Raw genomic sequence first — 57149 nt, 5'->3', positions numbered from 1 at the left:
ATCTCTGATGCATTGTATACAAATTAAATGAGATTACTCCAGTCAGACAGAGTGTCTCTTCAGAATACTGCCGAATCCATCCTAAATGATTATTCTCCCTTTAATCTCAGGAAACAGCCTAAAAATCCCCATGCATAATACTCTCATGATAAAACGAAAGGGGCTTGAACTCAAGCCCCTTCCCTTTGTCACTAATTCTAGCGACGGATTTCTTTAATTCTCGCAGCTTTACCGCGCAGTTCACGAAGATAGTACAGCTTCGCACGACGAACTTTACCGCGACGAGCCACTTCGATTTTCTCGAGTTTAGGCGAGTTGATAGGGAATGTTCTTTCCACACCAACACCGTAAGAAATTTTACGAACTGTAAAAGTCTCACTGATTCCACCGCCGCGACGTTTGATTACAACGCCTTCGAACAACTGGATACGCTCACGAGTTCCCTCGATAACTTTTACGTGCACTTTCAAAGTGTCACCCGGGCGAAAACTCGGGATATCTTTGCGAAGTTGCTCTTGGGTAATTTCTTGTAGGATACTCATTAAGGACTTCCTCCTTCCGTACAGGTGTTCATGCCTCTTCCGGAGAGATCTTAACTCCCCCTCATTATCGACAGCGGACCACCGTATTCCACACAACAAAAATAATGTTACCATAAAAGACGGGCTATTTCAACAAAAAGATAAACTTTTTTTGAAAATTAAAGCGGCAGCATGTCACGTTTCTTGGCTTGAGCTTTGCAGTCCTTGCATAAACCGACCACAGTTCCATTATCTTGGGCATAAAAGATCAGCTTACCGTTTTTCTTTTTGCAGGAGGAGCATAACTGTTCGCCGGAGGTCTGCTTCGCTCTGCGGTGGCTTTCCATAGAGATGACCTTGCCGTTCATTCCACTGCGCTCGTTCTGGCGTTTGGCCGTTCGCTTCTGGAATATAACATACGTCCCGGTCAACACCAGCAAAACAATAAGGCCAACAATATAAGCCATTCGCTATTCCCTCCCTCGATTGTTTTGGATGAACCCGCAGCTAAGCTTCATATGAACTGATTTTATCACATTTAAAAGCTCAATTACAGATGGAGTCCCAGGCCTAGTCTTAGGTCTAGTATCGCAACCCGCCTGTAGCCTGTTTTCAATAAATTCCCATAACAGTTATACTAATTATAGTACGTATTCAATGAGCGAATTAGCAGTGCAGGGTCTTTAAAATTTCAAGGGGGAGCTATACATATGAAAAAGAACAGTCCAAAAATGATCGCAGCACTCGCCGTTGTATCCTTAACATTATTGGCGGGATGCACGGAGTTGCCTGGAAAAGCCAAAGTAAACCAAGAATCGGAACAATCCCAGTCAGATGGCTTGGAACAAAACCTGGGTGAGGCTGTCAAGCAAGGGTTGGGCCAAGCCGCAGCAGCTGTTACACAAGCCGCACAGAACACAGCAGATAAAGTTGTGGCAGGCTTCAAGGAAGGAAGCATAAGCAAGGAACTCCAAGTATCTCAGACAATCGGGTCTGCATCCGTGTTAAGTATCGAAAATTCCGTAGGTGCCATAGCGGTAAGAGCCGTTGGCGGCGATCAAATCAACGTAAAAGCCACGATTCAGTCCTATAAAAACTTTAACAGTGAGCAAGAACGTCAGGAAATCCTCGACAACGCCGTGGTTTCTATCCAGACCAGTGGAGACAAACTGATCATCTCCACCCATGCCAAAGACGCGCCTAAGAAAGACCTGTGGAGCTGGGCCCAGCGCAAATATGGCTCTTCTGATTTTAGCATTGATTATGTCATTGAGGTCCCAAAGAACATAGATATGTATCAGGTATCCAACGATGTCGGTGAAATCCAGCTGAGCGGTTTGCAAGGAACGTACCGGGTGAGCAGCGATGTAGGAGCTATCCACATTAGCGATGCTACCATTGCTGGCAAGTCCACCATTGAGTCCGATACAGGGAGTATTACTCTGAACATCGCCGCTCTCAACGAAGGGAGCAGCCTGAAAGCCAAGACGGACGTAGGAGCCATTACAGCTACCTTGGCCGACGGTTTGAACTATAGCCTGGAGGTAGGCAGCGAGATCGGACAGATCAAAGGAGCAGCCAAAGGAAAGAGCACGGTGGGTAACGGCGGGCCCCTGGTCTCCCTAAGCTCCGAGATTGGCGCAATAACCGTTCACAAGTAATTGTAACTAGGGCTATGAGGCCCGCGCAGGTATCGAACCTCACGCTGCAAAGCAGCTCAAAAGACCGTCTCTCATCATGAGGGGCGGTCTTTTGCAGCCTAATCTGTTATATCAACGCGATAGCGAGCAGCGTAAACAAACTCAGGGTCAGAATATCATTGGCACCATAAGGATTTCCGAAAAATGCTGACGTCTGAACCCTTTCAGCTCCGTCTCTTTTTAAATAAACATTGTTTCTGTCCACATTCACGATAACTCCCTCATGTCGCTGTCCATCTACAGTCAAAATTCGCACGCGTCTATTCATGCAGCGCAAACAGTTATGATAAGCCTCCACTAAATACTCCTCCTCATTCGTAGTAGTGTATTTTATGAGTGGAGTAATCAGCCGGTAACGGCGAAGTGACAGGTATCGGAAGACAAGGGAGCATTAAATATAGGTTGAAAACATAAAAAAGACCGTCCGTAGACGGTCTCTTTACCCGAGGCGCTAGTTTAAAACCTTGATCCGTATCCCGCGCCACCAAAGCTAATCATATTAACCGTTGGTCCGGGTAAGGGATACGCTCAACATGTCATGCTTGATGTGAACGCACCTCCTTTCCTTGTGCCAAGAGTATAGCATAGCCTTTGTAAAATATCCAATACAATTTATTAACAATTTATCAATGCTAGACTCATATTGTTAACGTTTACATATTAATTAAAAACATCTACCCGAAATTTCATTTTTCACTTGAACGATCAGCGATTTTAGAAGAAGAACAAAGCAGCACCTTTCAGGTTTCGTAGCCTGATCGGTGCTGCTTTTGGTTTTAAAGCTTTCCTCCAGGATAGAAGGCGTGATGTGTTAATCGGAGGTACAGGTTAGTTAGCGGTACCCAACCCATGAAGAGTTAGCCTACATTCATGTAAGCCTATTCAAGACTCCTTAAAGAGCTTGAAGACACCTGTTACAAGCGAGTAAATGGCTAGAAGCACAAGGAATGTAACTGCCCATGAATAGTTGCGGACGGTATACGTAAGCGATGACAGCATAATGAATATGGCAATGCGCAGCACACCTTCGTTAATAAACAGGCTACTCTTTTTAGCCATACAATCAGCCCCTCCTTGGTTTGGTATTGCATAAGTATAATAATAGTACTGTTTTTGCTAATAAATAACAAGAGACAAGTTATCCTTAAAAGCTATGATGTTTCGCACAGAAACATATCTTAATATTAATAAAACCATTAAAGCAGCGATTATCATCGTCTGGCCTTAATGGTTTTATTGTTTTACTATGCTAAGGGAATTGAATATGCGGACAAAAATTCATTCGTTTAGGATTTACGATTCGTATAGAAATCGATAATATCGTTCACCGTGCGGAGCTGCTCCGCTTGCTGCTGGACATCGTCCACGGTCTGCTTGAATTCTTTCTGCGTATTCGTAGTCGTAGTCACATTAGTCATTCCTTTCACTTATCTTGAATTAGCTGCGTCTTCAGCAGGATATTTTATTTCGGCACCTCTCTTTATTACCCCAAATATAAGCTTGCAACGCACAATGGCCCTTTTGATGAGATTCCTCTATATAATATGAACTTAATATCCTCACATAAGACTCGATTGTCACTACGGTGGAATGTTTGGACTTCCGGTCGTTGTTGTCCCCAGATTTCTTCTTTATAACCGCTCCTTGCGGTTGAAATCTGGCGACAAAGACGAGCGCTTCGCTCCTCCAGTTCCAAACTTCCCCCTTCATTTCTTCTCGCTTTTTGTTACCTTTTTTGTTCATCTTATATATATCTTTTTCAGAAAAATGGTATTGGGATGCTTTCAGAAACGGACATCACAAAAAACGCCTCCTCAACGTTATATATACGTTAAAGAGGCGTTAAATATGACAAATATGAACAACTTTTCCCCAAATCAGGCTTGACCATGGTTTTTCAGTCGCTCCAGGGTCTTCCGATCCTTCACTGTAAGCTCCGCAGTCTCCAAGAGATCCGGACGACGCTCCAGTGTACGCTGCAAGGACTGCTCCCGCCGCCAAGTCTCGATGTTAGCATGATGTCCGCTGAGCAGTATATCTGGCACCTTCCAGCCACGAAACTCTGCCGGACGTGTATAATGCGGGTACTCCAGCAGTCCCGTGCTGAACGAATCACTCACTGCTGAGGTCTCATTGCCGAGTGCTCCCGGTTGCAAGCGAACGATCGAATCAATGACAGTCATTGCCGGAAGTTCTCCCCCAGTCAGTACGTAATCGCCAATGGACAGCTCGTCCGTCACCAGATGCTCACGAATCCGCTCGTCGTAGCCCTCATAATGACCGCAGATAAAGATCAGATGTTCTTCCTGTGCCAATTCTTCGGCAATCTGCTGAGTATAGGTTTTGCCCTGCGGGCACATCAGAATAATTCGTGGTTTAACTGGAGCAGTTGCGGCATCTGAGACTATACCTTCCTGATCACAGTACACCTCAGCAGAATGCTCCACTATATTCTCATGCCCAGACGGTCCTCCAGTAGCTTCAGCCAACACATGTTCCACCGCAGCGAAGATTGGATCAGGCTTCAGTACCATCCCTCCACCTCCACCATACGGCGTGTCGTCCACGGTATTGTGTTTATTGCCGGAGAAGTCACGGAAGTTAACGGCGTTCAGCGCCACAATCCCTTTCTCACGAGCCTTCCCCAGAATGCTTGTGCCGAAGACACCTTCGCACATCTCGGGAAAGAGCGTCAGCACATCGATTCTAATCATGGAAGTAGCCCTTCCATCAGGCGGACCTTGATGCGCTTAGTCTCGATGTCAACATCCACTACCACATCGTTAATGACTGGAATCAGGATATCCTGTCCTTTCGGCGGCTTAACCACCCATACATCATTAGCTCCGGGCTGAAGAATTTCAGTGATTGTCCCCAGTGGCTGACTGTCGTTGTCTTCGGTGTACACGTCACAGCCTACAATCTGGTGAAAATAATACTCATTTTCCGGTAACTCCACCAGATCATCGCTTGGCACTTTAAGCATGCTTCCCTTGTACTTTTCGATCTGGTTGATGTTGGTATAGCCTTTCAGTCTGACAATATACATTCCCTTATGTTCCCGGGCAGCATCTACAATTACATCAAATCTGGGGCTGCCATCTGCCGGAATCACAATTAGCTTCTTGCCAGGCGCAAACCGTACATCCGGGAAATCCGTATGGGACAAAATCTTGATCTCCCCGCGAATGCCGTGAGTGTTGACCAGTCTGCCTACAGTTAATTCTTCGGTCATACATTCCTCTCCTTTACCATGTGAGACTTATCCGTTCTTATATAATTGAACAAAAAGGAGCCGGGATATACAATCCCTAGCCCCTCTTTGTGCGTATCTGTTAAGATAAAATATCTACGGTTACGCGTTTATCGCTCTTGACTGCTGCAGATGTAACTACGGTACGGAGCGCTTTGGCGATCCTACCCTGCTTGCCAATGACCTTGCCGACATCATCAGGATGAACGGAAAGCTCATAGACAATCAGGTGATCCTTCTCCACGATACGTACGGCCACATCCTCTGGATGATCCACTAAAGCCTTAGCAATAACTCCAACTAATTCTTCCATAGAGGACCCTCGCAATCAGTCATTATTTCTGATTCTTAAGCTCATGGAACTTCTTCAACACACCAGCTTTGGAAAGCAAGTTGCGAACGGTGTCGGATGCTTGCGCACCTGTTTGAAGCCATTTAAGAGCTTTTTCCTCATCGATCTTCACTACTGCCGGTTGTTCAACCGGGTTATAGTAACCGATTTCCTCGATGAAACGACCATCACGAGGGGACCGGGAATCGGAAACCACTACACGATAGAAAGGCGCTTTATGTGCACCCATTCTTTTCAGACGAATACGTACTGCCACGAAATTCACCTCCTTATAAAAGTATCGATCCCTCCCAAACCCTCCCTTGGAAGGGAGGGCCCCAAAGGGTTGCACCCTCTGGACACCCGCTAAGTGCAACTAGCGTAGGTGTTCAGATTGGCGGTACCTAGGGACGAGGGATGCATGAGCGCTTATCGTCCCTTACGGGACACGCTTGAATTACTTACTGTATCTAGGAAGACCATTGATTGTCTCTACGTTATACTGTGGACAATCAACAAGTTCAAAAGATTAAAATCAAAAGACTAAAGTCAAAAGATTAAAGACTAAGAGCAGAAGAATCATCCTACGTTATACTGTGGATAATTATGAAGTTCAAGGGCACATTTTAACGGAAAGGGAATTTCATGCCTTTGCCGCCAAGTGCTTTGAGCTGCTTCATGGCGTTCTTCTTGGAGCCCTTGCCTCCGCCACCCATCATACCAGAGAACTGCTTCATCATCTTACGCATCTCGTCGAACTGCTTGATGAGACGGTTAACCTCAGCGACCGAGGTGCCGCTTCCGGCTGCAATCCGTTTGCGACGGTTATGGTTGATGATCTCGGGCTGCTGTTTCTCAGCCTTGGTCATAGAATGAACAATGGCTTCGACACGGTCCATCTGCTTGTCATCGACCTTGAGGTCCTTGATGCCCTTAGCCTGGTTCATACCAGGAAGCATACCGAGAATCTGGTCGATCGGGCCAAGCTTCTTGACCTGATCCATTTGCTCAAGGAAATCATCGAACGTAAATTCAGCATTACGCATCTTACGTTCCATTTCCTTGGCTTTCTCTGTATCAATGTTCGCTTGGGCTTTCTCAATCAGCGACAGCATGTCGCCCATGCCCAGGATACGAGAAGCCATCCGCTCCGGATGGAACGGCTCCAGCGCGTCGATCTTCTCGCCTAGCGCGGCGAACTTGATCGGGCAACCGGTAACAGCTTTGACGGACAATGCCGCACCACCACGGGTGTCACCATCCAGCTTCGTCAGCACAACGCCTGTTAGTTCAAGCTGTTTGTTGAAGCTGTCTGCGACATTAACGGCGTCCTGACCTGTCATCGCATCAACGACGAGTAGCACTTCATCAGGAGTCAAGGCTGTGTGAATCTGCTTCAGCTCTTCCATCAGCGCTTCATCAATATGCAGGCGGCCTGCGGTATCTATGATGACATAATCCAAGTTGTTGTCCTTGGCATGCTGCAGACCTTGTTTAGCGATTTCCACCGGGCTGATCTTGTCTCCCAGCGAGAACACCGGAACCTTGATCTGCTCACCAAGCACTTCAAGCTGCTTGATCGCTGCTGGGCGGTAAATATCACACGCTACCAAGAGCGGACGGTGATTGCCCTTCTGTAGCAATTTCGCCAGCTTGCCTGAGGTGGTGGTCTTACCCGCCCCTTGCAAACCCGCCATCATAATAACGGTCGGCGGCTTGTTCGACTTAGCCAGCTTCGCCTGGCTTCCGCCCATCAGCTCAGTCAGCTCTTTGTTAACGATGTCGATAATGACCATGCCTGGTGTAAAGCTGTCCATCACTTCCTTGCCAACGGACTTCTCTTTCACCTTGGAAACAAACTCCTTGACGACCTTGAAGTTAACGTCCGCTTCCAGCAAGGCCAGTCGCACTTCGCGCATGGCTTCGTTGACATCATCTTCAGATACCTTGCCCTTGCCGCGAAGCTTGCTGAATACATTCTGCAATCTTCCGGTCAAACCCTCAAACGCCATATGCAGTTCCTCCCTTCATGCTATTCTAACCTCTGCAAACGATCCACAAGGTCCATGAACCGTACTTTATATTGCTCAGGCAGCATCCCATCATCCGGCAGTCTGCGCAATTCTTCCAAATATCGGCTACGGGTCTCATGCTTCACCAGTAAACCGAGCTTCTCTTCATAATTCTCCAGAACCTGTTCCGCTCGCTTGATATGCTCGTACACCGCCTGGCGGCTGATATCAAACTCAGCGGCGATTTCTCCCAAGGAAAAATCGTCGTGAAAATAATATTTAAGGAACGTCTGCTGCTTATCCGTAAGCAACCGTTCGTAAAAAGCGAAAAGCAAGTTGATTCGATTTGTTTTCTCGAGCCTATTCTCCTGACTCATTAAGGGCACTCCCTTCGTCAAGGAAAAACACTTTACAGCTTCACAACGTCCCTTATATTACCCAAAACAAAGAAAGATGTCAAGCTTTTTTGCTTGTCATCTTTTTCTTTAAGCAAATTTGTTGCCATGTATGCCCCATGTATGCGATTTTCACCCTTTATAAGCGGATCGGCAGCAAATAAATTAACACGGCGAAGAAATGTGTCACACTGCCTGCCAGCACGAAGACATGCCAGACGGCATGATGGAACGGGAACCCACGCCATACATAGAAGACCGTCCCCAGGGTATACAGGATACCGCCGGCGACCAACAGCGTCATCCCTCCACTAGCCACTACAGCTGACAAGGGGCTCCAGGCGATCACGATCAGCCAGCCCATGGCAATGTAGAAGACGGTGGACATGAACAGAAACTTTTTGACGAAAAAGGCCTTGAAGAGCACACCGAAAACAGCAATCCCCCAAATAATGCCGAACAGCGACCAACCAAGAGTCCCTCGGATGGCTACCAGCAAAAACGGGGTATACGTTCCCGCGATGAACAAGTAAATGGAGGAATGATCGAAGAACTCGAACAAATCCTTCGCCTTGCCCTCTTTGAGGCTATGAACCAATGTTGAATTGAGGTACAGAAGCAGCATGGTGGTTCCATAAATAGAGAAGCTGACCACATGCCAAGCCGTTCCCTTCAAACTTGCAAAAACAACAAGCAGGACCAGCGCGGCCACACTAAGGACCGTACCAATGCCATGCGTAATTGCATTTGCGACCTCTTCCCGGCGACTGTAAGTATACGTATTTGCCATACCCAAATCCTTCCGTTTGCGGTTTCCTTCTATTATAGCCGTTCCGCGGGTGCCATTCCACTCTGCCGGATGACCCCGCCTGCCTTATGACTTACAGTTGATAGAGCGATGTGTATTTCTCTTCCAGATAATCGGCCAGATAATCCGGGTTCAACGGCTCGCCAGTCACTTGCTCAATAATCTGTGAAGGCGTTAAACTTTGTCCATACTTATAAATTTTGTCGGTCAGCCATTCCTTGATCGGAAGCAGGTTACCGGACGAAACTAGCTCATCAAACGTTGGCAGCTCTTTGCGGAGCGTGTTCAGAATCTGAGCGGCATACATATTCCCAAGCGAATAGGAGGCAAAATAGCCGAAGTCTCCACCCGACCAATGTACGTCCTGCAATACGCCCAGTGCATCAGTTGGAGGGGTGATTCCCAAATACTCCTGGTACTTGGCATTCCAGACCTGCGGCAGATCCTTCACGGCAAGTCCTTCATTGAAGATTAGCTTCTCAACTTCATAGCGGACAATAATATGGAGGTTGTAGGTCAACTCGTCAGCTTCAATCCGAATGAACGTATTGTCCACACTGTTAATGGCGCGGTAGAAATCCTTGACGTCAACACCCGCAAGCTGTACTGGGAAGTAATGTTGCAGATCCTTGTAATACCGCTCCCAGAAGGGCAGGCTCCGGCCGATCATGTTCTCCCACAGGCGGGACTGGGATTCGTGTATCCCCATGGATGCGCCTTGAGCGAGTGGTGTGCCTACAAGCTCAGGGTTGATATTTTGCTCATACAGGGCGTGTCCGCCTTCATGCAAGGAGCTGAACACAGCGCTTGTAACGTTATCCGGAATATAGTTGGTCGTAATGCGAACATCTCCCGGATTCAGTCCTGTGGCAAAAGGATGCACACTCTCGTCCAGGCGTCCGGCATCAAAGTCATACCCCATCTGCTTCAAGATGAAGAGTCCAAATTGCTCCTGCTGCTCTTGTTCGAAGATTTGCTGTAAAAAGCTTGTGTCTGGCTTGTTCGGGGAAGCTGCGATTTTCTCCACCAGCGGAACGAGACGGCTACGCAGACGGCTGAACACTTCGTCAACCTTCTCGACTGTCAAATCCGGCTCATACATATCAAGCAAAGTGTCATAGCGGGTGCCATTTACTCCCCAGTAATCAATAAACTCCTGCTTAAAGGCTACAATTTTCGTAAGGAATGGCTCGAAGCCAGCAAAATCGCTGTTCTCCTTGGCATCTTCCCACTTCGTTTCCGAGTGAGCTGCCAATACAGCGTATTCCTCATACTTCTCCGGCGGAATACTCTTGGAGCGCTCATATTCCTTGCGGCAATCATGCACTATCTTATTCTGAATCTCATTCAATTGACTCTTAATATCAGGACGGCTGAAAAATTCGGTGAACCGCCCCATCTCGGGCGAAGTCTCCAATCTGAAATATTCACCGCTCAGCATCCCTACGGTCTGGGAACGAATCTCCGCACCTTTGCGCGGCGCACCTGTACGTAAATCCCAATGCAGAAGCCCGATGGCCTCTCGGTAACCGCTCATTTTAGATAATAAACTACTGAATTTCTCCCACTCTTGCGATACTTGTTGTTCCATATATGGAGCACCTGCTTTCTCTATTTTGTCTGCTCCTCTTGATGATACTTTTTTCAATACTGATAAGCAACTTCGCCTACAAGAATATAGCTAAATCAAGTTAATAGACATTCTTTAAACGCCCGGTCTTGCCTTCGCTTGAATTAGAATAACTGCATATTGTATCCTCAACTATTTTTCTGTAGTATTTCAAACATAGGAGGTGGAAACTTGACTACTAATCAACTGGTCCCAATCATCGCTGCGTTCGCTGGAGCTTTTTGCTGCTGGGCCGTTCTCCTAAAAAGACGTAAAAACAAATAGAAAAGTCGCAGGCGGAGAGGGTAGTTAGCCCTCTCATGGATCGTTGTGTTTCCATTACCACTGCTGAGGAAATATATCAATTTCTGCTCCATCACATGGCCGCTTTATCCTTCAACTTGTCATGTTTAGCTCGTAATCAACAACGTTATCTTCTCTATCTTCGCTAAAAGAAGCACTCTCCGTTCTAATCCGACTATTGATACATCCCAACCGCTCCACGTCAGCTTTTTATATACCTATGTCATAGCCTTACAGCGTTCATCCCCTTGCTCTCCACTTTCCAGGTTAAATATATTGACCATAGTTCGAAAACCCTAAGAAAAATCCAGAATATTGACGACCGTTAATTTTAATACGTATAATCAACTTCAGAGCTTAAATTCTCTAATTTCAAATACTTTGATTAGACTACTCGAAGTCAACTGGACTTCACATGATGCTAAAGGAGCGTGAAAGGCAATGATCATTCAAGTTACACCCTTAGCGGAGAGGAAATTGAAAGAAAGGCTTGGGGATCAGCCGGGCATTTTCAGGCTCTTTTATGATACGGAAGGATGCGGCTGTGACGGCATCAACGTGCTCCTGATTGTGGATCAAGGTGGTCCTGAAGATCTCAGTATCGACGCTGGCGACCTACCTTTCATCATCAGTAGGCAGCAGGAAATCTTCTATGAAGACAAAATGCGGCTGGATGCTGAAGAACGGTTCACTTCATTTAAACTGGATAGCGATTCACAGATTTACGGAAAAAATATACTGGTAAGAGATATACGAGGTACTGAAGCCCCGCTTCCTGGTGAAGGAGCAGCGTGCGCAGTGGAAATTACCCGTTAACCCCAAGGAGGAGCAAAACCATGAGCCAAGTAACCAATATCCTAGAACATAATCAAAAATTCGTTGAAAACAAAGAATATGAAGCCTACCTGACCGGCCGGTACCCAGCTAAAAAAATGCTGGTGATTACCTGTATGGATACACGTCTCGTAGAACTACTGCCTAAAGCTATGAATTTCAAGAACGGCGATGTCAAAGTCATTAAAAATGCCGGCGCTATTATCTCTCAGCCCTTCGGCAGTGTCATGCGCAGTGTTATGGTTGCGCTGTACGAGCTGAATGCGGATGAAGTGATCGTTGTCGGTCACTATGAATGCGGCATGGCATCACTGAATCCGGACACGATGATCGGCCACATCAAGGAGCGCGGAGTCTCCGAAGAAGTGTTGTCCACCCTGGAGAATTCCGGAATCAAGCTGACCAAGTGGCTAAAAGGATTCGACAACGAAAAGGAAGGCGTTATCCAGACTGTTGAGCTAATTAAGCGTCATCCGTTACTGCCTCCGAATGTTCCAGTACACGGAATGATTATTGATCCAAATACAGGAGCACTTGAGCTTCTCTCAAACGGTTACGAATAAGATGCACTCACACTCGTAAGCTGTACGCGCGGATACCATATCCGCGCTTTTTTTTATTTTAAAAATATTTCGAAATATGATCATTAAAAATGAAACCTTCTTCAAAGTCATCCGTATTACCGGAAAGACACAAAAAAATAGCTTACAGGAGGGTTCACCTAGTCAATGAAACCAATGAAACGTGTAATGATGATTGTTATGGCCTTCACTCTGTTCTTTGCTGTAGCGTCACCGAATTTTGTGGACGCAAAACGCGGGGGCGGCGGATTCAAATCCGGAACGCGTAGCTTCACCACCACCCCGAAGAAATCTACCACCACAAATAACGTGAAGAAAAGCGATAGCACTACCGGCGGCGCAACCACCGGAAGCATGGCAAATACAAAACGCGGCTTCTTTAGCGGCGGCGGATTGATGAAAGGCCTCATGATCGGTGGTCTTGCTGGCATGCTGTTCGGCGGCATGTTCGGTGGTATGGGCTTTATGGGCAATATTCTCGGATTCGCAGTTAATATGCTCGCAATTTATCTCGTAGTTACCTTGATTCTTTCCTTCTTCCGCCGCAGACAGGAACGCCGCAGATTCCAAGAACGGGATGACCGCGCCTAATGAATAGTACTGTTCTTAGCATGGATGAGATCATTAATGCGATCTGCCTACACATGGCTGAACGTAAGGCAGTAAACCCTACCGAAGTGCAGGTGGAGCTTAGCTGGGAAGAAGACACCGGCTATTCTGCGGAGGTATGGGTACATGGCCGGAGCCAGTTCCTGGTCGAGTCCAATATGATCGAAGCCATTCTGCGTTACGTTCATACCGAATACGGGATCCGGGCTTACCGCGAGGATGTACGGTTGGATCTGGATGAAGAAATTACAGCTGTAGTAACTACGGACTGAAATGGATGAAAAAAGAAGACGGTGCGGCCCTTGAGCTGTACCGTCTTTTCTATACGTAGCGAATTATCGCAGACGGACGCTGCAATATCTTTTTCACCTCGCTCAAGACCTCGATATTCCTCAGGTTCATCTGGAACCTGTCTGCTGCATACACAGAAGCACATCAGCACAACAGTCTGGCGCGCAAAAAGGGATACCGCATATGCAGTACCCCTTCACTGTATTGACCTATCCGAACGACCCCACTGCTCCATAACCCTCAATCTCCGCAGTCTTAAAGCAGGGAAATTACCAGCAGTTCATATAGCACCAGTGGCAAGATCACATTACTGTTATAGCCAAGTGCAGGGTACGGGGTCGGATAAGGTGCATACGGGTTAAAATACCCCCGGGCTCCTTGGTTATTAGCGGTCACACCCAGATAGAGATGTTTGCTGTCTACGCCGGAGATGGTGCCTTCATGGGTCAGTCCGTCTACAGTTTGCACTCTCACCCTTTGATTAATATAAGGTTTACAGGAATGGTGCAGCGAATCACGGACACCGTGCAGATGCCGGATTACATTGGGATCGGCCTGATAGATAACCCCCTGCTGCTGACCACTGTTATATGTCGACATAATCTTTTGACCTCCACAGATGGATTTGCTCCATACTATGCGGTAGCCTACTCAATGGTGCCTAGAGACAACTCTTACCGAGGTCTCTATACGACGACGATCCCTTCTACCTTGACGTTCACGGCCACGAGCGACAATCCCATCATCGTCTCCACAGCATGACGCACATTCAGCTGAACTGCCTGGCATACCTCCTGAATCTTATACCCGTAGTTGACGATGATCCGCAGGTCTACCTCGACTTCTCGCTCCTTCACTTCAACAGTAATACCCTGCTGCCCGCTTTTGCCGCTCAGGCGTTTGGTCAGGCCCTCCGACATATTTTTGGACAGGGAAGCTATACCCGGAGTCTCAATCGCTGCCAGGCCAATGATCTTGGAGACTACAGCATCCGAAATGTGAACCAAACCTTCTCTGATATCCTTCAACATAAACATTCACTCCTTATTCTATGGGTTCAGAAGAAACTGGGGGACTGGCCTCCGTCTTCCGTTTCCGGATAAACACTTCGTACAGCTTGATTACGATAATTTTAAGAATTAGATAGACAGGGATGATCAGCAAGATCGCCAGGATGCCGCCCAGATCGCCGCCGACCAATACCAGGATAATCGTGGTTAACGGGTGGATATCAAGCTTTTTCCCGAAAATATACGGTGCAACCAGGTTATCCTGGATCTGCTGGGCAATCAGAATAATCACAATCGACCAAATCGCCGTCGACGGCGACTGAATCAGACCCACAATAAAGATCGGCACACTCGATAGAATTGCACCGATGAACGGCACGAAGTTCATGACAACCGCGATAAGTGTAAGCAGTAGCGCATATGGCAGGCCAATGATCAGGAAGCCAATGTACATCAGCACACCCAGCGCCAGATTCACCAGCACTCTGCCTACTATAAAGTTGCTAAGCGCGCTGTCGATCTCACTCATCATCGCTGTGCCCTCATCCTTGTAACGCTGCGGCATGAAGCCTACGATCCTCCGTCCGAACTTGCCGCCTTCCTTGAGCATATAGAACAGAATGATCGGAAAAGTAAATAAAATAACGGCAAAATTGGACACGAAGGAAAACAGTCCAGAAACATAGTTCGTTAACAAGTTGAAGCCTTGGTTCAGATAATCTGTCACCTGGGTCAGTGGGCTAATATCACCCGGCAGCAGAGACGAGAGCCATTTGATATCCTCCAGCTTGTGAATCTGCTCGTTCATGTTGGCGAAAAGACTTGGTGCATTGTTCACCAAATTCACTAGCTGTGTCCGCAGGGATGGGAACACGCCGATGCTGAGCACCAGCAGCAGCAGTGCTATCACTACATACACAATCAGTATGGAGATCGAACGATTGATCCTGCGTTTCTCCATGACATCGATCAGCGGACGTAGCAGATAATAGAAGAATCCCGCCAGCATTAAGGGAATGATAATTACACTGAACAACGACAGCACCGGTTTAAAAATAAAATCAACCAAGGTGCCGACGTACACGATGCCCAGCACCAGCAGAACAGCAATACAAATCCGAATGAACACATTCAATTTCGCCACAGTATCCCTCCAATCCTCTATGTTTTCTATTTAGGTATCTCAATTGTAAAAATCGTTGCATCCTTGCCCTTCCGGCTCAGATGGAGCGTTCCGCCCATCTTCTCTGTATTGCGCTTCGCGATGGACAGCCCAAGCCCAGTTCCCCCGGTAGCTGTTCGCGCTTCATCCCCACGAACAAACGGATCGAAGATGGTCGGCCATAGCTCCTGTGGAATGCCAATACCGTTGTCGGCAATTTCAATCGCTATCTTTTCATCTGAAGGCATTAACTCAACACGCAGCCGCGTTCCCGGCGGGTTATAAGCCAGAGCGTTAGCGATAAGGTTGTGAATCACCCGGGACAGCAGCTCGGCATCATAGCTGGCCATGACTTCATGATCGGGAACGTTTAGCTTTAGATCGAAATTCTTTTGCTCAATTTCACCATAGGTCTCCGCAACAATCTCCCGTAGAAATTCTCCCAGCTCCTGGCGCTCCACCCGAAGCAAGAAGTCCGGTGAATCAATCTTCAGCAGTTCCAGTGTATTCTGGATCAACTTAGTGACCTGTGAGGATTTGTTATAAATATAGGTCAAGTAACGCGTCTGCCGCTCCTTGTCCTCTCCGCGTCCTTCCACTAGCGCCTGGGCGTAGCCCTGGATGCTCGTTATCGGTGTCTTCAAATCATGGGACAGATCCACCATCAGCTGCTGCTTACTCTCCTCCGCTTGAGCCTTCTCACGTGTAGTTCTCTCGATCACGCCCGCCATATAGTTGAAGGTGTCGCCGATGCGGGCAAATTCTTTCTCGGCATACAACTTGATGCGCATGCTGTAGTTCCCCTCGGTCATCTGGTTAAGCCCCAGGGTAATAATACGCAGCGGCTTCTTGATCCGGCGGGCCACCCAGTAGCTGTAAATAACGGTCAGCAGAATAATTAGTCCGGTTCCGACAAAGACATAGAACGATACCGATTGGTTCAAGTAGACCTCTAGCGGATCGCTGTTGATGGATACTTTCACACGATCACGCGGAATTTTGAGCAACAGCCAGCCAGCTTCATGATGTCTCTCATCCATACGAGCCATGGAGTAGTAATAGGGCTGATCTTTCCTATTTTCCAGCGCTTCGTAAATAGCGTCTTCGCTATACTGGGCTACCTCATCTCTTTTCTCACCAATGGCGCTCACAACGTTCCGCTCATTATCGAGGACCTCCAGCCATCCTCCACTTTCCAGCAGACGTCGGTTTTCAATCCCATTTGCGGGCTGCTCCCGATATTCCCGGGCCTCTATCTTCAGGTTAGCGTCAGCGATAATATTTTTGCCGGAATTAATGGTGACATCAATATTGATGAAAATATAGACGCCCAACACAAGCATCAGCAGCATACAGTTAAATAGCAAAAAGTCTAGTGTAAGGGAAATGTGCAGCGGTCTCTGATCTCTAGTTTTCCACGGGCGCTTCAAATTTGTACCCCAATCCGCGAATCGTCTTCAAATACTCCGGTTTTTTGGAATCGCGTTCGATTTTGTCACGAATGTTGCTGATATGCACCATGATGCTATTATCCTCATACACATAGAAATCTTCCCATACGGCCTCATATATCTTTTTGCGGGTAAATACACGTCCCGGTTGTTCCATCAACAGCTCAAGGATTTTATATTCGGTCGAGGTCAAGGTGACCTTCTCCCCGGAGCGGTAAAGAACGCATTCGCTACGGTCCAGTACAAGACTGCCGAGCTCAATTCGTTCATTTTGTTTCTTCTCTTCTGCCGGCGGGGCGTCAAAATGGTTCACCCGCCGCAACAGCGCGCCCACCCGGGCAACAATTTCGAGCGGATTGAAGGGCTTGGCGATATAATCATCGGCACCCAGCTCAAGACCCAGGATCTTGTCATGGTACTGACTCTTGGCGGACAGGAACAGAACCGGAAAGAAATGCGTTTCACGGATTCTTTTCAACAATTGTAGCCCGTCCATGCCCGGCATCATAATATCGAGTATCGCCAGGTCGATGTGATTGGACTGCATCAGTTGCAGCGCCTGTGTGCCGCTGTGGGCCTCCAGAATATTGTACTCTTTCTCCAAATAGAGCTGCAGTAATTCCACAATCTCTGTCTCGTCGTCGGCAATCAGGATGGTATACACGGTGATCCCCCTTTATGTATCTATATCTGTATACGAGTCTAGGCCAGCCCGGTCTTTTGGGTAAAATCCTGAAATGCAGGACCCTGGCACCCTAACTATATCCTGCCATTCTAAATCTCATCTAAACGGAATCTAAAGATTATCTAAATTATTAATATTCCACGATTGTAGCAAAAAATCGTACACGGGATATTATCCCCATGTACGATTGTTCATATTGTTCATTTATTTAAAAAGCAACTCCGATTCCACCTTCGCCAGCATAGGTCCCCATCACGGGTCCCATACAAGAGAATACAACCTCCTTGAAGGGATGCCGCTCCAGAATCCGGGCTTTCATCTCAAGCGCCAGCTTCTCACAATTGCTATGAACAATCGCGATGACCGCCCTCTCGTAGTCATGCTCCTTCTCTTCAAGACGGGCCAAGAGCTGGTTCAGCGCCTTCGGAATCCCGCGCGTCTTCTCCACCACTTCGACTGTGCCTTCGTCACTGATTTTCAGCAGCAACTTGATGTTAAGTACAGACGCTACTGCCCCGGATAGACGGCTGAGACGCCCGCCCTTGATAACATTCTCCAGCGTGTCGAGGGTAAAGTGAGCGCTGACCTCTTCACTCTGCTGAACCACTTTTTCTTTCAGATCCTGGAGGCAGGTGTACGATTGCGACCATTTTCCGGCATGCGCTAGAACAACGGACAACCCTGCTGAAAAGCTTTTCGTATCTATGACCTCAATTGCATTCGGATACCCTTCATCCTCATACATCTCCTTGGCAATCATTGCAGCCTGATACGTACTGCTGATGTTAGAGGACATGGAGATGACCATGATGTCGGTGCCTTCCTCCACTTGCTTGAACGCTTCCAGAAATACCATCGGACTTGGGCTCGCTGTCGTCGGTAACTCCTTGAAGTCACGCATTTTGGCGTAAAATTCTTCGGCTCCCGCTCCTTCCGGCATAGGTTCATGTCCGAAATGAACTGGCAAATGAATTACGGAAATATCGTACTTTTCAATGTAATCAAGAGGTAGGTCGCAACCGCTGTCAGTGATGATCTTGATGGGCATAAAGGGTACTCTCCTTTCATTATACTGCCCATTATAGCTGGCGTTCGTGCTGCACAATAGTTCACTTTATAACTTGTCAAATTGGTTTTTTTATGCTTAGGTGCAGAAAAAGAGCGATCTGTCACCTTTGTGGGCTTCAGAATCGCTCTTTTTTATAATATATGGGGTAATCTTCCTTTAATGTCCGATTCCTTATAATACGGTCGATGTTCCCCCGTCAATATTCACGGCGGTTCCCGTTACATAAGATGCCGCGCCGGAGACCAGAAAAGCTATAACCTTTGCTGCCTCTTCCGTCTGGCCAATCCGCCCCAGCGGAATGCCGTGGCTCGGGTTCGAAGCAAACTCCTCCCAGCTCTGCTCAGGAGCAACAGACTTCCACTTGCGCTCGATCTGATCGCTGCGGATCAGGCCGATGCACACCGCGTTGACGCGAATGTTGTCCCCGGCCAGATCCTTGCTCATCGCCTTCGTGAGTGCAAGTCCCGCCGCCCGGCTAACCGAGGTTGGCAGGGACGAAGCAGACGGCGTCTTCCCCTGGATCGCCGTCACATTCAGAATCGCGCCGCCTCCGCGCTGGCGCAGATGAGGTACCGCTGCCTTCGCGGTATTCACCGACCCCAGCACCTTCAGATCGATGTCATTATGCCAGCCCTCGCTAGTGACCTCTTCGAACGGCTTCGCCGCCGACGTCCCAGCATTGTTGATTAGAATGTCGAGTCCGCCGAAATGCCGCACCGTTTGTTCCACTGCGCCGCGCGCCTCTTCTCCCACCGAAACATCGACGGAGAGGATCAGCGCCTCTGCCCCAGTCTCTTCCTTGATTCGCTCCGCTGCCGCCCGGAGCGAATCCACATTCCGCGCGACGATCGCCACCTTGGCGCCCTCCGCCGCTAACGTAATCGCCGTCTCCAGTCCAATACCTTTGCTTCCGCCGGTAATCAGCGCAATCTTATCCTTCAATCCCAAGTCCATCTTAACTGCCTCCTCACCTATAGTTAGTTACTTAATGAATAAGTATACTTTACCACATCTGCGCGGCATTAATGAAGCAAGCCCCTGGTACGGACAGCTTCCACCGCTGCAACGCGAGATGAGACGGAAAGTTTGCTGTAGACATTAATGATATGCGTCTTGACAGTAGCCAGCGAGATGTTCAAGCGATCCGCAATTTCCGGATTCGTGTAACCTTGCGATAGCTCATAATTCCCCTGTGGAACCCGCCGCTTCAGCTTGGTGGACAACAATATAGAATCGTATACGGCTACCTGTGTCATCTCACCCTCCCGGGCCTTAGTGATGTAGTCTGATTGTAGGTGGAGGAGGGTAATTTTAGCAATACGAGATCAGTTTTTTTGAACATATTTCCTGTGCAGCTTGAACATCGTGATCGACAGAAAGAGACCTATTAACAGGACCGGATACAACCATGGCCAGAGCTGGAACCCTGCGGTGTGATGTTCCAAGTTTACGGCTGCGTGAAGGATTTGCTTTTGCGGCAGAACGGACACGATGGTGTCTAGAACAGGGTTGTTCGGGCTAAAGGAATAGAAGCTACCCGCCAGAATGGTTGATAGCGCCAGTACACTGTTACCCAGCATCGAGGCGTTATCCGGCTTGTCAAAAAGTGTATACAGCAGCATGGCGATAGAGATGCCCAAAATGATAATCATTAGAATCAGCAGGGCGTACTGTACAAGCGTGAGGCCAATCGCGAAGCCTGATATTTTCATGACAACAAGTGCCAGAAATACAGGTATAAACGTGGATATACAATACAGGATATGTGCTGCCAGATAACCGATCAAGGAGACCGGAGAGATAATAATCCGCTCAAGCTGGCCCTTCTCCCGATCCTCTGCAAAAGTGAACAGATTCATAAACGTGCTCATCAGCAGAAACAGCATTAGAAAACCGATGATATTACTCCCAATTCCTCGATCTCCTTGCAGCACAGGCGCGGGAGCCTCAGGATGCTGAAGCAGATTCAGGAGCATCGCTTCGTATTCATCATTTTTGAGCGTGGTAATATTGTACTGCCCATCCCCCTCCACTTTAACAATGGCATCATACCGGTGTTTGACGAGTGTGGACCTCGGCGGATCTTCAGGCAGAATATCGATGTTAAGAAGCTCCGAATGAACCGGTACCGTATCAGCCTCACTAATCAGCGCAATATGGCCTCTGACCTGCTGAAGATTGGTAAAATAGACGGCTAGTGCAATCATGCCCAGCATCAACACTGTCATAATCACTACCAGCGGCAGGCGGGTGAGCATCCGGGAGTAGTTATTTTTCAGAATCGTCAGCATACATAATCCTCCGTTCGGAACAGCTTCACACAGCCCAATACCAGCAGCACGGAAATCAGTATACTAACGGCCAGCACTGGCAGGAATGAGGACAGATCCCCGTCGACAATGATGGAGAAGAACGTATCGTTCAACCATTTTACAGGGGAGAGCTTTGAGATCAGGGACATTGTTCCGCCCAGGCCATCCCAAGAGAAGAACGTGCCGCCCAGGAAAGCCAAAATCGCAATCACATTGCTGAGCAGCGTACTGGCCCCTTCTTCCGCCTTGAACACACAGCAGAACAGTACGCCTAGTGCGCATGCGGCGAATTCAACCGGTACCATCAGCAGAAGCAGGTAACCCACATGGGTACCGTCAAAATCCAAATGGAGCAAGAGCACAAGCGCGGCCAGTACCAACAGATGACAGAGATAATTGAAGACGCACGACGTAACGATTTTGGAAAAATAGATCGGAAAGCTGCCCACCGGAGAATGGATGATGCGCAGATTCGCTTTCTTGATATCTCGTTCCATAAAAATGTTGGTTGCCGTCATTGCCCCGTTCAAGATCCCGTACCCCAGAAAGGTGACCGTGTAGTAAAGGTAGGCATCGGAAGCATGTTGGTATGCGCCGCTATTCAGAAAGCCCATAATCAGAACGATCAGGAAGAAAAAAAGAGTGTTATAGCCGATCAGCACCGGACTCTTCACCATATTCTTAAGGTCCATTCGGCAAATATGCATAAACCCGCTCATCATTGCTCTCCCCCTTAATCGCGCAGCTTGCGGCCGGTCAGTTTGAGAAATACCGTCTCGAGACTAGCCGTCTCGCTCGCCACATTGCGGATTCTGATCCCGCTATCCGTTAGAAGCGCAATAATCCGGTCCAGGTTCTCAATATCCTTGAGACAAGTCACTTCAAGCTGCGACCCGTTGATCTGGACAGATTTCACACCGGTAATGCTGTAGAACGACTTATCCTCCACATTCTTCTCCGTTTCGATTTCAATAATATAGCGCTTCTCTTCCTGAATCTCTGCCTTGAGCGTCTCTTTCGTACCCTCGGCGATAATCGCGCCATGATCCATGATGATAATCCGTGATGAAATCGCCTCAACCTCCTCCATGTAATGGGTCGTATACAGGACGGTCATCCCACTATCGCGCAGTTGCTGAATACTATGCAGAATGTGGTTGCGCGACTGGGGATCGATTCCGACAGTAGGCTCATCCATGATCACCAGCTCTGGATTATGGGCAACGGCACACGCAATGTTAAGTCTGCGCTTCATGCCGCCCGAGAACGTCTTCACCTTGTCATGTCTACGGTCGGCAAGTCCGGCTAAAGCCAGCGCCTCATCCGTCGCCCGGTTCAGCTCTTGACCACGAAGACCGTACAATCCAGCGAAAAAGCGGATGTTACGCTCAGCCGATAGCTCTTCATATAGCGCAATATCCTGAGGGACCACGCCGAGCTTCTTCTTGTAGCCACGCAACACCTTGCTAAGGACCTCTCCTTTATAAAAGAGTTCACCGCCATCGCTCGACAGTGCAGCTGTCAGGATGTTGATCGTCGTGCTCTTCCCCGCACCGTTGGGCCCCAGGAAGCACAGGATTTCTCCGCGTACCACTTCGAAGCTGATTCCCTTTAGAACCTTGTGATCTTTGAAGCTTTTTACCAAGCGCTTTACACTCAATATTTTTTCCATTTTTTATCATCTCCTGAGCCCTATCCTAACTTAAAACGGACATAAAAAAATCAACCTTCCGGTGGAGTGAAAGGTTGATTTTTCATCCTTCTTGAGGATGAGGGGCCTCTACATCGGGCGGCTGAGGAGATCTTGCTTGTTCAGCGCCGACTGTGCAGCTGCATATTTACTGGGCATGACGCCTACCGTATTCTTGAAGATACGACTGAACAGATGAATGCTGGAGAACCCGGTTTCCTCCGCGATCTCGGTCAAATTCTGTCGTCCCCGGAGAATTCGTAGCTTCGCCTGTTCAATTCGGACATGCTTCAGATAATTATGAATCGTAATGCCAAGCTGGCTTTTGAACAAGTAGGACAGATGATTCGCTGTTACACCTGCATGTTTGCCAATGCACTCGTTGCTGAGCTGAGGATCATGATAATGCTCATGAATATAATGAATGGCGCCTTCCAGCAGCGGCCAGCCTTTCGTTAACTTGCCCTCCGCCTCCCCCGGAAGGGAGTGGCTCTTCATAAAGGTGTAAAGCAACTCCAAACAGATGGATTTGAGCAGCAAGGGGCTGGCTGGTGATGGATCGCTCAGTTCTTTTTGCAGCATGAGGAATTTCTTCTTCATATCCATCCGGTCTGCTAAGGCCAAGCGGGTTACCGGGGCGATGGAGGCCAGCTCCATCTCCTCTTCCCTGTGCTTCATGGCGTCGGGACGCCCCGCATGCCTATGCTCGTCATAGTAGAGATCAAAGTGTAGAATACACTGCACCAGCGGGAGCGCCGAGGAAGACTTGATGATATGGGGCATGAAAGGATGCATCAAGAGCACATCCCCTTCCTTGACCAGATATTTCACGCCATTCAGAAAGAACTCTGCCTCACCCTGATCAATATAGGTGTACACATGATCCGGATCCATCCATTCTCCGGCTAGTGAAGTGGACTTCTGAATTCTAGCGGCTCTGACATAGGGCGAAATATGGTTAATCCAAGACTGCTCCACGGCTGCGGCTCCCTTCTCTCTGCGGTGTCTCCATCCTGCAACGGATTTACGCTTTGACCGGAATCAACAATTCCTTCTCTACATAATCACGGCAGGTCTTCATGCTATCATACGGGGTATTCGTCGTTTCGTCCACTTCAAGCGTTACCCAGCCGGTGTACTGAATTTCTTCCAGCGACGCAAGTACCTCTTGGAAGTTGACCGCCCCTCTTCCTAGCTCGCAAAAGAAGGGTTCGTTCTCATTGCCACCCTCGGCCTTCTGCTTCGTCAGGTCTTTGAGGTGGACATAAGCCACTCTATCACGGTAAGTTTTAATGATCTCTGACGGGTCCATGCCAGCTCCCTTTAGGTGAGCAGAATCCGGTGCCAGGTAGACATATTCCGGATCGGTCAGGTCCATCAACGTCTCCAGTTCGTTCTGATCCTGAATTTCCGTCCAGAGGTGAGGATGCAGACAAGCTTTTACTCCCAGGGCTTTCGTCTGCTTGGCTAGTTCATTGATTGTTTCAGCTGCGACTTTGAGTTCTTCCAATGTAGTTGGCTGCTCTCTTGTCCCACCAGGACCCAGCACAAGAATCTCTGCGCCCAATTCCGCCAGAAGCTTGGCTAGCCGCACATTATGACGGATGATGTCCTCTCGGTTCTCCAAGTTTCCAAAACGCTGATGCTGCCCGTCCGGCATCCCGCCGTATAGCCCAGTGATCACTAGTCCGTATCCGGCCAGCAGTTCCTTGAACTCTTCCGGCTTGTCTTCGAACTGGAGCGCAAAGGACGCCCACGGTTCGATTCCACGAAAGCCAAGTTGAGAAATCTCTGTCACGGCCTGAAGATGATTCTGGCCCCAAGTGATGGCATGAGCAGCGATTTTACCTTTGAATTCAGTCATGAATAGGTCTCCTTATTGGCAGGGCTTCACGTACCAGCGCGCTAACCCTGCCCGTTCTCTTATAGCCCTAGCCCTAGTGGTACGAACACTTTATCAAATCCTGCCTTTGAGCGAGCCAGCAATTCCTGCGAAGTCTGCCCGCTACCCGGGGCCAGCACTTCCTGAGCAATAACGCCGTTATAGCCGATCTTCACGAGACTTTCCACGAAACCAGCAAGATCGATCACACCTTCGCCAGGATACAGACGGTCACCATCCTGAAGTTCAGGAATTGGCAGGTCCTTGGCATCATTGATATGAGCATGCGTGATTTGCCCCGGTTTCAGCTTAAGCAGATCATCGGTAGTTAGCCCATTCGTGTACCAATGGTAGGAGTCTAGTAGCAGACCGACATTACGGGAGTTGATCGCCTCCATCCACTCAAGCGTATCCTCCATCGTCCAGATGAATGGATTAGCCCACTGTGTGCGCAGGTGGTTACTGCCGACAAACTCCAGACCTAGCGAGATGCCGTACGCCCCCAAGATGTCCGCGCACAGTCTCAACCGCCGTGTAGCAGCAATCATGAATGGAGCCGCTGGCAGATCAGTGGAAGGCAAAATGTACGTGCAACACGCCTTACAATTAAGCGCGGCCGCTGCTTCCGACACCCGTACAAGCTGTTCTAATCCTGCTCGGAAATTCTCTTCCGTGCTCCGCCAATCCACATCCAGGCTGAAGGAACCGATGGTAATCCCGGTGCTTTCCAGCAGTTCTAATGCTTTTTCTTGTCCAAGCTCCTGGATCAGCTCTAGCGGATTAAGATCCACCGCCTGAAACCCGAACTCAGCCGCACTTCTGATATACTCTTCATTTGACGCAATCTCACCGAGACCCGCCGTAGTCAATCCTCTTAACATGTCTTTGTCCTCCTTAGGCCCAGTTAAATAGCACACCGTTGTATTGGTCTTTATTGTTTCTTAGTCCTGCATAAGCTTCACTAGCTTGCTCTGGCTTGATCACATGGCTGATCAGCGGCTCGATCTGCAGACGGTTCTGCTGCATCAGCTCGAAGACGATCTTGGAATTACGCACCAGCGAGTGCTTCACGAACTGATTAGGTTCTGTCGGATAACGCCACTCATGCGCCCCTTTGAACGTAATACAGCCACGGTTATACAGATGGCAATAGTTGAGTACTTCCGTAATATCTGTGTTGTACTCTCCACGCGGACTGCCCAGCAGAATGATCTCTCCCTGGCTGCCGATGTACTCTAGACTGTCAACTGCAACCTTGGAGATCCCAGTAGCTTCTATATGAGAGGATACACCCTGACCGCTAGTAAGCGCCATCAATTCTTCTTTTACTTTACCGCTGCTACCATCTAGCGCATAATCCACACCACATGCACGAGCTGTCTTGAGTCGTTCCTGCGACAGGTCGACCCCGATCACCGTTGCACCTTGCAAGCGGGCCAATTGAGCGGCTAGATTGCCGACCAATCCAAGACCGGATACACTTACCTTGTCGCCAAGCTCAATGTTCGACACGCGAACCGAAGTGAAAGCCACAGTCGCCATGCGAGTGAAAGGAACCCATCTCAGATCTAATCCGTCCGGCACCTTCAGTACAACGTCCTTAACCTCCAGCACCTGGTATTCGCTATGACTGCCATAGTGGAAGACAGCATCTCCAACTTGTACATCCTTAACGCCTGCACCCGCTTCAATAATTCGGCTAACGCTAGCATAACCTGGGTTAAGCGGGAGCTTGGCCCACCACTCTGTACCCGCCAGCATCGCCAGCTCCGTTCCGGGGCTAATTAGCGAATATATTAATTGAACAAGGACTTCATTCTCCCCAAGAGTTGGAGCTGTAAACGCCTCTTCCACCGTTTCTACTTCATTTGGGCTGACGAACATAATTTTCCTATTTCTCATTTGTGTAGTCACTCCTTCAGGTTCATTGATCCCTTTAAATGTATGGTTTTTTGAGTAAATTGTCTTTACCTGAATTCATGATTTTTTGTCTAAAACTACGATGTCGATACACCTGTTCTACGTCACTGTAATCCCACGCCAAAAAGCCGTCACTCCACTGCTTCCAGTGTCGAGACGGCTTCGTCCTGTGTCATGCGCCGCTTAATCAAAAAATGAATTACATGCAATCAAAATGATGATAATCCCACTTAATACGGTACTGAATTGCCCTAGAGTAAACGAACCGATCCGCACGCCAGACAGCTTTCGCCCGAGAACCACACCGAGCCACACCGTCACATAACTCCCGATGGCCGCCGTTAGAGATATTGCCAGCGGAGACAGTCCGATCAGCCCTGCGCCTATGCCGTTCGTGACTGCATTCGCGGCCAAGGCCACCCCCAGGACCATCGCTTCCAGAATGCCTATCGAGCCGGATTTATCTTTATCGGCCAGTTCTGGATTTTGTAGAATTCCGGTCAGCGATCCCCCCCCTTCCTCACGGGCTCCTTCACTCTCTTGAACAGCTTCCCGCTTCTTACGCGGTGCCGCTAGCAGAATGATCCGCACCCCGATGATAAAGAGCAGCAGGGCGCCGATCACAACGGGCATTACACCGGGTAGCACCTTGGCCATCCATTGACCCGAGAGAATGCCGACCATACTGAGAATGAAGCAGATCACCGCGATGATTAAATTTGAGAAATGGTTAATACGGATGCCACGAATCCCATAAGATATTCCAACACCTAAATTATCCAGACTGGATGAAAGGGCAAAGCCGGCAATGAGAAGCCACGCTACCATGGTTTGGTTCACTCCTTGTTTCTGTTTACAGTCATACTATTGAGATATACGCAAAATGGTGCGCGTCCCAAGTAAAATTGTTGAGATTTCCTCAACAATTGATATCAACACCACCCTGTACAGGAGGTGAAATTCACATGTCCAATGAGAAGAGAAGCCCTGACCTTGGCGAGATACTGACGACTTTGCTCAAAGAGCGCAGACTCTCCATGCGGAAGTTGAGCGCGCTGACCGGCATGGATACCGCAACAATCTCCCGCATCGTGAACGGCAAACAGCGGGCCAAGCCAGAGCATCTGAAGGCGTTCGCCCTGCATTTGGAAGCCCCCCTCACCGATCTATTCCAGGCCGCCGGTTATGGCGCTGCCGCGCCCTCTCCCCCCGTTCCGATCTCCGACATTCTTTCCTCCATCACCAGCATCAAGGAAACCCTACAGGCCTTCAACCTGATCGATCATCATTTCACCGCAGAGCTGGTTCAACGGGAACTCAGTAAATACGAACCGTATGTCCTCACCGAAGAAGGCGCACGAAAGATTCATAACGATTTCCCCGACAAAGTAAAAAGCGTCAACGGTGCAGGACCGTTCATTGAAGAACTGCATCGCATGTATGAGCTTTACAGCAGCACCGACCTCCCTGCGGAGGAACGTGCTATCTTGGGCAGCGGATTGTTTTATTTTGTCTCGGCGACTGACATCATTCCGGACTATGTTTTCCCGCTGGGTTATCTGGATGATGCTATCGCTGTGCAGATTGTGATGGAGCGGTTGCAGGAGCTGAGGAGTCGATCGGGGATATAGGGGAGAATTAGATGCTGATGGCAGTGTTATCTATAAAAAAGCCGTCCCCCTGTGTAGCTTCTCTGCTGGGTGACGGCTTTTTGATGTGCTTTTGCAGCTTGAGTTTCTTCATCTCCTCAAGATGTTCACTCTAATGTAACTGTAAATACCAACACTTCCGTAGCAATTATTGTAAATATCGACAATCACAAATAAAATAATAGACAATGGAAGTTTTTCCGCATCCATTGTCCATTATTCTGAGGAGGAAATTATGAAAAGAATATTGAAGATATTTTTGTGTGCGACAGTTATTTCAATGGCAGTTGGAGTAAATAGTGCTTATGCATCTCGGGAACATCCTAATATTTATATCAACAATGAAAAAATGGACATCTACGCTAATATAACTTCGCTTGGTACTACGCTTGTTCCTATGCGCCCAATCTTTGAAAAGTATGGAATGACGGTTGAATGGGACAATTTAACTAAAACTGTAACTGCAAAGAAAGGCGAAAACACAATTAAATTAACACATAATTCATATGAAGCATTTTTTAATGGTAACATAGTCCCCTTAAACCAAGCACCATCACTTGAGCCAAGTAGTAATATATTTTACGTAAACTTAAGATTTATATCCGAGGCATTGGGAGCAACAGTCTCATGGACAAAAACAGAAAATGATGCCTCAGTCTACATCAATTTTCCCGAGTGAATCCCTCTACCTGCTTCACACCATCAATCCTATGAATACCGGTTTTTCGGGATCTGCAGACCAAGATGGCCCCTTAACGTATCGCTCTCATAATCTAACCGAAACAATCCGCGCTTCTGTAGCTCTGGCACAAGCAGCTCCGTGACATCAGCCAATGTGCCTGGTACTTCACTATGCAGAATAAACCCATCCGCCGCTCCTGTTTCGAACCACTCCTGCATCCGATCTGCTACTTCAAGGGGTGAACCGAAGAAAGTCGGCTTTGGCTCGGCAAATGCCAGCACAGTCTGGCGTAGGGTCAAACCACGCTCGCGGGCTTTTCGTTTGATGCGATCGGTAAAGCTTTGAAAGCTTTTGCTGCCAAGTGTCCCTACATCAGGGAAAGGATCATCCAACGGATACTGCGTGAAATCGTGGAAATCGAAAAACTGTGCAAAATATCGGAGCGACTGGTCAAATGATTTTAACGCAGCGATCTTAGCATACTTTTCCTCAGCCTCTTCCCTTGATCGACCTATAACAATATTGGCGCTTGGCATAATGATCAATTCAGACGGATCACGTCCGGCTTCGCCAGCTTTTCGCTTCAGATCCTTATAATACTTCCTTGCTTCCTCCAAATTGCTAATACCAGTCATGACCGCATCAGAGTGAACCGCAGAGAAATCCTGCCCATCCGCAGAAGAGCCCGCTTGAAAAATAACCGGATGACCCTGGCGCGATCGGGCAATATTCAGCGGTCCTTTCACAGAGAAAAATTCGCCCCGGTGATTTAGACTATGCAGCTTACTCGGATCGAAAAAGACTCCGCTATCTTTGTCCCTCACAAAGGCGTCATCTTCCCATGAATCCCATAAGCCGCGGGCAACAGACAAATACTCACTGGCTATCCGATAACGCGTGTCATGCTCAGGATGATCTTCCTCTGATTTGCTGAAATTAAGCGCTGCCGCACGCATACCGGTCGTCACTACATTCCAGCCCGCTCGTCCACCGCTGATATGGTCGATGGAAGCAAGCTGCCTCGCACTTGTATAGGGATCACTATATGTCGTGGATAATGTACCAACCAGACCGATGCGCGAAGTGGCGTGTCCCAGTGCAGACAACAACGTCAAAGGCTCCAAATGATTGACATAGTGCGGTGTCGATTTCTCATTTATATGCAGGACATCCGCGATAAAAACAAGATCCAGCTTGCCAGCCTCCGCAATCAGCGCCTGTTCACGGTAGAAGTCGAAGGCAATACTCGCGTCAGACCTGACCCCGGGATGCTTCCATGCGCTAACACTTGATCCTACGCCATGAATCATCGCACCTAGTTTAATTTGTCTGCGGTTTGTCGTCATGTCGGCCATCATCCTTTCAGTTACTTCTATCTGGTACTCCTACTGCCGGTATCGAAGCGACTCAAGAATTGCCTCACCCGCTCATTACGGCTTTCTTCGAAAATATGATTCGGTGTCCCGTCGTCAGAAATAATGCCCTTCTCCATAAAAATAACACGGTCCCCGACCTCTCTGGCAAAATTCATCTCATGTGTCGCGACAACAAGCGTCATTCCTTCCCGGGTCAGCTCCTTCATGACGAGCAGCACTTCACCCACCAGCTCAGGATCGAGCGCAGACGTTGGCTCATCGAACAGCAGGATGGCCGGCTCCATCGCCAATGCACGCGCAATTCCGACCCGCTGCTGCTGGCCACCGGATAGCTGGGCTGGAAAACGATCGGCGAATTCGCCAAGGCCGACCTTGTTCAGCAGCAATTTTCCGCGCTGTATAGCATCCGCCGAATTCCATCGTTTGACCACGATTAGCCCCTCAATGACATTCTCCAATGCTGTGCGGTGGGGAAACAATTGATGGCTTTGGAACACCATGCCGGTCTTTTGCCGGTAACTGGTCAGCTCGCGTGTTTTCTTCTTGCCTCCATCCCCAAAGGACATTGACAATCCATCCAGTTCGATCGTGCCTCTATCTGGAATTTCCAGCAAATTCACGCAGTTGAGCAAAGTCGATTTCCCTGATCCGGAAGGACCGATGACAATCGTCGTCTGTCCTTTTGCGATATGCAAGTCGATCCCCCGAAGAACTTCTGTCGGACCGAAGCTTTTACGCAATTGCGAGATCGTTAACATGTTCGCCGCCTCCTTCCCCTCATTTAAAGCGAATACTTTCCGAATTTGTTCTCCAGCCGATGTTGAAAGATCGTGAGTACAGAGCAGATCGCCAAATAATAGCCGGCAGCCACAATGTAGAGCAGCATCGGTTCAAACGTGGAGGCAGCAATTTGCTTCGCTACGCCAAATAAATCCGGCAAGGTGACGAGTGCAGCGAGTGAGGAGGTTTTAAACAAGCTAATGAACTGGCTGCCGAGCGGCGGGATGCTGATCCGCGCCGCTTGCGGCAAGATTACACGCCTTAGCACCTGAAAGGGCGTCATCCCAAGGGAATACCCCGCTCTCCACTGCCCCTGGGGCAGTGACTTGATCGTTGAACGCATAATTTCAGAGCAATACGCTGCTTCCGACACCGTAAGAGCGATGACAACCGTGGGAAATGCAGGTAGGATGATGCCAAAACTCGGCAGCCCGTAAAAGATAATGAACAATTGGACAAGTATCGGCGTGCCCCGGATAATCCACACATAGAATCGTGATGGCATCCGCAAATAGGGTTTATGTGACAAGCCTGCCAAAGCGATCAGCAGAGCAAAAATCAGCGAAAGCCCGAACGAAAGGATGGACAACGGTATCGTATATTTAAGCATCCCCTGCAGCAGCGGCCACAACGAGTGGAGGAAAACGTCCCACAATCTTTCCGCGCGCTCCTGACTCATGTCGTTTCTCCCTTCTCCATCCTATTTTAGTACATTTTCTCCGAACCATTTGACGGACAGCTTCTCGTAAGTGCCATCCTCCTTCACGCTCTTCAGCGCCTCGTTAAATGCCGCAGTGACGGTTCCGTCCCCGCCCTTAACCAGCGGCAGTGCAACAATTTCTTGAGTATCTGCCTCAGCTGCGGCTCTCAGCTTTAGATCCGGACGGCTTTTCTTAAGTTCAAGGAAATACAAATTGTTGAAAATAATTGCGTCAACCCGTTTATTCTTCAGGAGCTCAAGACTTTCGCCTTCCGGCACAAGCTCGGCCCCATAGGATTCGGCCAGTTTACCGTAAATACTCGTGTTAGAGCCGTAAACCTTTTTACCCTTCAGATCTTCAAAACTGTTGATGTCTTTCGTCTCATCCAGCACTATAAGCGTCGGATACGAAATCAGATACGGATCGGTAAAATCGTACTTCTCCTTACGTTCGTCGGTTACCCCGATCTGATGGATGGAATCAAAGCGTCCCGCGTCCAGACCAGCCAGCATGCCGTCCCACTCCGCTTCTTTAAACACTGGCTTCACACCTTCGACGCGATTCCAAACCTCCGTAAGCAACTCGATATCAAAGCCCGTCAACGGACGATCATTGCCCTCTTCATGGAAAGCATAGGGTGGATAAGTCCCCGTAGTAGCGATGACAAACTCGCCTTTCTCTTTTAGCTTGTCCAGCGAAGTCTGCTTGGTAGCCGGTGGATTAGTAGAAGGAGCTGCCTCTGATTCACTGCCTTTATTGTTGGAGCATCCTGACACGATTAACGCCAGAGTCAATACTGTAATCATAGATAAGCTTTTTATTTTAAACATTTCATTCGCTCCTTGGCTATTTAGTTGTGCGTGGCCTCTCGCATGCCCACATCATATTACACAGTTATACAATCTGTATAGTTGGTTTTAAGAGAATACCAATCTACTTGCATTAGATCACAATACAGTTATATTTCGTAGCAACGAATCTCATAAATCGAAGCTTCCGTACTCCCATTCGTAGCATGCACAACCACTCGAATTCGCTCTGCTAACACCGGTTCAGACAACCGATGCGAAACATGCCGTTGGTAATTATCGGTTATTCCCAAGACCACCCGCCACCTTTTTCCATCCCACGCTTCGATGCTGTAATCCCGAGGAGAGTCGGGTTCGCGGAAAAAGGCCGGGTATCGGTTAAGGTCCTGCAGCAGATGGCCAGGGAAAGTTAACTCTACCGTTCCGATCTGTTGAGGATTGCTCCAACGCAGTTCAAGCGACTGTGGGAGACTCTTCCCTGGCTCCGAGCGCCACAAATTGGTCGTTCGATGCGGCCTTGACGCTCCACTAGTCGTTCTTTCAGGGCCGAACACCGCCTGTGGCGGAGCTACTCGCAAGCTCATCGTTCGCCCATCCTCATGACTCCGCAGCCGGCCAGATTCCAATTCGCTTGCTGAAGGCAGCCCCTGATGCACGCTTGCTGCGCGATGCCATGACAATTCCTCCGCTCCGAAAACATCAAGACGAACATAACCGTCCTGCGGAAAGGCTTCTTCAGCTCTTTTATCCAGCTGTACCTGCCACTGCACCCAGCCGGTATACGCATCGGGAACTGTCAATTGAGCGAAGGCCAGAACACTCGTTGCTGAAACGGTATCCCTCTTATCCGTGGCTCCATTATGACTGCCGTTCACGCTGTAATCCCAGATGTGCTCGGTACGATGCAGTTCTACCGAGAACGTTTGCGGCTGATCCGTAGAATTAGCAATCCACATATCGACTTGCTCTAGCAGACCGCACACGGGTACCCATTGGCTGCGGCGAATGTCGAGCGAATCGGCATCAGGACCTGGCTCAACCGTCGTCAAAAAATCTTCACTACTGGCAGTGACTTCTGCACTGCGAGCGAGATCAAGCGGATCAGCGTTCGTTACATTCGGCAGGAAGCAGCCTCTACGCAGCAACGTTTGCTGTACCTTGGCAATGGCCGTAGTCGGTATATCCGGAATAGCAATGCCTTGCTGCAGTGCGATGGCGGCTGTCGTTCCAGCGGCTTGCCCCATAATCGCCGTCGTCGACATCACGCGAACCGTCCCAAGAGCAGCATGCGTTACACTTACATTCCGCCCTGCCATCATCAAATTGTCGATGTCCTTCGCAATCAGAATACGCAGCGGGATACCATAAGGACTGATAATTTCTCCCGCTCCCGGCAGCTCGCTTGTCGGCGCAAGTAGTCCTCCCGGGATATGTAAATCCAGATACCAGCCCCCGAAAGCGACCTCATCGGGAAAGGCTACTTCCTGCTGCACATCGTGCTCGGTCATTAGATAACGTCCAATAATGCGGCGGCTCTCCCGCTTCCCCGGCACTTGACCGATCCAATCAAGCGCATAATTCGCCGCTTTGTCTCGTGTCAGAGGGTCCTTATTTTTAATCCAATCCCACACCCCGAGAACATGGCGGGTAAGCTCATGACGAATGGTCTCCGCATCATGGATCGTATCCCAAGGCGTACCGAGCTCGAACCACCAGTAGCCGGCCCGAATGTCATAAGGCTTACGGTTATGCCCATAGAAGAAGGCCGGGTCGTCATAGGAAGCCGCCCATGAAGGCGCGTGAAACGGCGCTGTCCGTCCCGTATCACGAGCGCGAAAATGAATGGAGCTGCCCATCGTATCACTGCTTGCCCTCTCCGGTGCATGCAGCTCTCCGTATTCGTCTCGACCCTCTGAGCCCATCCGCCATTCGTTGCCTGCCAGTGCTGCAATTGTGCCATCCCCGGTACAATCGATAAAGACCTTCCCTTCAATTCGCAGGTCTGTCTCAGCGCCGAGAATATGACCGGTTACAGCGGTAATCTGCCGCTCTCCATGCTTGTGCACTTGCTGCACCGTGGTGTTCAAATAAACAGTCAGATTATCTGTCCTTACCGCCAAATCATACAGCGTCATATCCCATACGCTGTTCGTCCAACCATTATTGTGGAATTGCTCATGATTATTCGCCCGATCCGTGCCTGCAAGCTCCGTAAGGATGCCTGTTTCGCGCGCATAAGCATGAAATCGTCCGGCACCGTGTGGAGTCACGCGAATCTCCGACGAGCTGTTGCCACCGAGGACAGGACGGTCCTGCAGCAGTGCAGTTACGGCACCCTCTCGTGCCGCAGCTATTGCTGCACTAAGGCCAGCCAAACCTCCACCAATAACGACTACGTCATATGATGCCGATTTGCTGCTCATCTTGCCCCTCCACTCCCTTCTTCCGATGTTCTTGCATAATGGGTTGCCCTTCTAGAAACTGCTTCTGCCACTTCAACGGATTGAATGGCAGTTGTAATTCCGCCGGTGGTCTGAAGACCGGTACGAAGTTCATTAAAGAAGCCGGCATTTTCCTCATAAAATCCGTTAACCACATAAGGCTCTTCACTTCCCGCTATCGCAGCACCAGCCCAACTGGCTGTTCGATGATTACTAGACCAAAGCTCGGCACTGCCAGGTGAATCATGTGATGTCCAAAAAGGAAGCTTTAACCGGAGAGAAACTCCCTCACCTGAAACCTCCACACGCTCATACACTGCTCCCGCAACGGGATAATAGTTTAGACTGAATGTGATTCCGGACAGAAACTCCCCTTCAAGCGCAACATTAGTTACACCTGCCCCCAGATGCGGAAGCTTTCTGTACCGCAGACGAATATTGCTATAGTCAGAGCCGACCAACTCGCGCAGTGCATCTATACCGTGAATAACCGTAACCGATGCATCCTCATCGTCCGTTCGCCCAACTCTGCTGATATCGTATGCAATATGATGAAGACGACCAGCAGCACTCCATTCCTCCAATTGACTGCGAGCTTGAATGACAAGCGGCATATACCGTCTGTTAAAAGCTACCCGATTCGGAATCTCAGACCCGTCAGGCCGCTGCGCCGCTGCAGCAATTTGCAACGCTTCCTCCTTTGACACGCCCGGAGGCTTCTCCAACAGCAGTGGATATCCTCGCTCCAAGATCGAAACCGCCAGACCTGCAATGTGCGGCGCCGGCACCAGCAGACAAACCACGTCCGGACGCTCTTTCTCCAGCGCTTCTTCCACTTGGGTATACGTCCGGGTAAAGCCGAATTCTGCAGCGAACGCGGCAGCCTTTACTGGGTCAGCATCTACACAGGCGACAAGCTCCGTATCCGGATGCTCCGCCACATAACGCCGGTAGGCTGGTCCATGTCCTCGCCAGGCAATGCTGCCGCATCCGACAACACAAATTTTAAACGTCACTACCTGTCCACTCCTTCGCTAATTGCTCTGCACGCTTTAATGCTTTAATCTCTCGTGGCAAATGAATGTCATACGGCTCCCATTGAAACCATTCCCCGCTTAAATAACCGGTATAGCCGATGGCTTGCAGAGCATGAATAACCTCCGCGTGATCAATGTCTCCGCTGCCGATGGCCAGGTACTGCGGATGCCCGTTCTCCCGCTTCGGACCAGCAGCACCATCGTGCACATGCACATGCTTAATATAGGGCCCAAGTATATGAGCTACTTCAGCCGGAGAAGCATTTCCTTCATGCTGCGTGTGCAGCACATCCCACAATACGCCCAAACCGGGAAGATTCACTCTTCGCAGCAGTTCTGCGAGTGTATGTGGGGCCGACCAGTCATCATGTGTTTCTAACAGCAGCGTAATCCCTTCTCTTTGTGCAATCGGCGCAAGCTGGCCAAGAGCCGCAATCACTCTATTCGTAGCGCTCTCTCTAGAATCTTCTGTAGCGATTCGGCCGCAAAACAACCGAACAAACGGAATACCCACATCCTTTGCCAGCGTAATAGCCTCTGATGCAGCTGCTAGTTGATTCTCAGCATCCACAACCGTTGTGAATCGGGAGGAAATACCTAGAGCTGTCAGTGCGATGCCACTTCTAGCTGCTTCTTGACGGAGAGCTAAGCGCGTTTCTCTGCTAGCTGTCACTTCAATGCCATGAGCATGATCAACGCCACTACGAATTTCCAAGCCGTGATATCCGGAATTACGCGCCGTCTCTAAGAGCTCCGTCAACGTAAGCTGTGGGGCAGATGCCGTGTTAAATGCGTATTTCATGCCAGTCCCCCTTGTGTGTACTTTTATAAAATGACTGTAACTTAAGTAATGAACAAGCCACATGCCCGATCCTCTACTACTCGTTTCTTGAAAAAACGCACGTTACTCCTAATTTTGCGCACAGCAAAATCACCGGCGCTGAGCAGGATGGCCGCCGGTGTTTATTTTCCACGCAATCTAACAGCGCACCTCCCTTTAAACTTGGCGGGATCGCTTGCGAAAAGCTTGCGGGGATAACCCCATCTTTTTCTTGAATGTTTTGCAAAAATACGCACTGCTATTGAATCCTGTCTGCTTCCCGATCTGCACCACCGGACGGTCGGTCACCGAGAGCAGTAAGCAGGACTCACGGAGCCTGCGAGCAATAATGTATTGGCTGAGCGTACACCCGGTTTCCTCACTGAACAAATGTGAAGCATAAAAAGGAGAGACATGCAGGCTTTCGGCCAGCTTTTCCAATGAAAATTCCTCATGGTAATGCTCCTCAATCCAGTTCATCATATGTTCAATATGACGTCCCTCACGTTTATCTATGATCTCAACCGGTTGGTGCTCAGATGCTCTTTCGTACATTTTGCGCATTGTCCGCATGAAATCTATCAGGAACAGAAGCAGTTCCTCTTGACGTTCATAATTTGGCACTTCCGCTAACCGCTGCTTGAATTGCTCGGATAGGACGTCGAAGCTTGCGACCTCTTCCACTGTTAGTGAGAACAGCTGGCGTTCCAGCTTGCCTTTCCATATTCGTTGAAAAAAAGCATGTAAGCTCGGGAACAACGCAGCATAGCGGTCGAACAAATAGGGGTCGAACACAATTGGCGTACGCACATAGGGAGGCTCCATTTTAAAATGGTGAAGCTGGTAAGGTTGAATGATAACAAGCGTTCCGGAACCAACGGAATGGACCTTTTGTTCCAGAATAAGCTGTCCCTGCCCTTCCAGCACCAGTACAATCTCAAGGCCTTGATGTGCGTTTACGATTTCCAAATGACCCTTGCGAGTCGCAAGGCGGTGAAAGAAAAGGAAGTTCTGCTCGACAAGCTGCGGTACCGGATTAATCAGCCGGCTCATCTGCCGGTCATCTCCTGCTGCAGCCAATCAAAGGAATGAGCGCCACCGATTTCATGCCCGCCTTCAAAGATCTCCACCTGGAACCGGTCCGCCGCGCCAAGCTTTTCATACTGTTGTTTCAATATGTCTGCCGCTTTAATCGCTCCTTGAACTGGGAATATATGATCTCTTCTCCCGACTTCCAGGTATAACGAGCGAGGAGCGATCAGCCCGATCAGGTCCGGCATATCCCCCAACTCGACGATGCCGGGAATGTAATCGCATAAACAATTTTGCCCGACAAAGAAGGAACTGTCTTCATAAGTGTTTGGATATCCGCTCAGTACGAGTGCCGTCAGCCTTACATCCAGCGCTCCCGCCAAATAGCCCACAAAAGCACCGCCCGATAATCCCATCACACCGATACTCTCTCCCTGTATCTCCGGTCTGGCGAGCGCATAATCTGCCGCTATCAGCGTTTCCAATGTGCGTACACCTGCCAGCGTTTCACCCAGATGGATTAAATAAGAAGACAGCTTATAGCAAGAAGAGTTGCCTATCTCCTTCGGGTCCAAATGACTGTCCGCATTCAGCCGTCTCTCTCCGAAACCAAGCAATTCGGGCACGATTACAGCCAAGCCGCGCTTGACCAATGACAGGGCGAAATGCTTGTGGATACCTGTACCCTCCGGTTCGTCCTGTCCGTCCGGCGTAAGGCCGACCAGCTCGCGGCTACCATAACCGTGGCCATGCAGTGCTAGCACCGCGGGTACAGGATGATCGGCTGCTGCGGTTTTAGGAAGCAGAACATAGGCAGGCATTAGCAATCCGTCTCTCGTTTCAATCTCAATACGTTCCCGCACATAGTCTCCACAATCTATCGACTCCTTGTGGAAAGACTCAGGTGCTTCATACACAGCCTCTCCACTGCCTAGCTGAGCAATGCGTGCAGCTGGAATACGAAGAATTTGGGCCAGTCGTTCTCTGCGTCGCTGTCTTTCAGCATCATCGAGAACATCCGGTAATTTGGATGCTTCTTCTAGTTTATTTTTGTACAATGTATCGATAAAAGCATTCGGGGAGCCGCATCTCATCCTATCGCCTCTTTCTAATCTATAAGACAAACTTAAGATTTTCACTTAAGGCTCGGTCGTCACTACGGTGAATATTTGGACTTCCGGTCGCTGTTGTATCCAGATTTCTTCTTTATAAGCCGCTTTTTAGCGGTTGAAATCTGGATACAAAGGCGATCGCATTCGCTCCTACAGTTCCAAACCTTCCCCTTCGTTCCTTCTCGCTCTTTGTTACGTTCTTTTATTCATCTTATATGGATTTATAATTCTTGTGTAATGATTGTACTTAATTGTCCTCAAAGTTGAGCCCCTGAACAGCATTCAGAATCATTGTGCCAACATGCAAGTTGGAATGAAAAGTGCGTAACAGTAAGGGTTAGCATTACTTTTCTGCTATCATAGTATGGGTTATCCCAGATGTAAAGTTGGATATTAAAACGTAGCAATATAGTTATACCTATACACAACGTACGACAATGATCGCAATATAATTCAATATTTGCTCAACATCTTATCTCTTTAATACATTATGCTTGAATGCAGGAGGGAGAGATTCCGAATGAAAGATAACACTTCATGGACCATTGCTACGGCAGGGCAAGCGTTGCGGGACGGTCGACTATCCCCTTCATCCCTGCTGGATTTGCATCTGCAGCGTATTGCTTATAACGAACCACACTATCGTACATTTATTCTGATCATGGAGGAAGATGCACGTGCTCAAGCTAGACAGGCCGAGCAGGAGCTGAGGAACGGAGTAGACCGTGGACCACTGCACGGCATTCCCATATCGGTCAAAGATATGATTGCGTATGCGGGTATACCAATGACGAACGGCTCAGGACGCACGCCCCCGTTCAAGCCAAGCATACACGCTCACATCGTAGAGCAGCTCCTTGAGGCTGGCGCCGTGATCATCGGCAAATCTCATCTGCATGAATTTGCGTATGGCAAGCATCACCCGGCATATGGTGCAACCGCTAATCCCTATCATCCTGACCGATTGCCGGGCGGTTCCAGTTCCGGCTCTGCCGCAGGTGTTGCTGCCGGGTTCGCGCTCGGCTCTATCGGGACCGATTCTGCAGGGTCGATCCGGGTGCCGGCCAGTTTTTGCGGAGTCGTAGGGTTCAAACCTACCACTAACCGCCTCAGCCTGGCAGGGATTACACCGCTCACTCCTTCGCTGGATCATGCCGGCATTATCACCCGCACCTGTGAAGATGCTGCGCTACTATTTAACGAATTGATTCTTAGCACTAACGTAACGCCTAAAGAAACTGACGGTAGGATACAGCGGCAACCATTAACAACTCCATCAAGGTTCGGTGTGCCCATCGCCTACCTGCAATCGACGACCGATCCGGAAGTCCGTGCTGCAGTACTGGAAGTCGTTCGCGCACTTGAGGGTCAAGGTGCAACCGTAGAGTGGCTTCCTACCGATCTGCCTATTCAAGAAATCAAAGAAAAGACTTGGAGTATCCTTCATTATGAGGCGTACTCTACGCACAGCAATCTTTTAATGGATTGGGCTGAAGGCTACAGTGAGCCGCTGCGAAGCAACTTGCGTTTGGGACAAGCTATCACAGAGGCAGACTATAACCATTGCCTATCCTGGCGTGATTCCTCAGCCCACTTGATTGATCAGCTGTTTACGGGCATCGACGTCATCCTTACGCCTACCTGTCCCGTCACGGCCGGACCCATTCATAACACGAGTACCAATAGACTAGCCAACGGCGAATTCACGCCACTAGCCAATTTGTGGGGACTACCCGCGCTCACGCTGCCCATCGGTTTGTCACAGGATGGCTTGCCCATAGGCTTACAGATAACAGGAAGACAGGGTGAAGACCGCAGCGTGCTGGCAGCCAGTGTATATATCGAACAAATCCTAGATGCAGCCAAGCTGTGGCAGCTGCCATAAGCATACGAGCAAGTAGTTTAACTATCCTGAGCAGCATTGATAGGATCTTGATGAACGATAGTTTGACACTTACCTTTCGGCAATACAACAACGACTGATTCACGGTAGTCTAAACAACTGACCACTTCGTATTGGCTAAAAAATAGGCCGTCCCCAAGTGCAGAGTATCTGCTAGGAGACGGCCTTGGTAGAATAATTAGACTCACGATATTATTCAAGTTCTGCTATGTATTCAACTATTCTTGATTTTAATTTCTATATTCTAACCAGCTGTTTTTTCCTACTTCTAACGAAAAAAATAAAGAGAACAATTTGTATTAATAATGATAAAACAGATAATCTCAAATCAATCAACATTAAAATAGGTGAAACTATCAAACAAGCTATTAAAAACCATCTGTATTTACTATTAATTCCTAAATTCCCCTCCATTAATAATGATATAATCACCCAAATCATTGTTCCACTTAGAATCAATGAGATGAACATTATAAATAGAATAATAGATGCTAGTATATTATTTTGATTTAGTAACAGGAGAATAAAATATGTGGTTACAATAACAATAATGAAAACTAATATAATTGGCTTAAAAGGTCTATATAACCTCGAAACTGTCTCAAATACATCAGAAGAAGTATTTGATGAAATTAATTTAGATTTTTCTTTATGAAGCTTATCACATTCTAATTGAATAAATGTCATTAGCGTCCGTAAAACGGATATATCTGCTCGCAAATAGTAATCCCTTACAATCTTTTTGATATCATTTGTGAAATAAGCACTTGATTCACCAAGCTTATTATAAAAGTTCTGTACAGCGAACGCATCACTTGGTCTATGGATAATCTGAGCTATAGCAGCTTCCACTGACGAATACATGTCCAACTGTTTTTGAACAAGAGCTAATTTATCATTATTATCTTTCTCCATCAATACTTTGAATTCTTTATACAACCAAATAAGAACAGTAGTAAAAACTGTAATTGCTAGTGACCAGCCAGGATTTGCTTTAAAGTAAGTTAAAATTTCTTGCATCATGTATGAGTGTACCCCTGTTTTTTATATAGAATGTTAGGATTTATTAAAGGCTAGACTTTTATGATAAATATAAATTTCAGTTACTTCATTGGAATCTTAAATCCAATCATCGAAAAAATAAATTTTCAAACTCATGCTCTTTAATTTTCCGTATTGCTACTTCAGAATATTTGTTTTGTGCCTTTAAGGGGCGTGGATGAGGTACAAAGAATAGTGATTTATTTTCATATTTCTTATCCTCAGATTTTAACACCTCATAGCAATATGTCTTGCTTAATGCATTTTTAAAGGTACTAACTAAATCAGGATTACTTTTTTGTTGCTTAAGAATTCCCTTATGTCCTTTGATTCCCCAACCGATGAAAATATATTTAGCTTCCGAGATAGCAGCAGAGATAAAATTCCAATTAATTTCCTCAAAAGCAAAATGAGCGGAATTTAATTTACTGCTAGAACCGCTAATAATACTAGAGATATTCACAACATACAGTGTGTGACAATCGTGAGCTTTTGCAACATTAATTAACTGATCAACCGTCTTATCAGATTTATTATGTGCGGCATTACTAGGATTCATCATAATTGCTGTAAAGATATTCTCACCTTGTTCCCAACGTTTTTCTAAAAAATAACGCCGTGAGTGGTATTTATCAAAAACTGCATTTCCTGAAGTACCTGCAAATGTTCCTGTTTCGGATAGTAACAGCTTGGAATTAGCCAAATTAAAAAACCACAACTTAATCCCCCCATTTAATTGATATTTTTACTTAATTATATATTCTCATACTAAAAATTACCTCATCTCTTAATTTTATCATTTTTAATAGTCCTAAAGCATCCTCAGGCATGAGAATTATAAGATTGTCAAATAGGCTGTCCCTTGAGCAAAAATTTCTGCAAAGGGGACAGCCTATTTTCGTTACTGCATGATATAAATTTTTGTTAAGTACACCAAATTACCAATCTGCTCAAGTGGAGGAGTAGCCTGCAAGTATTCACGTAGCAACTAGTGCCGCAACCATCCCCCTAAATTGGCGTATTAAAGAAAAACTGGAAAGGATGACGTTCAGATGTCGGCGCTGCTCAAAAATATCCGGACACCTACCTTTATTTTCTTTTCGTGTGTTCTGGTCCTGTCCGTAATGGTAGCGATTCTGTCCAAACCTTATTTCACAGAGCGTATCTTCTATGTAGATAACTACAAATACTCTTTCTACAGTGAACAAGATAATCTCGTCACCTATCGAAGCAAAACAAACGATCCGATACAAGTAAATCTTGATCATGGGAAACGTACAGTCACCATCCAGCACCAGGAGTATTTTATTACGAAAATCGATTCTTCACCCAGTTTGAATTATAAAGTGATATATCCTAACGGCCACAAATACGAAGTCCATGATTCTTCCGGAATATTATTGAGCTTCGATGTAAATGGAAATTACATCTCTGAAGTCTCCACTCGCCGTTCAAGCCTTCTGAACCACTGTCCACGGCAAAAGCTATCAAGAAATCAATGCAGCAAAAAGACACTGAGATTTTATTCATCAGTGTCTTTCTTGTTGTTACTTTTCCACCAACATCATATTTCATCGTTGAACTCAGAGTCGTATTTTAAAGCAGCTTAATCAGCTCTTCTAGCTCATCAACCAATACTTTTGCATGTTCAAAATTAGTATCTTTCAAGGCCAATTCGATTTTCATTTCAACTGATTTCTTCTTTTGTTCAGTTTCTAAATAGTCTTTATCAAAATGACTAGCATAAATCATCTGTTTGAATTTTTTCATTTTCATTTTTCTAATCGTCTTATCGTCAATGATTAGTACATAATCCATACCATTTACAACAGAATAGAAATCATGAGAAATCATGAGTATCGCACCTTTATAGTCTTCGATGGCTTTCTCCAGTGCTATTTGTGTATAGGTGTCTAAATGGCTTGTCGGTTCATCAAGAAGCAATACGTTTGCTTTACTGGCAGAAACTTTAGCCAATTGAAGTATATTTTTTTCTCCACCAGATAATGATTCTATCTTCTGATTAACGCTTTCTCCTTCAAATCCATAATTTGAAAGATACGATCTAACCTCGTCGTAGGTACTAATTCCAGCATCAATAAATTCTTCAAGAATTGTATTAGAATCATTTAGCACTTCGCCTTGTAGCTGAGATAAATAAGCCACTTTAGCATCAGCATTTATTACAATTGAATCGTGATTATTCTTAAAAATTTCTCGAAGTAAAGTCGTTTTCCCAGTACCGTTTGCCCCGATAATAGCTACTTTATCTGTAGATTTTATCTCAAAGTTAACATTTCCCAAAAGCAACTCTTCAAAGGTAACACCATAATTATTGACATTTACAACAATGGTGTCTTCAATCTCATTTTCAATACCAAAACTGATTTTCGGTTGCTTAATATCAACAAAAGGCGCTTTAATTCTACGTGCTTCCAATCTCTCTTGAAACTTAACTCTAGCTTTTAAGGCTCTCCCTCTAGATGCTTCTGAATTATAGGTTGCGATAGCTCTAAGATTATCAATTATGCTATCATATCTCTCAATTTCTTCAGCTTCAGCGACTGCGATTTCTTGCAACTCTATTTTTGTCTGAAGTAACGAGAAGTTATACTCAATATATCGCCCATCAAACTCTTGAATCTCCGTGTTTTCAAGGTGGATAATTTTGTTGAAACAATGATTCAATAGATATCGGTTGTGCGTAACAACTAACAGTATGCCTTTGTGTGCATTAATTAGATTTTTAAGTGCATTTAGGTTTTCAAAGTCTAAAAATACATCGGGTTCATCCATAATCATTAAGTCTGGACTATTAAGCATTTCCTTCATCACTTGAATAAGTTTGAATTCCCCGCCGCTCAGGTCAGATACCCTAACATCTTTTAGGTTCATGAGGTTTGCAAGATTTAGCTTCTTATTAATGTTGCTTTCAAAATCGTTCCCACCTATTGCATCAAATGCGTCTAAAGCTAATTGATACTTTTCTAACAGCACTTCAATATCCAATGAAGTTTCCATTTCAGTACAAATGGTTTCTATTTCAAGTTGTTTCTTAATAAATTCTTCTCCGATATATTCAAAAACAGTTGTTTCTTTCGATCTGTCTAGCTCAGAGAACTGACTTACAAACCCAATTTTACAAGTCGGGTCTATTTCTAACTTGCCCTCGAACAAATATCTTTCTGGATCCATCAGTATATCTATCAGTGTACTCTTCCCACTGCCACTTGTTCCTATAAAAGCGCAATGTTGTGTCTCTTCAAGCGTAAATGAAATGTTTTTGTATAGTTCTTTTTGTGGAAATGAGAAGGATAAGTTATCTACTTTTATCATGGTGTTACCTTTCTTTGTAACTAAATTGGTGACTATCATTAGATGTATTGCAAACATAGATTTTGAGTTTACCGTTGTTAGAGTAACACTGTTTACAACCAACTTCAATCATTAATAATAGACGCTGTTCTCGGATTGAATATGCTTGGCAAAAAAATAGTCTGTCCCCTCTGCAGAAATTCCTGCTCAAGGGACAGACTATTTTCATTATTATTTTACAATCTCGTTAATTCACGCCGCATCCTGAGCCTGTTGTTTAGCAGCTTTCTTGCTACCCGGCCGCAGCAGCAATAGCACGACGATAAAGGATGCCGAAATAAATACAATCGAGCCAATAATCGCTGTAGAGATCCCAGCTGTAAATTGTGCGTCCGTAGGCGTTCCAGTTCGAACGAATGATCCGAACACCGCTGTAAGTACAGCCAGTCCAAGCGATCCACCCGTTTGATGCGCCACATTGACCAACCCCGATGCAGCCCCTGCATCACGTGGATCAACACCAGCCAGACCAAAAGTCGTAAACGGAATAAACACAATGCCTGCACCCATCCCCAATATGACCATCGGAATCAGAATCCCTGGGAAGAACTTCAAGTCCGTTGAAATCTGACTCATAAAGCTCATGGCGATGATGACAATAAAAATCCCACTAATGAGCACTTTCGCATTTCCGAAACGAGAGACAAGCCATGGCATGGCATACATCATCCCGAACTGAACCATAGTCATAGGAAGAAAGGCAAGGCCAGTCTCGAGTGCCGTAAAACCAAGCACATGCTGCAAGAATTGCGACATGAAGAAGAACATAGAGAACATACCGCCCACAAACAATAGTCTACCCAAATATGCGCCAGACCGTTCACGGCTTGAGAATAGACGAAGCGGTGTAATCGGCTGTTCAACCCGTGACTCGATAAAGGCAAAGGCTGCCAGCAGAATAACTCCTGTGAGTAATGAGGTTATAGTTACAGCATTTCCCCATCCGTCGTCTGCCGCGCGGACAAAACCATATACGAGAGCTGTCAGACCAACCACAGAAGTAATAGCCCCCATGATATCAAAACGACCAGTGCTTTTATTCGTCTCCGGCAAAAACTTCGGTGCCAGCACGAGCAATAGAATACCGATCGGTACATTAATGAACATACCTACGCGCCAGGACACCCAGTCCGTTAACATACCGCCTACAACTAGACCAATACTTCCACCGGCCCCATTGACCGCACTGTACATGGCAATAGCTTTTACCCGTTCCTTGGTCTCCACAAAACTAACAGATAACAGCGCCAATGCTGAAGGCGTGGCCAATGCGGCCCCGATTCCTTGCAAAGCACGGGTGAAAAAGAGCATCTCAGCAGATTGAGCTAACCCGGCCAATAACGATGCAACTGTAAAAATTGCTGTCCCGATAATAAAAACCCGTCTTCGGCCAACGAGATCCCCCGCTCTTGCTCCAAGCAGCAAAAAGCCCCCAAATGCCAGAACGTATGCATTTTGCACCCAAGTCAGGCTCGTTGTCGCAAGGTGTAGTCCGCGACCAATCTCAGGAAGTGCCGTGATCATAATGGATGCATCGAGCACAACCATAAGCTGACAAATGATGATGATGGCCAGAATAATATTATTATTTGACTGTCGGATAACAATCATCCTTTCTTGATGAATGAACTTAAGATACTGACAACCATCTGAATGATTAAATTCAGTTATGCTTAGCAATTGGCTATTTGCCAAAAGCATGGATCGACGTCGCTGGATTAGAATAACACGCATTTATACCAAAGTAAACAAAAAGTATTTATTTTGTCTATTTTGTATTTCGTGTATTTCTTGTATTTAATGCTGTATAATAAAGTGACAAGGTTTGAGAGATTGGAGTTGAATCCAGCACAATGAATACACAAGTGGAACCGAGAGTAAAACTACTCAAGAAACTAATAAATTCTGTGATGAAAGATGGATTCCAGCATTTGCGGATGGATGACATCGCCAAGCATATGGATGTAAGCCGGGCAACTATGTACAAATACTTCTCGTCTAAAGAGGAAGTTATAGCGGGTGTCGTGCAAATTTTTGTTAATTATATCGAAAAGCTCGCCGACCGCAACCCCGAGGATGATGAGCGTTCATTCGGGATCTGGTTCCAAAAGCTGTTCGATCAGACCGTAGCGCTCGTGGGTAAAATCACTGATATTTTCCTCAAGGATCTTCAGACGATCTATCCGGAACTGTACGATCAACTGAGAGCGGTACTGAGCAGACGCGAGCAACAGGCCCTCATCTTCTACCGCGAAGGAAAAGAAAAAGGCATCTTTAACCCCATTAATGAGCGACTGATCCTGCTCCAGGATGATCTGCTGCTACGTGAAATCATCAATGTAAAGTATCTGCTGCAAAATCAAATCTCCATCGAGCAGGTGCTATACGACTACTACAACCTTAAGAAAATACAGTTGTTCAAAGCAGATAAGCTCGACATCGTGGATGATTCGTTGATTGAGCCGGTCATTCAGCATGTCGTGGATAAGTTTAATCGGGCGTTGTCTTGTTAGAGGGTCTGAGAATAAGCAAAGAGTTAGTAAAACGAAAAAGTTGACTTTGCAGATAGCGAGGTCAACTTTTTTAAAGATTTTATCAGCGAGATATGTGCTTTAATTTTTTATTATATCTATTTGGACATGTGTCAAAAGAAGCCTCACCTTTTCAAATCGCCTGCATAAATTAGGTAACATCTAAGATGCCTAGAGGTGGATGTAGATGACTTATTATTGTCCTTACTGTAATCGTTGGATGGACTATGCAACAAAAAATAACACAACAATCATTGATGAATGGAATTATGTCCTTGCTCCGCCTCCGCCTAAGCTGCAATTCGTCACTGTCGACCCGAAAACAAGCGCACTGCTCGTTTTAGATATGGAAAAGACGATATGTAATAATCCTCGCTGTATTGCATCCATCTCAACTATCAAACCGTTACTGACGAAAAGCCGTGAACGGGACATGTTAGTTATCTATAGCCTCACACATAATGGAAATGTCTCTGATATTGTTCCTCAGCTTTCTCCCTTACCCAATGAACCCGTAGTGAAATCAAACGTTGATAAATTTTATGAAACTGATCTCGATCAAATCCTAAAAGAGCATGGCATAAAAACAGTGATCGTTACCGGGTATGCCGCTAATGGTGCAGTCCTTCATACAGCAACAAGCGCTGCTTTTCGGGGATATCATGTCATTGTTCCTGTTGACGGAATTTCAGCGTTTAATCCTTATGCCGAACAGTATACATCTTGGCATATGTTGAATAGTCCGGGGACTCGAAATCAAGCCGTTTTAACCAAAGGAGATTGGATACAATTCGGTCATCAGCGTTGCTCAAACAGGAACGTTAGTTTAATGAAACAATGACAGTCTAGGACTTTATTTTCTTATCCTTGAACTGTCGCTCTTTTATTTCTAGGGTCAGTCTAATATACTGGAACCGAATTTCTCACCCACGAACGCTTAAACAACCACTATATAGGCTCAGTTTCATTTTCTACATATGAAAATAATCAACTCCACTCCTCGCCAGGTTCTTCCATATACTCATATACTCTCGATTTCAAAATCTCTATCAATTCCTCATCCATGAATCGGTATTCATCTGGTATATCAAGACAGATTAATTGTTTATGTTTCAATTTGTCTGGAAATCTCTCCTGAAGCCTTCTCTTATGCTTCTTTTCCATCACAAAAATTATATTGGACCATCCAATGTGTCCTTCTGTCACCTTAACTCGTGCTCCTTCTTCTGTACCAGCAGATCGAACCTCATAACCGTTTATTCCATCGAAAATCTTCTCAGCTGTTAAGCTGCGCCACTTATTACGGCTGCAAATAAAGAGTAATTTAATACCTTTCACCTATCCTTTTGTGATTTACTGACCACAACAATTCTCAAGCATTCTCTCGTCTCACGATATCTATTGCTGTTACTAAAACATGCCTGACGTCGGCTCTATGAAGGGATTTTCTATTAGAATACTTAATATGATTTAAACAACTACACTGACTAGAATAAAAATTAGGATCGCCTTATAAAAAGATACTGCAGACTCTTTAAATTTCATCATGTCTTCGTAGTAAAGTACAATGAGGTTCGATCCGATTACTACCCAGATATATTCGCTAATTTCAATTCATTTCCATCATACCACAGCGCTCCCGGAAGGAGAATTTTGAAACCCCTGCTCTGAATCGTTTCCCTAAGATGTGGGTAATAATAACGCTATATCAATCTATTTACATGAATGCCTACTTTGAAATGAGGAGCGTCTACCACCATGACATCTTTCAAATACCGACTTGAGCAAAAAAAACCTCACACAGGCACTGGCGGCGTTACACGCGGAGCTTCAGTCCGGGATTTCCCCGCTTCCATAGGCCTTGCTGGTGTATCCATGCGGCTGGAACCGGGAGGTATGCGTGAACTTCACTGGCATGCTAATGCGGCAGAATGGGCTTATGTCATTAGCGGCTCTTGTCGTACGACAGTCATCCATCCTGATGGACACGCGTATACCGACACGTTTGAGCCAGGAGATGTTTGGTACTTCCCGCGTGGTTATGGCCATTCCATTCAGGGACTGGGTCCGGAAGAATGTCACTTTATTCTTATTTTTGATAACGGAGATTTCTCGGAGGAACATACCTTTAGCATCACCGATTTCTTAACCCAGACACCAGACAACATTGTCGCTCAGAATCTTGGTATTACGGAAGAACGGGCGGCGCAGCTTCCTCAGGGAGAATCGTATTTTGTCAAAGGTCCTGTCCCGAATGACAGCTCCTCGGACGGAACATATCGCCGCAATTCAGAGCTAACGTCAACCCACCGTTATCCCCTAAGTGCCAAGCAGCCCCGTCGTGCGCCCGGAGGTGGAACGCAGCGTACTGTGACGGTCGAAGATTTCCCCATCTCATCTACGATGTCAGGGTCACTGATCGAATTGCAGCCGGGTGCACTGCGGGAGATGCATTGGCATCCCAATGCGGATGAATGGCAGTATTATATCAGCGGACAAGCTGAAATGACTGTATTTCTGGCGGAAGGTAATTCGGTTAAAGAGCAGTTTGAGGCAGGAGATGTCGGTTATGCTCCTATGGGTGCAGGTCACTATATCAAAAATACGGGCGATGAAGTCTGTCGCGTCTTAATTGGATTCAACAATGCCCACTACGAAGCCATTGATCTGAGCGAATGGCTTGCGGGCAACCCTGTTGACCTGCTGTCTACAAATCTTGAAATGTCCAGGAAAGAAGCAGAGAAACTTTCCAATGACACTCTTTTCATCGCTCCGGATCAGAATAAGAATCTGTCATAGTCAACCTATAGTCCTCCCTCATCCCGCTCATTATCTTGGAAAAGAGGTTGTACGCGATGACTTCAGCAGCCGGCGGTTCGCCCATGGACAAAAAAAAGTATCGGACATACGGTAGAACGTCTGGAGCCCGGACTCTCCCGGCTACTGTTGTCATATGCGCGATACTCATACACTCGAATCAATTACACCTGATGCTTCTTTCTTTCCCATTAATAAAGAAACCACTGCAAATACAGTAGCAAGTATGACGACTAAACCACCGACCCAGCCGATCGACGACAAGGTTAACCGCTCTACAACCACTCCACCCAGAGCTGCACCCAGAGCAACACCAAGGTGGAAGGCGGATGAGTTCAAGCTCAGTATAATTTCGGTAGATTTAGGAGCCATAGTTACCAGATAGAACTGTTGTGCAGGAGCAGTTGTCCAAGCTCCAAGCATCCAGAGTGCAAGAATAAACATAGCACCTACAAAAGTAACCGCAGCGAACGGAAGGAAGAACAAGGCAATTACATGAATCAACAGACTGACAATCAGCGTAGGCGCTATTCCCCATTTATCAGCGCCATAGCCTCCAACACGTGCTCCAACAACAGCCATTAAACCCATGCCGAGTAAGACGAGACTAATTGTATTGCTATTGAGGCCAGCATTTTCGCGTAGTAAAGGCGCAATGTATGTGGAAACAACAGAGTAACCGGTAATAAAGAACAAGGAAGCTAATAAACCGCTGATAACCTTGAAATCTTTGAGAATAGCCAATTGCTTGGATAAAGGAATCGTTTCTTGTCCAGACATTTTAGGTATCGCTTTTACAATCGCAATAATAGGAATGATGGTGATAATTCCAAGAATTGCGAAGATCCAACGCCACCCCATATATTCACCGATTAAGGTTCCTAAAGGAAGGCCGACAACTAGCGCAAGACTCGTACCCATCAAGATCGTACCAATCGCACTTCCTCTTTTCTCTGGAGGAGCAATTTGTGCGGCAATCCCCAAAGACACTACCGCGAATACACCTGCGCTTACACCCAAGATAGCCCGGGATATCATCAATATAATAAAGTTAAGGCTCAGGACAGCGATGACATTACCGATAATGAAGATAAGAAGTGCTATGAACAGCAGTTTTTTTCGATCTACTTTTGAAGTGAGCGCGATCAGAATTGGCGTTCCTACAGCGTAGGCGATAGAATACATAGCAACCAACTGTCCAGCCAAGCCAATCGAGACATTTATATCAGTGGCAACCATGTCCAGAATACCTGTAATAATTGATTCAGCCGTACCGACCACCGTTGCGCCTAATGCAAGTAAGTAAATAATCCATTTGTAGTTCTTCATCTAAGAATTGTTCCCCTTTGTTTGTCGAATCTATTATTTTTATTGTTTGAAATGATAATACAGTTTCTTCATTTGGATTACTTCTCACCCTATGGGAATCCAGACCTTGAAAATTCGATTGTAGAAATAAAATCACCCTCTCTAAATTTTATCGAACGATCGATCAAAATATCACAAAAAATATATCGAACGATCGATCAAATTTTTTCTCAAAAAAAGAGCTGATTATACCTTAATAGCATCCCAGCTCATTTGAATCATTTTCTCAATGTTTATTGAACTGAACTCATAGGCCCCATTTAAATACTCTTTTCCCATTTCGACAAAAGGTAAACAGGAGTAGGTAACCAATAAATTCGTTTCCAAATCCTTAAAAAAACCTTCTTTAATTCCCCTCTCAAACAAAGGGTACATCGGCTTAAACACGCCACCATTCTGATCCTTACAGTTATTACGTATAAAGGGGGAGTCGATAAACTGCTCCATTAACAAAAAGCTGTCCTTATGATTTAAGATATAATTTGAATAGTTTCGCAGAATGAGCTCAAACCCCTCTTTTACGGGCGTACTCTCTGTTACACCATAAAACATGAGCTGGTGCATTTGATCCTTGAGCACAAAATACAATTTGATCAGCATATCCTCTTTGCTTTCAAAATAAAAATAAATGATCGAAGAAGAGATATTCGCTCTTTTAGCAATTTTTGAGATGGATACTTCAGAAAGGCCACTTTCATTGATAAGTTCGATCGTAGCCTGATAAATAAGGTTCACTTTGTTTTCGGATTTATTTTTCATACTCAAAATATAATCGAACGATCGATCAATGTCAATAAACGATTTGCAGTCATCAAAAGTTATACGCCCAAGCCCTTACCACCCACGGGACGAAGTCGAACCGGCTCGACGGCTGCGATTAAAGGCTTCGCGCGCTGAATGACGGCAAGTACTTCTTCGTTCTTGAGCGAGTCAGCATGAGCCTCAGCATCGCGCCACAGCTCGGTCACCCAGATCACATCAGGATCATCTACGGATTCATTGATAATATAGAGCTCGCAGCTCTCCATATTACTGAGACTCCGCGAGGCCTCCAGCAATAATGAGAGTAGTTCCTCCCGCTCCCCAGGGTGAGCCGTCATTTTGCTGAACATCGTAAACTTGTTCATTTTATCTCTTCATCCTTTCCGATCATCTTTTTTTGCATGACTTCATAATGCTTGAATATTTCCAGACTGACCTCCGTCATTCTATCGATCAGCATTCGCGGCTCAAGGATCTCCAGTGACTTCCCGTAGGACAGAAGAAAGTAAGGCACGTACGTCTTTAACGACTGCTCCTCTAGCTGGAAAAGCACTTCGCTGGGCCCCCTGCGTTCGATAATGGAATGCCCGAATAACCAATGCTTACATATCTCGTTAAGTACATGCTCGTGTCCCTGGAGTCTTACAATGACTTGCGTCTCTGCTTCCAGCGGATTCGGAAGTAAAGAGCGCAAGAGAAAATCCTTCGGGGAAAAGGCCGCCGGACGCTCAAAGTTGAGATTAGTGGCTTTCAAGTAAAGAATACGATCTACCCGAAAGCTGCGTATCTCGCCCCTCAAATGACAAAATCCAACAACGTACCAATTTCCTTTCCAATGCACAATTCCGTAGGGATCAAGGACTCGATGGCTGGAAGCTAAATCTGGTCCCTTGGCGTAGTCCATGTTAACAGACTCTCCATGGGCCGCTGCCTCCTCTAAGCATTGAAGCAACTTAAGCTCTCTACCTTCCGCGGGTGTCTGGATAACTGCAAGCCCCCTACTATGTCTATTTATCCATTCGAGCTGCTCTTCATTGGTGTACCGCTTCAGTTTATCTACCGCACGTACAAGTGCTTCCGTAAGTGGATAGCCAGCTTCCTGGGCGAAGACGGATGCATGCACGAGCGCAATCTGCTCTTCGGAATCGAAGAGCAGCGGGGAATCTATGAACTCACCGAGTATCTGATAACCTCCGTTTGGACCGGAATCGGCAATAATCGGGACTCCGCTTGCGCACAATGAATCAATACATCGGTATACCGTCCGAACATGAATCTCCAATTCGTCCGCGAGTTGTTGCGCCGTCACCCGCTTCCCCGAACCAAGCAGCCATAGAATGGATAGCATATTATCCGCTTTGGACATGCCCTTCTTCCCCCCTCAGGCTTTCTTGAAAAAGCATTCATCTGCCCTTTCTAATAGTTCCATTGTATAGGAATTTAGACTAAGGGAGCTATTTCTTTCTCAATCCAATGGTCGTAAGTCGGGCCGTAGACAGCAGGCAATGGAAGGCCAGCCTGGCGCATGAGCACAGTCATCTGTCCGCGATGGTGCGCTTGGTGCATCATCGTGAACCGAAGGGAAGCTCCGTTCAACCAAGCTTCCTGGTGAATAATAACTGATTCGTGCAACGTAGCATCGTTCCACTGTGTTCGAACGGCATTCAAAAGTTCTCCGCTGATCCGTCGATACTCTGAGGCTATAAACGCTGCAGAAGCCGGGGCCACTTCGCCACCGGAGGGAGCATCGAACACGAGACCCAAAGATGTCATGAAATGCAGTGATCGAACTAAATGCCAGGCGATTTGTCCAAGGGTCCGCCTGCCTTCGATGACCACCTGGCCAAGAGAGTCATCCGTAAGCGCATCTAGTACACCGGCGGTTATTTCCGCCTCGTTCTTCCACTCCACCGCAAAGTCTTCAATCCTAGTAAACATATCTATTCCTCCATCTCATTATTGGCTTTAAGCTCTACAAGCATACAAAACAATCACTGACAGTTACGGTCAGTGATTGTTCGTTGGTCCGGAAAAATAATTTTCGATCTACCATTTAATGGACCTAGCAATGCTCATCGCTTCGTCTTCTGTAAACGGAATTACCGTGGCCTCACCGCCACCCGCACCGTTAGCGCTTCCTTGAATGACTATTTTCCAATCCCCATTTCTCAGGTAAATCCTACAACCATCAAACTCCTTTACGACACCATTTGGGCTGGGATTCCGTTGATATCTACTGTTTTATGCACAACGTCCTCCGTTGATTCAACTTTAAATTGTGGGTCGGTTACAGACCTATAGTTAGCTGTTACTGACAACATGCGCTCATCTGTGCGTAGTGTATAATAATCCCCCGCTATATTTCCTTTTTCAGTAGTCAGCCTCAATTCCCGGTTAATCTCTCCGATTCAATGCCGAGTAATTGCTGAGGGAATGGAAGCCTTGTCCCCACGGCTTGCTCAGAATCCTGGAGCGTTGGATAGCTAGTTACAGCATCCCATTCCACGGAGCTAACCCAACCTTCATATACAATTGCCTTTGAGCTATTTTTAATAATCTTATTTTTAATTAAATTGCCAACAGAGGCTCTAACTGATGGACTGAGTATTAAACCAATCATAATCATGGCGGCGATGCCTGCCGGAACCCACGCTTTACGGGTAATTTGAAAGCTCCTCTTCGATCGGGTTGAATGAAGCTGCCACACACACTCAAATGTAACCGAAGCTTGTACATCAGCAACGTTGTCTTTCAATGCGCCACTCAAATCCAACTCTTGTATCATACTAACTCTCCTCTTTCTAAAATCGAAAACATTTCGTTAGCTGGTAGCTGTTTGCGCAATTTTTTCAATCCCGAATTTAGCCGTGACTTACATGTTCCCAAAGGAATCTGAAGTGTTATCGGTACTTTATCCGTCTGTTGATCGGTACTTTATCTATGCTGATTGCCAAGCCAGTAAAATATAGTGGAAAAGATGATCGTTGTATGGATAATAAGCAGATTCATAAGAGCGACCTTTATAATATATATCTACTCTATGAAGATATATTTAATTTTTGATCTTTGATTTGAATGGTTAATGCATATATCCTCAAACTCATTGACAAAAAAACATAATAATGGTAATTTGATTAGGTATATAAGTAATAAATTTACTTTTTTTCATTAATTAATGTTTTTATTTTATTTTATGGAGGTGAATGTTTTATAGTTTATTTATGTTAATAATCATCGGTATTAGTTTTATTATTTAAAAACTATTGCTGAAGTTCGACTCTCTGTAAGATGCCATTATTGTAAAATATTATTTTAATTAAAAGAAAGGGTGTTATTGATAATGAATGAAAAAAACTGTACTAAGATGGTTGGTTCAATAAATAGAGAAAAAGCTATAGGAAAAAAGGGCGTGAAGAAAGTTTTATCGGTGGTACTTGCATGCTCTTTTTGTTTCGGACTAAGTTCCACTGCCTTTGCTACATCTGAATATCAGGATACTATTACAGTGAACGAAGAAGGAGCAGTTGAAACATATATCGGTAATTATGCAACCAAGGATACTGTTACGCCTGAACAGGATACAACTACTGCGAATAAATTAGATTCAGCTAACATATCGCCCACTGCTACATATACTATCTCAAATATAAGCCAACCAAGTAGATATAATCTGTTTTCACCTGTCTCCGATTATATTGCTTATCCTGGCACCGTTTCGGTATCCAAAGGAAAAAGCACCACCATTACTTCTTCAGTTACAGGTGGGGGCGGTGTAGACATTAAGTTTTTGAAAGCCAATGTATCAAAGACAGTCGGCGATAGTGTTACTTTCACAACGACGCAGACTATTTCTTACCCAGCTTCGTCAGGCACTAAAGGAAGAATTATTTTGAGATATTCACAGGATCAGTATACGTATACTATCACTAAATTGGGTATAGCATATCCAGGTAGTGCATTTACTGCGGCATACGACCAGTACTACGCGTTGCAATCGGTCTCATTGTAGGCATTATTATGATGTATTGGCATATCTAAATATGATTTTTTAACAAAAAACGGGAGTGAATACTAACTATTCACTCCCATTTTTTTGTGTACACTATCAGGAAGGTAGAGAAGATTATGAAAAAAACAGTTTTTTTATTGATAACATTTCTTTTATTGGTGATATTGGGGTGTGATGTTAATAGGATAAATAACATAGTGGAGAAAATAGAATTTAACCAAGCTGTAGGGGTATATACTATTAACGTAGATCATTCAGAGAACAACGTTCCTTCAGTACTGGTATTTGGAAGAACATCGAATTTAACAAAAGATACGCTTAATGAATTGAATGATTCAAACATATCAATAACTTTATCAAATGAAAAAAAAGATGAGATAAAGTTTAGTTCAGAAGATATAGAATGGAAATTATCTGATCCTATTTTACTTAAGGGTGGATTTTCTTTAAGGTTAACTTCTGATAATATATTGAAA

General features: G+C 46.5%; 62 protein-coding genes (1 of these 62 cut by a window edge). 13 read left to right on the top strand and 49 right to left on the bottom strand.

Going from position 1 to position 57149, the window contains the following annotated elements; genetic code table 11:
• Positions 1 to 197 precede the first annotated feature (197 nt).
• Complete coding sequence (gene rplS / locus ACFVRY_RS06905; RefSeq protein ID WP_066362226.1) at positions 198 to 542, bottom strand: 50S ribosomal protein L19; 345 nt, start codon at positions 540 to 542, stop codon at positions 198 to 200.
• Between the two features lie 158 nt (positions 543 to 700).
• The gene (locus ACFVRY_RS06900; protein WP_387498629.1) at positions 701 to 988 is read right to left on the bottom strand and encodes a hypothetical protein; all 288 of its coding nucleotides are present in this window, start codon (positions 986 to 988) and stop codon (positions 701 to 703) included.
• Positions 989 to 1231: 243 nt separating this feature from the next.
• Here ACFVRY_RS06900 and ACFVRY_RS06895 point away from each other — a divergent pair, with 243 nt between their 5' ends.
• On the top strand, positions 1232 to 2182 hold the full coding sequence (locus ACFVRY_RS06895; protein WP_387498627.1) for a DUF4097 family beta strand repeat-containing protein: 951 nt from the start codon (positions 1232 to 1234) through the stop codon (positions 2180 to 2182).
• 106 nt (positions 2183 to 2288) lie between these two features.
• Here the strand turns inward: ACFVRY_RS06895 and ACFVRY_RS06890 are convergent, their stop codons facing one another.
• The 11 genes from ACFVRY_RS06890 to ACFVRY_RS06840 all read right to left on the bottom strand — a co-directional run bounded on the left by ACFVRY_RS06890 (position 2289) and on the right by ACFVRY_RS06840 (position 10611).
• Entirely contained in the window at positions 2289 to 2519 is a 231-nt protein-coding gene (locus tag ACFVRY_RS06890) for a hypothetical protein (RefSeq protein WP_387498625.1), read from the bottom strand.
• A 584-nt stretch (positions 2520 to 3103) separates the two neighbouring features.
• Positions 3104 to 3280, bottom strand: coding sequence for a hypothetical protein (locus tag ACFVRY_RS06885; RefSeq protein ID WP_175371970.1), 177 nt, complete (start codon positions 3278 to 3280; stop codon positions 3104 to 3106).
• Positions 3281 to 3507: 227 nt separating this feature from the next.
• Entirely contained in the window at positions 3508 to 3639 is a 132-nt protein-coding gene (locus ACFVRY_RS06880) for a hypothetical protein (RefSeq protein ID WP_387498623.1), read from the bottom strand.
• Between the two features lie 459 nt (positions 3640 to 4098).
• On the bottom strand, positions 4099 to 4932 hold the full coding sequence (trmD, locus tag ACFVRY_RS06875) for a tRNA (guanosine(37)-N1)-methyltransferase TrmD (RefSeq protein WP_387498811.1): 834 nt from the start codon (positions 4930 to 4932) through the stop codon (positions 4099 to 4101).
• Positions 4932 to 5456: a ribosome maturation factor RimM gene (gene rimM / locus ACFVRY_RS06870; RefSeq protein WP_387498621.1), complete on the bottom strand. Its 525-nt coding sequence runs from the start codon at positions 5454 to 5456 to the stop codon at positions 4932 to 4934. The genes trmD and rimM overlap by 1 nt, the downstream gene beginning before the upstream one ends.
• A 100-nt stretch (positions 5457 to 5556) precedes the next feature.
• The gene (locus ACFVRY_RS06865) at positions 5557 to 5787 is read right to left on the bottom strand and encodes a KH domain-containing protein (RefSeq protein ID WP_066362231.1); all 231 of its coding nucleotides are present in this window, start codon (positions 5785 to 5787) and stop codon (positions 5557 to 5559) included.
• A gap of 22 nt (positions 5788 to 5809) precedes the next feature.
• On the bottom strand, positions 5810 to 6082 hold the full coding sequence (gene rpsP / locus ACFVRY_RS06860) for a 30S ribosomal protein S16 (protein WP_066362232.1): 273 nt from the start codon (positions 6080 to 6082) through the stop codon (positions 5810 to 5812).
• Positions 6083 to 6431: 349 nt separating this feature from the next.
• Complete coding sequence (gene ffh / locus ACFVRY_RS06855; RefSeq protein ID WP_066362234.1) at positions 6432 to 7817, bottom strand: signal recognition particle protein; 1386 nt, start codon at positions 7815 to 7817, stop codon at positions 6432 to 6434.
• Positions 7818 to 7837: 20 nt separating this feature from the next.
• Positions 7838 to 8194 carry a putative DNA-binding protein gene (locus ACFVRY_RS06850; protein ID WP_066362236.1) on the bottom strand — a complete coding sequence of 119 codons (357 nt, stop codon included), beginning with the start codon at positions 8192 to 8194 and terminating at the stop codon, positions 7838 to 7840.
• A 157-nt stretch (positions 8195 to 8351) separates the two neighbouring features.
• Positions 8352 to 9002 carry a PAQR family membrane homeostasis protein TrhA gene (gene trhA / locus ACFVRY_RS06845; RefSeq protein ID WP_066365276.1) on the bottom strand — a complete coding sequence of 217 codons (651 nt, stop codon included), beginning with the start codon at positions 9000 to 9002 and terminating at the stop codon, positions 8352 to 8354.
• Between the two features lie 91 nt (positions 9003 to 9093).
• Complete coding sequence (locus tag ACFVRY_RS06840) at positions 9094 to 10611, bottom strand: carboxypeptidase M32 (protein WP_387498618.1); 1518 nt, start codon at positions 10609 to 10611, stop codon at positions 9094 to 9096.
• 762 nt (positions 10612 to 11373) lie between these two features.
• On the opposite strand from ACFVRY_RS06840, the gene ACFVRY_RS06835 reads away from it, so the two are divergent.
• The 4 genes from ACFVRY_RS06835 to ACFVRY_RS06820 all read left to right on the top strand — a co-directional run bounded on the left by ACFVRY_RS06835 (position 11374) and on the right by ACFVRY_RS06820 (position 13228).
• On the top strand, positions 11374 to 11748 hold the full coding sequence (locus ACFVRY_RS06835; protein WP_387498616.1) for an iron-sulfur cluster biosynthesis family protein: 375 nt from the start codon (positions 11374 to 11376) through the stop codon (positions 11746 to 11748).
• A 20-nt stretch (positions 11749 to 11768) separates the two neighbouring features.
• Complete coding sequence (locus ACFVRY_RS06830; RefSeq protein WP_066362250.1) at positions 11769 to 12329, top strand: beta-class carbonic anhydrase; 561 nt, start codon at positions 11769 to 11771, stop codon at positions 12327 to 12329.
• A gap of 174 nt (positions 12330 to 12503) precedes the next feature.
• The gene (locus tag ACFVRY_RS06825; protein ID WP_387498809.1) at positions 12504 to 12938 is read left to right on the top strand and encodes a hypothetical protein; all 435 of its coding nucleotides are present in this window, start codon (positions 12504 to 12506) and stop codon (positions 12936 to 12938) included.
• Positions 12938 to 13228: a YxcD family protein gene (locus ACFVRY_RS06820; protein WP_175369833.1), complete on the top strand. Its 291-nt coding sequence runs from the start codon at positions 12938 to 12940 to the stop codon at positions 13226 to 13228. Before ACFVRY_RS06825 ends, ACFVRY_RS06820 begins: the two co-directional genes overlap by 1 nt.
• 274 nt (positions 13229 to 13502) lie before the next feature.
• Here the strand turns inward: ACFVRY_RS06820 and ACFVRY_RS06815 are convergent, their stop codons facing one another.
• From ACFVRY_RS06815 to ytaF, 16 genes are all read right to left on the bottom strand, one after another.
• Positions 13503 to 13847: a hypothetical protein gene (locus ACFVRY_RS06815; RefSeq protein ID WP_387498614.1), complete on the bottom strand. Its 345-nt coding sequence runs from the start codon at positions 13845 to 13847 to the stop codon at positions 13503 to 13505.
• Positions 13848 to 13933: 86 nt separating this feature from the next.
• Complete coding sequence (locus ACFVRY_RS06810; protein ID WP_387498612.1) at positions 13934 to 14278, bottom strand: Asp23/Gls24 family envelope stress response protein; 345 nt, start codon at positions 14276 to 14278, stop codon at positions 13934 to 13936.
• A gap of 13 nt (positions 14279 to 14291) precedes the next feature.
• Positions 14292 to 15401 carry an AI-2E family transporter gene (locus ACFVRY_RS06805; RefSeq protein ID WP_387498610.1) on the bottom strand — a complete coding sequence of 370 codons (1110 nt, stop codon included), beginning with the start codon at positions 15399 to 15401 and terminating at the stop codon, positions 14292 to 14294.
• A 26-nt stretch (positions 15402 to 15427) separates the two neighbouring features.
• Entirely contained in the window at positions 15428 to 16786 is a 1359-nt protein-coding gene (locus tag ACFVRY_RS06800) for a sensor histidine kinase (RefSeq protein WP_387498608.1), read from the bottom strand.
• 40 nt (positions 16787 to 16826) lie between these two features.
• Entirely contained in the window at positions 16827 to 17534 is a 708-nt protein-coding gene (locus ACFVRY_RS06795) for a response regulator transcription factor (RefSeq protein ID WP_387498606.1), read from the bottom strand.
• 229 nt (positions 17535 to 17763) lie between these two features.
• The gene (locus ACFVRY_RS06790; RefSeq protein WP_387498604.1) at positions 17764 to 18603 is read right to left on the bottom strand and encodes a DegV family protein; all 840 of its coding nucleotides are present in this window, start codon (positions 18601 to 18603) and stop codon (positions 17764 to 17766) included.
• 192 nt (positions 18604 to 18795) lie between these two features.
• Positions 18796 to 19578 (bottom strand): SDR family NAD(P)-dependent oxidoreductase, encoded by a 783-nt coding sequence (locus ACFVRY_RS06785; protein WP_387498602.1) that lies wholly within the window; start codon positions 19576 to 19578, stop codon positions 18796 to 18798.
• A 68-nt stretch (positions 19579 to 19646) separates the two neighbouring features.
• Positions 19647 to 19880: a helix-turn-helix transcriptional regulator gene (locus ACFVRY_RS06780; protein WP_387498600.1), complete on the bottom strand. Its 234-nt coding sequence runs from the start codon at positions 19878 to 19880 to the stop codon at positions 19647 to 19649.
• A gap of 69 nt (positions 19881 to 19949) precedes the next feature.
• Positions 19950 to 20915, bottom strand: coding sequence for an ABC transporter permease (locus ACFVRY_RS06775; protein ID WP_387498598.1), 966 nt, complete (start codon positions 20913 to 20915; stop codon positions 19950 to 19952).
• Complete coding sequence (locus ACFVRY_RS06770) at positions 20909 to 21658, bottom strand: ABC transporter permease (protein ID WP_387498596.1); 750 nt, start codon at positions 21656 to 21658, stop codon at positions 20909 to 20911. The genes ACFVRY_RS06775 and ACFVRY_RS06770 overlap by 7 nt, the downstream gene beginning before the upstream one ends.
• Before the next feature lie 11 nt (positions 21659 to 21669).
• On the bottom strand, positions 21670 to 22608 hold the full coding sequence (locus ACFVRY_RS06765; RefSeq protein WP_387498594.1) for an ABC transporter ATP-binding protein: 939 nt from the start codon (positions 22606 to 22608) through the stop codon (positions 21670 to 21672).
• A 108-nt stretch (positions 22609 to 22716) separates the two neighbouring features.
• The gene (locus ACFVRY_RS06760) at positions 22717 to 23604 is read right to left on the bottom strand and encodes a helix-turn-helix domain-containing protein (protein ID WP_387498592.1); all 888 of its coding nucleotides are present in this window, start codon (positions 23602 to 23604) and stop codon (positions 22717 to 22719) included.
• A gap of 46 nt (positions 23605 to 23650) precedes the next feature.
• Positions 23651 to 24490: a sugar phosphate isomerase/epimerase family protein gene (locus tag ACFVRY_RS06755; protein ID WP_387498590.1), complete on the bottom strand. Its 840-nt coding sequence runs from the start codon at positions 24488 to 24490 to the stop codon at positions 23651 to 23653.
• 59 nt (positions 24491 to 24549) lie between these two features.
• The gene (locus ACFVRY_RS06750; RefSeq protein ID WP_387498588.1) at positions 24550 to 25389 is read right to left on the bottom strand and encodes a sugar phosphate isomerase/epimerase family protein; all 840 of its coding nucleotides are present in this window, start codon (positions 25387 to 25389) and stop codon (positions 24550 to 24552) included.
• A 13-nt stretch (positions 25390 to 25402) separates the two neighbouring features.
• On the bottom strand, positions 25403 to 26410 hold the full coding sequence (locus tag ACFVRY_RS06745) for a zinc-dependent alcohol dehydrogenase (RefSeq protein ID WP_387498586.1): 1008 nt from the start codon (positions 26408 to 26410) through the stop codon (positions 25403 to 25405).
• 201 nt (positions 26411 to 26611) lie between these two features.
• Positions 26612 to 27256, bottom strand: a complete 645-nt coding sequence (ytaF, locus tag ACFVRY_RS06740; RefSeq protein ID WP_387498584.1) for a sporulation membrane protein YtaF — start codon at positions 27254 to 27256, stop codon at positions 26612 to 26614.
• 137 nt (positions 27257 to 27393) lie between these two features.
• Between ytaF and ACFVRY_RS06735 the strand changes: the two genes are divergently transcribed.
• Complete coding sequence (locus ACFVRY_RS06735) at positions 27394 to 28059, top strand: DUF1232 domain-containing protein (protein WP_387498807.1); 666 nt, start codon at positions 27394 to 27396, stop codon at positions 28057 to 28059.
• Positions 28060 to 28312: 253 nt separating this feature from the next.
• Positions 28313 to 28756, top strand: coding sequence for a copper amine oxidase N-terminal domain-containing protein (locus ACFVRY_RS06730; protein ID WP_387498582.1), 444 nt, complete (start codon positions 28313 to 28315; stop codon positions 28754 to 28756).
• Between the two features lie 29 nt (positions 28757 to 28785).
• Here ACFVRY_RS06730 and ACFVRY_RS06725 read toward each other — a convergent pair whose 3' ends face one another.
• From ACFVRY_RS06725 to ACFVRY_RS06685, 9 genes are all read right to left on the bottom strand, one after another.
• Positions 28786 to 30105, bottom strand: a complete 1320-nt coding sequence (locus tag ACFVRY_RS06725) for an LLM class flavin-dependent oxidoreductase (RefSeq protein WP_387498580.1) — start codon at positions 30103 to 30105, stop codon at positions 28786 to 28788.
• A gap of 26 nt (positions 30106 to 30131) precedes the next feature.
• Positions 30132 to 30893 carry an amino acid ABC transporter ATP-binding protein gene (locus ACFVRY_RS06720; RefSeq protein ID WP_387498578.1) on the bottom strand — a complete coding sequence of 254 codons (762 nt, stop codon included), beginning with the start codon at positions 30891 to 30893 and terminating at the stop codon, positions 30132 to 30134.
• A gap of 23 nt (positions 30894 to 30916) precedes the next feature.
• Entirely contained in the window at positions 30917 to 31594 is a 678-nt protein-coding gene (locus tag ACFVRY_RS06715) for an amino acid ABC transporter permease (RefSeq protein ID WP_066362325.1), read from the bottom strand.
• A gap of 21 nt (positions 31595 to 31615) precedes the next feature.
• Positions 31616 to 32446, bottom strand: coding sequence for a transporter substrate-binding domain-containing protein (locus tag ACFVRY_RS06710; protein WP_387498572.1), 831 nt, complete (start codon positions 32444 to 32446; stop codon positions 31616 to 31618).
• Between the two features lie 128 nt (positions 32447 to 32574).
• Positions 32575 to 34848, bottom strand: coding sequence for an FAD-dependent oxidoreductase (locus tag ACFVRY_RS06705; RefSeq protein ID WP_387498570.1), 2274 nt, complete (start codon positions 34846 to 34848; stop codon positions 32575 to 32577).
• Positions 34845 to 35882: a Gfo/Idh/MocA family protein gene (locus ACFVRY_RS06700; protein WP_387498568.1), complete on the bottom strand. Its 1038-nt coding sequence runs from the start codon at positions 35880 to 35882 to the stop codon at positions 34845 to 34847. The genes ACFVRY_RS06705 and ACFVRY_RS06700 overlap by 4 nt, the downstream gene beginning before the upstream one ends.
• Positions 35872 to 36705: a sugar phosphate isomerase/epimerase family protein gene (locus ACFVRY_RS06695; protein WP_387498566.1), complete on the bottom strand. Its 834-nt coding sequence runs from the start codon at positions 36703 to 36705 to the stop codon at positions 35872 to 35874. The genes ACFVRY_RS06700 and ACFVRY_RS06695 overlap by 11 nt, the downstream gene beginning before the upstream one ends.
• Positions 36706 to 36900: 195 nt before the next feature.
• On the bottom strand, positions 36901 to 37776 hold the full coding sequence (locus tag ACFVRY_RS06690) for an AraC family transcriptional regulator (RefSeq protein ID WP_387498564.1): 876 nt from the start codon (positions 37774 to 37776) through the stop codon (positions 36901 to 36903).
• Positions 37773 to 38849 (bottom strand): dienelactone hydrolase family protein, encoded by a 1077-nt coding sequence (locus ACFVRY_RS06685; RefSeq protein ID WP_387498562.1) that lies wholly within the window; start codon positions 38847 to 38849, stop codon positions 37773 to 37775. The genes ACFVRY_RS06690 and ACFVRY_RS06685 overlap by 4 nt, the downstream gene beginning before the upstream one ends.
• 538 nt (positions 38850 to 39387) lie before the next feature.
• Here ACFVRY_RS06685 and ACFVRY_RS06680 point away from each other — a divergent pair.
• Positions 39388 to 40752, top strand: a complete 1365-nt coding sequence (locus tag ACFVRY_RS06680) for an amidase (protein ID WP_387498560.1) — start codon at positions 39388 to 39390, stop codon at positions 40750 to 40752.
• Positions 40753 to 41007: 255 nt separating this feature from the next.
• On the opposite strand, the gene ACFVRY_RS06675 is transcribed toward ACFVRY_RS06680, so the two are convergent.
• The 4 genes from ACFVRY_RS06675 to ACFVRY_RS06660 all read right to left on the bottom strand — a co-directional run bounded on the left by ACFVRY_RS06675 (position 41008) and on the right by ACFVRY_RS06660 (position 46797).
• A complete protein-coding gene (locus tag ACFVRY_RS06675; RefSeq protein WP_387498558.1) occupies positions 41008 to 41793 on the bottom strand; it encodes a hypothetical protein in 786 nt (261 codons plus the stop codon).
• A gap of 106 nt (positions 41794 to 41899) precedes the next feature.
• On the bottom strand, positions 41900 to 42529 hold the full coding sequence (locus ACFVRY_RS06670) for a DUF1643 domain-containing protein (protein WP_387498556.1): 630 nt from the start codon (positions 42527 to 42529) through the stop codon (positions 41900 to 41902).
• Positions 42530 to 43407: 878 nt separating this feature from the next.
• On the bottom strand, positions 43408 to 45147 hold the full coding sequence (locus tag ACFVRY_RS06665; protein ID WP_387498554.1) for an ABC-F family ATP-binding cassette domain-containing protein: 1740 nt from the start codon (positions 45145 to 45147) through the stop codon (positions 43408 to 43410).
• Positions 45148 to 45378: 231 nt separating this feature from the next.
• A complete protein-coding gene (locus ACFVRY_RS06660) occupies positions 45379 to 46797 on the bottom strand; it encodes an MFS transporter (protein ID WP_387498552.1) in 1419 nt (472 codons plus the stop codon).
• Between the two features lie 242 nt (positions 46798 to 47039).
• On the opposite strand from ACFVRY_RS06660, the gene ACFVRY_RS06655 reads away from it, so the two are divergent.
• Complete coding sequence (locus ACFVRY_RS06655) at positions 47040 to 47699, top strand: TetR/AcrR family transcriptional regulator (RefSeq protein WP_387498550.1); 660 nt, start codon at positions 47040 to 47042, stop codon at positions 47697 to 47699.
• Positions 47700 to 47937: 238 nt separating this feature from the next.
• The gene (locus ACFVRY_RS06650; protein ID WP_387498548.1) at positions 47938 to 48558 is read left to right on the top strand and encodes a cysteine hydrolase family protein; all 621 of its coding nucleotides are present in this window, start codon (positions 47938 to 47940) and stop codon (positions 48556 to 48558) included.
• A gap of 146 nt (positions 48559 to 48704) precedes the next feature.
• Here ACFVRY_RS06650 and ACFVRY_RS06645 read toward each other — a convergent pair whose 3' ends face one another.
• Positions 48705 to 49046 carry a low molecular weight protein tyrosine phosphatase family protein gene (locus ACFVRY_RS06645; protein WP_387498805.1) on the bottom strand — a complete coding sequence of 114 codons (342 nt, stop codon included), beginning with the start codon at positions 49044 to 49046 and terminating at the stop codon, positions 48705 to 48707.
• 429 nt (positions 49047 to 49475) lie between these two features.
• Between ACFVRY_RS06645 and ACFVRY_RS06640 the strand changes: the two genes are divergently transcribed.
• The gene (locus tag ACFVRY_RS06640) at positions 49476 to 50516 is read left to right on the top strand and encodes a cupin domain-containing protein (RefSeq protein ID WP_387498546.1); all 1041 of its coding nucleotides are present in this window, start codon (positions 49476 to 49478) and stop codon (positions 50514 to 50516) included.
• A gap of 165 nt (positions 50517 to 50681) precedes the next feature.
• Here ACFVRY_RS06640 and ACFVRY_RS06635 read toward each other — a convergent pair whose 3' ends face one another.
• The 6 genes from ACFVRY_RS06635 to ACFVRY_RS06610 form a co-directional block, all read right to left on the bottom strand.
• Positions 50682 to 51863 (bottom strand): MFS transporter, encoded by a 1182-nt coding sequence (locus ACFVRY_RS06635; RefSeq protein ID WP_387498544.1) that lies wholly within the window; start codon positions 51861 to 51863, stop codon positions 50682 to 50684.
• Positions 51864 to 52088: 225 nt separating this feature from the next.
• Positions 52089 to 52661: a TetR/AcrR family transcriptional regulator gene (locus tag ACFVRY_RS06630; protein WP_387498542.1), complete on the bottom strand. Its 573-nt coding sequence runs from the start codon at positions 52659 to 52661 to the stop codon at positions 52089 to 52091.
• Positions 52662 to 52720: 59 nt separating this feature from the next.
• Positions 52721 to 53029, bottom strand: coding sequence for a putative quinol monooxygenase (locus ACFVRY_RS06625; RefSeq protein WP_387498540.1), 309 nt, complete (start codon positions 53027 to 53029; stop codon positions 52721 to 52723).
• Positions 53026 to 54030, bottom strand: a complete 1005-nt coding sequence (locus ACFVRY_RS06620) for a helix-turn-helix transcriptional regulator (RefSeq protein WP_387498538.1) — start codon at positions 54028 to 54030, stop codon at positions 53026 to 53028. The genes ACFVRY_RS06625 and ACFVRY_RS06620 overlap by 4 nt, the downstream gene beginning before the upstream one ends.
• 74 nt (positions 54031 to 54104) lie before the next feature.
• Complete coding sequence (locus ACFVRY_RS06615; RefSeq protein WP_387498536.1) at positions 54105 to 54602, bottom strand: DinB family protein; 498 nt, start codon at positions 54600 to 54602, stop codon at positions 54105 to 54107.
• Between the two features lie 445 nt (positions 54603 to 55047).
• On the bottom strand, positions 55048 to 55449 hold the full coding sequence (locus ACFVRY_RS06610) for a hypothetical protein (RefSeq protein WP_387498534.1): 402 nt from the start codon (positions 55447 to 55449) through the stop codon (positions 55048 to 55050).
• Between the two features lie 555 nt (positions 55450 to 56004).
• Here ACFVRY_RS06610 and ACFVRY_RS06605 point away from each other — a divergent pair.
• Both ACFVRY_RS06605 and ACFVRY_RS06600 read left to right on the top strand, forming a co-directional pair.
• On the top strand, positions 56005 to 56673 hold the full coding sequence (locus ACFVRY_RS06605; protein WP_387498532.1) for a hypothetical protein: 669 nt from the start codon (positions 56005 to 56007) through the stop codon (positions 56671 to 56673).
• A 197-nt stretch (positions 56674 to 56870) separates the two neighbouring features.
• Positions 56871 to 57149, top strand: partial view of a hypothetical protein gene (locus ACFVRY_RS06600; protein WP_387498530.1) — the start only. 510 nt of this gene lie beyond the right edge of the window; only the first 279 of its 789 coding nucleotides appear in the window; it begins with the start codon at positions 56871 to 56873; the stop codon falls past the right edge of the window.

It is taken from the genome of Paenibacillus sp. NPDC057934 (genome assembly GCF_042887565.1).
Taxonomy (GTDB): Bacteria; Bacillota; Bacilli; order Paenibacillales; family Paenibacillaceae; genus Paenibacillus_AQ.
This window is presented reverse-complemented; position numbering and strand designations above follow the sequence as displayed.

Excerpts from the sequence above, each read along its gene's own strand:
- rplS (WP_066362226.1), bottom strand. The coding sequence starts at position 542 with ATGAGTATCCTACAAGAAATTACCCAAGAGCAACTTCGCAAAGATATC.
- ACFVRY_RS06900 (WP_387498629.1), bottom strand. The coding sequence starts at position 988 with ATGGCTTATATTGTTGGCCTTATTGTTTTGCTGGTGTTGACCGGGACG.
- ACFVRY_RS06895 (WP_387498627.1), top strand. The coding sequence starts at position 1,232 with ATGAAAAAGAACAGTCCAAAAATGATCGCAGCACTCGCCGTTGTATCC.
- ACFVRY_RS06885 (WP_175371970.1), bottom strand. The coding sequence starts at position 3,280 with ATGGCTAAAAAGAGTAGCCTGTTTATTAACGAAGGTGTGCTGCGCATT.
- ACFVRY_RS06880 (WP_387498623.1), bottom strand. The coding sequence starts at position 3,639 with ATGACTAATGTGACTACGACTACGAATACGCAGAAAGAATTCAAGCAG.
- rimM (WP_387498621.1), bottom strand. The coding sequence starts at position 5,456 with ATGACCGAAGAATTAACTGTAGGCAGACTGGTCAACACTCACGGCATT.
- ACFVRY_RS06865 (WP_066362231.1), bottom strand. The coding sequence starts at position 5,787 with ATGGAAGAATTAGTTGGAGTTATTGCTAAGGCTTTAGTGGATCATCCA.
- ffh (WP_066362234.1), bottom strand. The coding sequence starts at position 7,817 with ATGGCGTTTGAGGGTTTGACCGGAAGATTGCAGAATGTATTCAGCAAG.
- ACFVRY_RS06850 (WP_066362236.1), bottom strand. The coding sequence starts at position 8,194 with ATGAGTCAGGAGAATAGGCTCGAGAAAACAAATCGAATCAACTTGCTT.
- trhA (WP_066365276.1), bottom strand. The coding sequence starts at position 9,002 with ATGGCAAATACGTATACTTACAGTCGCCGGGAAGAGGTCGCAAATGCA.
- ACFVRY_RS06840 (WP_387498618.1), bottom strand. The coding sequence starts at position 10,611 with ATGGAACAACAAGTATCGCAAGAGTGGGAGAAATTCAGTAGTTTATTA.
- ACFVRY_RS06835 (WP_387498616.1), top strand. The coding sequence starts at position 11,374 with ATGATCATTCAAGTTACACCCTTAGCGGAGAGGAAATTGAAAGAAAGG.
- ACFVRY_RS06830 (WP_066362250.1), top strand. The coding sequence starts at position 11,769 with ATGAGCCAAGTAACCAATATCCTAGAACATAATCAAAAATTCGTTGAA.
- ACFVRY_RS06825 (WP_387498809.1), top strand. The coding sequence starts at position 12,504 with ATGAAACGTGTAATGATGATTGTTATGGCCTTCACTCTGTTCTTTGCT.
- ACFVRY_RS06820 (WP_175369833.1), top strand. The coding sequence starts at position 12,938 with ATGAATAGTACTGTTCTTAGCATGGATGAGATCATTAATGCGATCTGC.
- ACFVRY_RS06815 (WP_387498614.1), bottom strand. The coding sequence starts at position 13,847 with ATGTCGACATATAACAGTGGTCAGCAGCAGGGGGTTATCTATCAGGCC.
- ACFVRY_RS06810 (WP_387498612.1), bottom strand. The coding sequence starts at position 14,278 with ATGTTGAAGGATATCAGAGAAGGTTTGGTTCACATTTCGGATGCTGTA.
- ACFVRY_RS06790 (WP_387498604.1), bottom strand. The coding sequence starts at position 18,603 with ATGCCCATCAAGATCATCACTGACAGCGGTTGCGACCTACCTCTTGAT.
- ACFVRY_RS06785 (WP_387498602.1), bottom strand. The coding sequence starts at position 19,578 with ATGGACTTGGGATTGAAGGATAAGATTGCGCTGATTACCGGCGGAAGC.
- ACFVRY_RS06780 (WP_387498600.1), bottom strand. The coding sequence starts at position 19,880 with ATGACACAGGTAGCCGTATACGATTCTATATTGTTGTCCACCAAGCTG.
- ACFVRY_RS06775 (WP_387498598.1), bottom strand. The coding sequence starts at position 20,915 with ATGCTGACGATTCTGAAAAATAACTACTCCCGGATGCTCACCCGCCTG.
- ACFVRY_RS06770 (WP_387498596.1), bottom strand. The coding sequence starts at position 21,658 with ATGATGAGCGGGTTTATGCATATTTGCCGAATGGACCTTAAGAATATG.
- ACFVRY_RS06765 (WP_387498594.1), bottom strand. The coding sequence starts at position 22,608 with ATGGAAAAAATATTGAGTGTAAAGCGCTTGGTAAAAAGCTTCAAAGAT.
- ACFVRY_RS06755 (WP_387498590.1), bottom strand. The coding sequence starts at position 24,490 with ATGACTGAATTCAAAGGTAAAATCGCTGCTCATGCCATCACTTGGGGC.
- ACFVRY_RS06750 (WP_387498588.1), bottom strand. The coding sequence starts at position 25,389 with ATGTTAAGAGGATTGACTACGGCGGGTCTCGGTGAGATTGCGTCAAAT.
- ACFVRY_RS06745 (WP_387498586.1), bottom strand. The coding sequence starts at position 26,410 with ATGAGAAATAGGAAAATTATGTTCGTCAGCCCAAATGAAGTAGAAACG.
- ytaF (WP_387498584.1), bottom strand. The coding sequence starts at position 27,256 with ATGGTAGCGTGGCTTCTCATTGCCGGCTTTGCCCTTTCATCCAGTCTG.
- ACFVRY_RS06735 (WP_387498807.1), top strand. The coding sequence starts at position 27,394 with ATGTCCAATGAGAAGAGAAGCCCTGACCTTGGCGAGATACTGACGACT.
- ACFVRY_RS06730 (WP_387498582.1), top strand. The coding sequence starts at position 28,313 with ATGAAAAGAATATTGAAGATATTTTTGTGTGCGACAGTTATTTCAATG.
- ACFVRY_RS06725 (WP_387498580.1), bottom strand. The coding sequence starts at position 30,105 with ATGACGACAAACCGCAGACAAATTAAACTAGGTGCGATGATTCATGGC.
- ACFVRY_RS06720 (WP_387498578.1), bottom strand. The coding sequence starts at position 30,893 with ATGTTAACGATCTCGCAATTGCGTAAAAGCTTCGGTCCGACAGAAGTT.
- ACFVRY_RS06715 (WP_066362325.1), bottom strand. The coding sequence starts at position 31,594 with ATGAGTCAGGAGCGCGCGGAAAGATTGTGGGACGTTTTCCTCCACTCG.
- ACFVRY_RS06710 (WP_387498572.1), bottom strand. The coding sequence starts at position 32,446 with ATGTTTAAAATAAAAAGCTTATCTATGATTACAGTATTGACTCTGGCG.
- ACFVRY_RS06705 (WP_387498570.1), bottom strand. The coding sequence starts at position 34,848 with ATGAGCAGCAAATCGGCATCATATGACGTAGTCGTTATTGGTGGAGGT.
- ACFVRY_RS06695 (WP_387498566.1), bottom strand. The coding sequence starts at position 36,705 with ATGAAATACGCATTTAACACGGCATCTGCCCCACAGCTTACGTTGACG.
- ACFVRY_RS06690 (WP_387498564.1), bottom strand. The coding sequence starts at position 37,776 with ATGAGCCGGCTGATTAATCCGGTACCGCAGCTTGTCGAGCAGAACTTC.
- ACFVRY_RS06685 (WP_387498562.1), bottom strand. The coding sequence starts at position 38,849 with ATGAGATGCGGCTCCCCGAATGCTTTTATCGATACATTGTACAAAAAT.
- ACFVRY_RS06680 (WP_387498560.1), top strand. The coding sequence starts at position 39,388 with ATGAAAGATAACACTTCATGGACCATTGCTACGGCAGGGCAAGCGTTG.
- ACFVRY_RS06675 (WP_387498558.1), bottom strand. The coding sequence starts at position 41,793 with ATGATGCAAGAAATTTTAACTTACTTTAAAGCAAATCCTGGCTGGTCA.
- ACFVRY_RS06665 (WP_387498554.1), bottom strand. The coding sequence starts at position 45,147 with ATGATAAAAGTAGATAACTTATCCTTCTCATTTCCACAAAAAGAACTA.
- ACFVRY_RS06660 (WP_387498552.1), bottom strand. The coding sequence starts at position 46,797 with ATGATTGTTATCCGACAGTCAAATAATAATATTATTCTGGCCATCATC.
- ACFVRY_RS06655 (WP_387498550.1), top strand. The coding sequence starts at position 47,040 with ATGAATACACAAGTGGAACCGAGAGTAAAACTACTCAAGAAACTAATA.
- ACFVRY_RS06650 (WP_387498548.1), top strand. The coding sequence starts at position 47,938 with ATGGACTATGCAACAAAAAATAACACAACAATCATTGATGAATGGAAT.
- ACFVRY_RS06640 (WP_387498546.1), top strand. The coding sequence starts at position 49,476 with ATGACATCTTTCAAATACCGACTTGAGCAAAAAAAACCTCACACAGGC.
- ACFVRY_RS06635 (WP_387498544.1), bottom strand. The coding sequence starts at position 51,863 with ATGAAGAACTACAAATGGATTATTTACTTACTTGCATTAGGCGCAACG.
- ACFVRY_RS06630 (WP_387498542.1), bottom strand. The coding sequence starts at position 52,661 with ATGAAAAATAAATCCGAAAACAAAGTGAACCTTATTTATCAGGCTACG.
- ACFVRY_RS06625 (WP_387498540.1), bottom strand. The coding sequence starts at position 53,029 with ATGAACAAGTTTACGATGTTCAGCAAAATGACGGCTCACCCTGGGGAG.
- ACFVRY_RS06620 (WP_387498538.1), bottom strand. The coding sequence starts at position 54,030 with ATGTCCAAAGCGGATAATATGCTATCCATTCTATGGCTGCTTGGTTCG.
- ACFVRY_RS06615 (WP_387498536.1), bottom strand. The coding sequence starts at position 54,602 with ATGTTTACTAGGATTGAAGACTTTGCGGTGGAGTGGAAGAACGAGGCG.
- ACFVRY_RS06610 (WP_387498534.1), bottom strand. The coding sequence starts at position 55,449 with ATGATACAAGAGTTGGATTTGAGTGGCGCATTGAAAGACAACGTTGCT.
- ACFVRY_RS06605 (WP_387498532.1), top strand. The coding sequence starts at position 56,005 with ATGAATGAAAAAAACTGTACTAAGATGGTTGGTTCAATAAATAGAGAA.